The organism is Chiayiivirga flava, assembly GCF_014202825.1.
Lineage (GTDB): Bacteria > Pseudomonadota > Gammaproteobacteria > Xanthomonadales > Xanthomonadaceae > Chiayiivirga > Chiayiivirga flava.
This window is the reverse complement of sequence record NZ_JACHHP010000006.1, coordinates 114,210-171,880: the sequence shown is the minus strand read 5'-3', so window position 1 is coordinate 171,880 and position 57,671 is coordinate 114,210. Positions and strand designations below refer to the sequence as shown.

Sequence of the window (57,671 nt, the reverse complement as noted above, 5' to 3'; positions counted from 1 at the left end):
GTGCGACAGGGCGGTGGCGCGTCTCGGCCCGCAGCGTCGCGCCGGCGCGTGCCGATCAGACGTTCGCCGGGTGCAGCGAGGCACCGTCCGCGTCGCCCAGCAAGCGCAGGCAGACGCGATTGCGGCCCTCGTCCTTGGCCGAATAGAGCGCCTGGTCGGCCACGGACACGGCCGTCGCCGGATCGATCCGCTGCAGCGCGGATGCCGGCACCACCGCCGCGCCGACGCTCGCGGTGATGTCGGTCAAGGCGCCGCCGGACGTCCCGAGCGCGGCGATCGCGGCGCGGACGCGTTCGGCGATCCGACCCGCGGCGGATCCATCCGCCCCCGGCAGCAGCAGCGCGAATTCTTCTCCCCCGAAGCGGGCGGCGACATCGCCGGGGCGCCGCAACGCCGTCGCGATGGCCTGCGCGACGAGGCGCAGCGCATCGTCGCCGGCCTGATGGCCGTGCGTGTCGTTGAGGCGCTTGAAGTGGTCGATGTCGACGAGCAGCACCGCGATGCCCTCGCCGGCCCGCCGCGCGCGTGCCCACTCGCGCGCGACGCTGTCGTCGAAGCTGCGTCGATTGGGGATGCCGGTGAGGCTATCGACGCGCGACAGCGCGTCGAGGCGGTCGCGTTCGCCGGAAAGCTGCAGTTGCGCCAGCACGCTGCGCGCACCGTAACCGAGCAGCGCCACCACCAGGCCGGCGAACGCGAGTCGGGTGTGCGTCTGCGCGATGAAGGCCGAGACGATCAGCAGGCTCACCGGCAGCATCAGCGGACTGCCGGCATGCACCAGGGTCTGCCAGCCGCGCGAGGTCGCGGCGCCGGTGGTCGCAACGCCGCGCAGTGCCAGCGCGGCGCACAGCAGGAAGGGCACGTCGATGAGCAGGTCGGTGACGCTGCCGTACGGCAGGTCGTGCTCGATGTGGTTCACATATGCCGCCACCGGCAGGTAGACGGCGGCGAACGCGAGCAGCGTGCCGAAGAAGGCGCGCTCGCCGGGACGCACGGCAGCGGAAAAACGCAGCGCCGCGAAGGCCGCGATGTACACGTTCTCGACGTCGAACATCCAGCGCAGGTGCGAGAAGGCGCGCGCGTCCTCGCCTTCGCCGAAGGTGTTGGTGTGCGCGTAGAACAGCACGCCGAGCGTGGCCGCCAGCGCGGCGTCGACCAGACGCAGCCGGATGCGGTCGCCTTCCGGGCTCGCAAGCGCGAACGTGAGCGGCACGCCGTACAGCACGAACAGCAGCATCGGCAGCTCCGCGACCCCGTCGTCCGCGCTGCGAAGCACGCCGAAGGCGGTCGCCGCCATGCCGGCGGACCACAGCATGAACCCGGCCGCCGTCGCCCACCACAGCGTGCGCGGCCCGCCGCGCGTACCGCGCACCGCGCATGCGATGGCGGCGAACGCGGGAGCGAGCACGAGAAACCCCAGCGACGCCGCATCGGCACGCGCGGGCCACGCGGCGAGCGCGAGGCCGTGCAGCAGCAGGAACACGAAGGGAAGGACCGCCGGCATCGCCACCTCGACCAGGGTCGTCCGACCATAGGCAAAACCCGTGACGGCCTCAAGTGAAGCCAGCGCGCAATCGACGGGATGGTGGGCCGTGAAGGATTCGAACCTTCGACCAAAAGATTAAAAGTCTTCTGCTCTACCGACTGAGCTAACGGCCCGGGATCGATTCGCGGTGGCGGCGGCACACGCGAAGCCGCGCAGTCTAGTGTCGGCAGGCGGTCAGTACAAGCCGCGCCGGCGCGCGGCGTCAGGGCACGTAGCGTGTCGGATCGGCCGTGCCTGCGGCGGCGAAGCCCTCGGCGCGCAGGCGGCAGGCGTCGCAGCGGCGACACGCAGCGCCCGTGGCGTCGGCGCGGTAGCAGGAGACCGTGTGCGAAAAGTCCACGCCCAGACGCATGCCTTCGCGCACGATGTCGGCCTTGCTCATCGCCATCAGCGGTGCGTTCACGCGCAGGCCCGCGCCTTCGACACCGGCGCGCGTGGCGAGATTGCCCAGGCGCTCGAACGCGGCGATGAATTCGGGCCGGCAGTCCGGGTAACCCGAGTAGTCGACCGCGTTGACGCCGCAGAACAGATCGCTGGCGCCGAGCACCTCGGCCCAGCCGAGCGCGATCGACAGCATGATCGTATTGCGCGCCGGCACGTAGGTGACCGGAATGCCCGCGGCGCCCACGGTGCTGTCCGGCACCTCGATGTCGGCGGTCAGTGCGGAGCCGCCGATGCTGCGCAGGTCGACCGTGACGGTCTTGTGCTCCACCGCGCCGAGTGCGCGCGCCACGTGCGCGGCGGCGTCGAGTTCGGACGTGTGGCGCTGGCCGTAGCGCACGCTCAATGCGTGGCAGGCGAAGCCCTGCTCGCGCGCGATCGCGAGCACGACGGCGGAGTCCATGCCTCCGGAAACCAGGACGACGGCGTTTTTCATGCGTGGGCGCAGTGTGCGGGACGGTGTGGAGGGTAGCGGGTTTTCGGCGGCGCGGTCGGCGGGTCGCGCCACGCCACGGCCCGTCCCTCAGTGTCCCGGCGCATCGTTCCACAGCAGCTTGTGCAGCTGCATCTGGAAACGCACGGGCAGGCGGTCGGCGACGATCCAGTCGGCCAGCTGGCGCGGGGTGATGTCCTTGTGGCTGGGCGAGAACAGCACTTCGCAGCGTGCATCGAGCGCGTGTTCGCGCAGCACGCCGACCGACCAGTCGTAGTCCTCGCGGCTGCAGATCACGAACTTGATCTGGTCGTGCGGCGTCAGGTGCGCGAGGTTGTCCCAACGGTTGCGGGACACTTCGTTCGAGCCCGGTGTCTTGATGTCGACCACGCGGCTGACGCGGGTGTCGACGTGGGCGATGTCGATCGCGCCGGAGGTTTCCAGCGAGACCGCGTAGCCCGCGTCGCACAGGCGCTGCAGCAGGCCGATGCAGCGCTTCTGCGCGAGCGGTTCGCCGCCGGTCACGCAGACGTGGCGCACGCCGTGCGCCGCGACCTCGGCGAGGATGGCGTCGATGTCGCGCCAGTCGCCGCCGTGGAAGGCGTAGGCGGTGTCGCAGTAGCCGCAGCGCAACGGGCAGCCGGTGAGGCGGACGAAGACGGTGGGCCAGCCGGCGTGGCGGGCTTCGCCCTGGAGCGAGAGGAAGATTTCGGTGATGCGCAGGCGGTCGTGAGCGGCGGGCGCGGGCGGCAGGATCGCTATATCACTGGCTGGGGCAGAGGCCGTCGGCATGGGTTGGGCTGCTGTGTCTGGGGCGCGTGGAGGTGGCGCCCTCATCCGCCTGCGTTCGGCCGGTGGTAACCGGCCTCACCCTTCTCCCGCAGGGAGAAGGATTCTGTATCGGGGACTGCGGCACATTCCGGAAGGATGTGCATGCGCGATCGCGTTACTGGCGGTTTTCCAGACGCAGCGCGCGCAGGCGGCCTTGCGCGAGGCGGGCGACGGTGGTGTCGGGATACTGCTGGACGACCTGGTTCAACGTCGCCTCGGCCTGCGTCCACTGCTTGAGTTCGTAGTGGCAGTAGCCGACCTTGAGCAGCGCGTCCGGGGCCTTATTGCTGCTCGGGAACTGGCTGAGCAGGCGCTGGAAGGCGTCGAGGGCGATCTGGTAGTTCTGCGTCACGTAGTACGACTCGCCGAGCCAGTACTGCGCGTTCGGCGAGTAGTCGCCGCTCGGGTACTGCTGCAGGAAGCCCTGGAAGCGGCGTGCGGCTTCCGCGTACTGGCCGTTCTTGAGCGAGTCGAACGCCGATTCGTACGCGGCGCGTTCGGCGGCCGGGTCGACGATGGTTTCGGTGGGGGCAAATTCGGTGGAGCCATCGGCCGGAACCGACTCCAGCCCGGCGTCGACCGGCGGGCGCACGTCCGGCGCTTCCATCACGATCTGGTTCGGCGCCGCCGGCGACCCGTCCGCGCCGGGCGCAGGGGGCACGGCGGCCGGGTCCAGCAGTGGCTGGCCGGTGCCGGCCTGCCCGCTTTCGATCCGCGCGATGCGCGAATCCAAATCCACGTACTGGTCGCGGTTGCGCTTTTCCAGCTCCTGGATCTTGAAAGATTGTTCTTCGATCTGGCCGCGCAGCGACTGCACTTCGGCCTGCAATTCGGTGATGCGGTTGAGCAGCTCGACGGTCTGCTGCCCGCTGTTGGCCTGCTGTTCGAGCCGCGCCATGCGCTCGGACAGGCTCAGACGGCCTTCCTGGGCCTGCGCCATCGACGAAGCGGCGGCCAGCACGGCCGCCGCTCCGAGGACTCGCAACGTGTTGCGAGAAACGTGCATCGTCCGGTCCGGCCTTACTTGGCGGTGTAGACGATTTCGACGCGGCGGTTCTGCGCCCAGGCCGCTTCGTTCGACTCGGTGTTCACCGGACGCTCTTCGCCGTACGAGACGACGGTGAGCTGGCTGGCCGAACCACCGTTGGCCTGCAGCGCCGAGGAGACCGCGTTGCCGCGACGCTCGCCCAGGCCAAGGTTGTATTCGCGCGAACCGCGCTCGTCGGCGTTGCCTTCCAGCGTGATGCGCGAGGACGGCTGGTCCTGCAGGTACTTGGCGTGGCAGGCGACGATGGCGCTGAATTCCGGCTTCAGGCTGTCCTGGTCCAGATCGAAGTACACCACGCGCTGGCGCAGGCAGGAGTCGGTGTCGAGATCGGCGGCGGTGTAACGGCCGTCGTCGGCGACCGGGGCGGTTTCGGTGACGGGCGGCGTGGTGTCGCGCACCGGCGCTTCTTCCTTCACCTTCTTGGCGCACGCGCCGAGCGACGCGGCGATGGCTACAGCGAGCAGAATGCGGGTAGTCGTGTTCATTGGAGCGGAATCCTTCGGAGGAGTGATCGGATGCAGTCGTACTGTTTTTGTGTGAAACGCGGTAGGTGAAGCCTGAAGCCCGTCACTGAGTTGCCTGTCGCGGTCTGAATGGCGACCAGGCGGGCTCCCGGACATCGCCATCAGCAAGAACAAGACGCTGCCGCACCCGCGCATCGGCGGATACCGCATACAACACGCCACGCCGGCCCTCGCGGGAGGCGTACAGAACCATGCTTCCATTCGGGGCGAAACTCGGCGACTCGTCCAGATTGCCGGGAGAGAGGGTTTTCATCTCTCCGCCGCCGCCGAAGCTGCGGTCCAGAACCGCAATACGATAAACGTTTCCGTCGCCCTGCGCCACTGCGATCTTCATGCCATCGCCCACGATCGAGGCGCGGGCGTTGTACTGGCCGGAGTACGTGACGCGCTGCGCTTCGCCGCCGCTGGCCGGCACTTCGTAGATCTGCGGCTTGCCGCCGCGATCGGAGGTAAAGAGGATCGTGGTGCCCTTCGGATGCCAGGTGGGCTCGGTATCGATGCCCCAGTGGCGCGTGACCTGGGTGAGGTTCTTGCTGGCAAGATCCATCACGTAGATTTCGGGATTGCCGGTGCGCGACAGCGTCAGCGCGAGCTTCGTGCCGTCGGGCGAGAACGCCGGCGCGCCGTTGATGCCGCGGAAGCTCGCCACGAGCTCGCGCGCGCCGGTGGCGATTTCCTGGATGTAGATCGACGAGTTGCCGCGTTCGAAGCTCACGTAGGCGAGCTTGAGCCCGTCCGGGCTCCAGGAGGGCGACAGCAGCGGCTCACGCGAGCGCACCACGGTCTGCGGGTTGTAGCCGTCGGCGTCGGCCACCATCAGCGCGTAGGCGATGTTGCGGCCCGAGCCATTCGCCGTCACGTACGCGATGCGCGTCCAGAACGCGCCGCGCACGCCGAGGATCTTTTCGTAGACCTGATCGGCCACCTGGTGCGCGATGTCGCGCATGTTGCCCGAGCGGCCGCTCAGCGCCAGCGTCAGCAGCGGCTGCTGCTTGGCGACGTCGAACAGCTCGAATTCGGTGCGGTACCCGCCGGCCGGGTTGTCGATGATGCGCCCGACCAGCAGGAACTCCTGCTTGAGCAGGCGCCACGTGCCGAAGTTGACGTCCGATTGGCGCAGCGGGCGCTCGACGATGTCGCGCTCGGCCAGGGTGCGGAACGCGCCGGAACGGTCGAGGTCGGCGCGGATCACCGCGGCCACGTCGGTGTCGGGGGCGGCCTGCGCGCCGAGATACTCGAACGGGACCACGGCGATCGGCAGCGCCGCGGCATTGCCTTCGGAGATCGAAATCTCGAGCGCTCCCTGCGCGCGCGCGCCGGTGGATCCGAGCGCGAGGAGCAGCAACGGCAGCAGCAAGGCGAAGACGTTCTTCATCGGGATCATCCGTTGTAGGTGAAAGTGAAATTGACCGACCGCTTGAACACGGACTCGTAGCCGCGGTACGGCAGCGGCTGGGCCTTGAGCACGGCCGCCTCGATCGAACGGCGGGTGAGATCGTCAGCATTGCAGGGCGATGTGACGCTGGCCTGAATCACTTCGCCGCCGGGGATCTGCACGATGCGCAGGGTGCACACGATGCCCGGCCGTGCCGAGTCGGGGCGCAGCCAGTTCGAGGTGACCGCCTGCTGGATCGCGAGCGCGTAACGCCCCGCGAGCCCGTCGTCGGTGCCGCCGTTGCCCAGACGGTCGGACGGCGGCTGGGTGGACGCGGCCGGTTGCGCCGGCGCCGGACGCGGCGTGCCGGCGTTGCGCGCGTCGGCGAGCTGCTGCAGCTTCTGTTCTTCGAGCTTGCGCTGCTTCTCGGCCGCCTCGCGTCGGCGGCGGATATCGTCGAGCTGGGCCTGGCGCTCCTCTTCCATCTTCGTCAGCCGCAGTTTGCGTTCGGCCTCTTCCTGCTTCTGCTGGTCGAGCAGTACCTGCTCCTGGCGGCGACGTTCCTCCTGCTCGCGCTGGACCTTGGCGGCCTCGCGCTGTGCGGACAACACGGCCGCGGCCTCCTGGTCGACGGTGTCGGGTTTGGGAATCGGCGCCTGCGGCGTCGGCTGCGCCTCCTGCGGCGTTTCCTGCGGCGCCGGCGTCGGTTTGGGTTGCGGCGCGGGCGCGGTGTCGCGCGGCTCGGGCCTGGGCGTGGGGCGCGGCGGCGCGGGCCGGGCCGACGCAGCGGCGCTCGCGGCGGATGACGGCGCGACGAGCGTGGCCTCGATCGCCCCGCCCGCCACCGAGATCGATTCGTTCGCCGGACTCCACAGCAGCCCGACGAACATCAACCCCAGGCACACGAGGTGCACGAGGATGGCGTAGACCAACGCGCGCAGTTTTTGAGCGGTGGTTTCCATCGATCCGGGGTCAGTTCTCGCCCGGCGAAAGCGGCTCGCCCATGAAGCTGATGCGCTTGACGCCGGCCGACTGCAGCAGGGCCATGCCACGGTAGATCAGGCCGTATTCGGCGCGTTTGTCGCCGGCGATGAAGATCGGCGTGTCCGGGTTCTGGCGCACGAACGCGGCGATCTTCGCCTGCAGCGCCTGCTCGTCGATCTCCTCCGGCGGCTCGTCCTGCAGCTTGAGCATGTACTGCCCCTGCGCGCGCACCTCGACGATGACCGGATCCTTCTGTTGCGTCACCGGTGCGGCGTTGGCCTGCGGCAGTTCGATGTCCACGCCCAGGTTCAGCAGCGGCGCGGTCACCATGAAGATGATCAGCAGCACGAGCATCACGTCGATGTACGGCACGACGTTGATCTCGGCCTTGAGCTTGCGCTTGCGGCGGCGGCTGGTGGCCATGCGGCTCCTCGAAGGGTTCAGCGACTGCCGCGATGCAACGCGGCGGCGGGGCGGATCGGGTTGACGGCGGGCGCGGACGGGCGCGCGGTCACTGCTCGTCCAGGTGCGACTGGCGCTGCAGGATCGAGCTGAATTCCTCGGCGAAGGCCTCGTAGCGCACGTTGAGCCGCTCGACCCGCGTCTGGTAGCGGTTGTAGGCCCAGACCGCGGGAATCGCGGCGAACAGGCCCATCGCGGTGGCGACCAGCGCCTCGGAGATGCCCGGCGCCACGGTGGCGATCGTGGCCTCCTTCATCGTGGCCAGGCCCTGGAACGAGATCATGATCCCCCACACCGTGCCGAACAGGCCCACGTACGGCGCGATGGAGCCGACGTTGGCAAGGAACTCCAGGTTGTGCTCGAGCTGGTCCACCTCGCGCGCCAGGCTCGCGCGCATCGCGCGCTGGGCGCCTTCGAGCTGGGTGCGGGCGTCGACGTGGCGCTTCTGCCGCAGGCGGGCGAATTCGCGGAAGCCGCCTTCGAAGATCGCCTCGATGCCCTGCAGGCGGCGGTCGCGGCCGCTCACCTCGCGGAACAGGCCGGCAAGATCGGCGCCGGACCAGAAGCGCTCCTCGAAGTCGTCGGCGGAACGGCGCGCGCTGTCGAGCACGGCCTTCTTGCGGAAGATGATGACCCACGAGGCAAGGGAGAACAGCAGCAGGATCACCATCACCAGCTGCACCGGCAGGCTCGCGTGGAGCACCAGCTGGAGGATGTTGAGGCCGTTGTCTGCGGGCAATGCGGGGATGTCGGCGGCCGTCGGGAGCTGCGTGGCGGCATCGACCGCGGCGGCCTGCATCAGCGCAAGTTGGATCATGGAGTGGACCTCGTTGGAAAAGTGCGACCGGAGCCGGCGTCGGAGCAGGCATCGAACAACCCGGGCGGGATCGGCCGCGGGCGAAACGTGGAAGCGGCAAGACACGCCGCGCGAACCTCGGCCTGCACCAGCACCTGCCCGGCGCGGACGAGCGATTGCCCGAACGTCATGCTGGCGCGACCAAACGACACGCTGTCGACGCTGGCCGCCAGATCGTCGTCGAGCCGCGCCGGTTTGTGGAAGTCGAGCTGCATGGCGCGGATGGCGAAGATGACGTCGGCGCTCTCGCGCAGATGCTGCTGTCCGATGCCGAGCGACCGCAACCACTCTGTCCGCGCGCGTTCGAGGAACCGCACGTAGCTGGCGTGGTAGACGACTCCACCGGCGTCGGTATCTTCCCAGTACACACGTATCGGGAAGCTGAATATTTTGTTAGCGATCGTCATTGGCGGGTGAGTTGTGGGCGCCAGGTGCACGTATGTGCGGAAGTTTCGGGCGGGTGAGCGAGGGCGGAACAGTCTCCGCCGGGGTCACTGCGGACTCGCCGGGATGGAGCTTCGGTTCAGACGGGCGTCTCGCGCCGGGCCGGGCGCCACATCAACCCTCATCGAACAGCCCGGGCGCCGGCTCCACCCGCGGCTTGAGCCCCATGTGCAGGTAGGCCTTGCGGCTGGCCATGCGGCCGCGCGCGGTGCGGATCAGATAGCCCTGCTGGATCAGGTAGGGCTCGATCACGTCCTCCAGCGTGCCGCGTTCCTCGCTCAGCGCGGCAGCGAGCGATTCCACCCCCACCGGACCGCCGTCGAAGCTTTCGATGATGGTCAGCAGCATGCGACGGTCGAGCTGGTCGAAACCTTCGGGATCGACTTTCAGCATCTGCATCGCGAGATCGGCCGCGGACCGCGTGATCACGCCGTCGGCCACCACCTGCGCATAGTCGCGCGCACGCCGCAGCAGGCGGTTGGCGATGCGCGGCGTCCCGCGCGAGCGGCGTGCGATCTCGGCCGCGCCGTCGGATTCGCAGGCGATGCCGAGGATGCTGGCCGAGCGCCGCACGATGCGGGTGAGCTCGTCGGGCGTGTAGAACTCCAGCCGCTGCACGATGCCGAAGCGGTCGCGCAGCGGCGCGGTGAGCAGGCCGGCGCGCGTGGTGGCGCCGATCAGGGTGAACGGCGGCAGGTCGAGCTTGATCGAGCGCGCGGCCGGGCCCTCGCCGATCATGATGTCGATCTGGTAGTCCTCCATCGCCGGGTACAGCACTTCCTCGATGGCCGGCTGCAGACGGTGGATTTCGTCGATGAACAGCACATCGTGCGGCTGCAGGTTGGTCAGCAGCGCGGCCAGGTCGCCGGCGCGTTCGATCACCGGGCCGGAGGTCTGGCGCAGGTTCACGCCGAGCTCGTTGGCGATGACGTGGCTGAGCGTGGTCTTGCCGAGGCCGGGCGGGCCGAAGATCAGCACGTGGTCGAGCGCCTCGGAACGCCGCTTTGCCGCCTCGATGTAGATCTTCATCTGCGCGCGCACGGTTTCCTGGCCGAGGTAGTCGTCCAGGCGGCGCGGGCGGATGTGGGTTTCGGCGACATCGTCCTCGCGCGTGGCAGCGGGGGCGATGATGCGGTCGTCAGTCATTCGGGCATTGTCCGCGATTCGGCCCGGACAGGACAGCACGGCACGCGCGGGACCGCCGCGCCGGCGGGGAATCCCGCTAAAATGCCGCGATGCGTCTCCTCATGCAGCAACAACCCCTCGCCGGCGAAGTGCCGCGCTTTTTCCAGCTCATCCTGCAGCAGGATCTGCTCGGCGGCTGGACGCTGACGCGCGAATCGGGCCTGATCGGCGGCAAGACGCAGTGGAAGCGCGAGGTCTACCTCGAACGCGACCAGGCCCAGGCCGCGTTCGAAAAGGCGCGCGACCAGCAGCTCAAGCGCGGGTTCCTGGTGATGTTCGCGCAGGGCGCGGAGGCGCCGCGCTGAATCCCTGCCACATGCGAAACGGCCGCACGCGCCCTGCCCCCAACGCGCCGAACGCAGACATCCGAGCAACGCGCGACGCCCAGCTCCGCTTTCCCGAATCACGACTCACGAAACCCGGAACCCGATGACCCTCCGAAACGACCGCTTCCTGCGCGCCCTGCGACGCGAACCCGTGGACTGCACGCCGGTCTGGATCATGCGTCAGGCCGGACGCTACCTGCCCGAGTACCGCGCCACCCGCGCGCGCGCCGGCAGCTTCCTCGGCCTTGCGAAGAATCCCGAGCTCGCGTGCGAGGTGACGCTGCAGCCGCTGGCGCGCTTCGACCTGGACGCGGCCATCCTGTTTTCCGACATCCTCACCGTGCCCGATGCGATGGGCCTGGGGCTGTACTTCGTCGAGGGCGAAGGTCCGAAGTTCGAACGCCCGATCCGCACCGCCGCGCAGGTGGGCCAGCTCGCCGTGCCCGACATCGAGGACGACCTGCGCTACGTCACCGACGCCGTGCGCCTGATCCGGCGCGAACTCGACGGCCGCGTGCCGCTGATCGGTTTTTCCGGCAGCCCGTGGACGCTGGCGTGCTACATGGTGGAAGGCGGCGGCAGCGACACGTTCTCGACCGTCAAGGCGATGGCGTACAACACGCCGGCGCTGCTGCACCGGCTGCTCGACGTGGTGACGTCGTCGGTGATCGCCTACCTCGACGCCCAGCGCTGCGCCGGCGCGCAGGTGATGCAGGTGTTCGATACCTGGGGCGGCGTGCTGAGCCCGGCGCTGTACCGGGAGTTCTCGCTGCCGTACCTGCAGCGCATCGCGCGCGAACTGCCGCGCGGCGACCGCGACGATCACGCCCCGCTGATCCTGTTCGGCAAGGGCAACGCACCGTACCTCGAAGAGCTGGCGCAGAGCGGCACCGACGCCGTGGGCGTGGACTGGACGGTGTCGCTGGCCGATGCGCGCCGCCGTACCGGCGGGCGCGTGGCGCTGCAGGGGAATCTCGATCCGGCCGTGCTGCACGGCACGCCGGACACGATCCGGCGCGAGGTGTCGAACGTGCTGGAGAGTTACGGCACCGGACCCGGCCACGTCTTCAACCTCGGGCACGGCATCACGCCGGACGTGAATCCCGAGCACCTGAAGGTGCTGGTGGATGCGGTGCATGCGTTGAGCTGGCCGTTCCACGAAAGCTGAGGCGGCCCGCTCCCGCTTCGAAGGAGCGGTATCGATAGCGCGCAGGTCGCTCCCTCATCCGCCCTGCCGGGCACCTTCTCCCGATGGGAGAAGGAAACGAGGCTGGTAACGCGCTTAGAAATCGGGACGCCAAACGAAGCACTCCTTCTCCCGCCGGGAGAAGGAAACGAGTCCGGCAACGCGCCTAGAAATAGGGGGGCGCCAAACGAAGCACTCCTTCTCCGGCAGGGAGAAGGAAACTAGGCTGGCATCGCGCCTAGAAATCGGGGCGCCAAACGAAGCACTCCTTCTCCCGCCGAGAGAAGGTGCCCGGCAGGGCGGATGAGGGCGCCACCTTCACCCACGCGAGGCGTCTGTCACGCGCGCAATCCCGCAGCCCTCACCGCAACGCGTCGTACTTCTCCAGACGCTCGCTCTCCGCCTGCGCCGCCGCATCCCACTCGCGCATCGACGGCAACGCCAGCAAGGCATCCGCGTACGCCTGGCTCTCCGGCGCCATCGGCACGCCGTACCCGCGGAATCGCACCGCCACGGGCGCAAACATCGCATCCACGATGCCGAACGCGCCGCACAGGAACTCGCCGCCCCGGCCGCCGTCACGGCGCAGTTCGCGCCACAGCGCCTGCACGCGATCGATGTCGGCCTGCGCTTCGGCATTCCATTTGTACGCGTCCGGTCGGCGCCTGCAGTTCATCGGCAGCTGGGCACGCAGTGCGGCGAATCCCGAGTGCATTTCCGCCGCAGCCGAACGCGCACGCGCGCGCTGGCGGCGATCGGCGGGCCAGCCGCGGCCGTCGAGAAAGCGTTCGTTGACGTAATCGCAGATCGCCAGCGAATCCCACACCACCAGATCGCCGTCGTGCAGCACCGGCACGCGGCCGCTGGGCGAGTAGCGGAACACATCGTCGCGGAACGCGGGCGTATCGAGCGGCAGGCGCACTTCGTCGAACGGCACGTCGAAATGGCGCAGCAGCAGCCACGGCCGCAGCGACCACGACGAATAGTTCTTGTTGCCGATGACCAGCGTGAGTGTGGATGCCATGGGCGATCTCCGCGACGGGTGCGAAATGGTCGCGGAAGCGCGTGCGGCACTCAAGCGTGTCGCGTCAGAGCGTCACCGTATCTTCACGATCCGGCGCGCCGGGCCCGCTGCCGTACGGCAGCGAGGAGGCCACATGCACCTGGTTGCGGCCGTTGCGCTTGGCGGCGTACAGCGCGCGGTCGGCGCGCTCGACCACCGGCTGCGGCGTGTCCTCGCCGGCCTGCCGCGCCGCCACGCCGATGCTGACCGAGAACCGCACCGGCCCGCCCTCGCCCTCCACGCGCAGCTGCGCGATCGCCTGGCGGATGCGTTCGCCGACCTGGCGCGCCTGCTCCGGCTGGTGCCCGGGCAGCACCACGAGGAATTCCTCGCCGCCGTAGCGCGCCGCGGTGTCGCGCTCGCCGAGCTGGCGGCGGATCGCCTCGGCCGTGGCACGCAGGCAGTCGTCGCCCACCGGATGCCCGTGGCGATCGTTGATCTGCTTGAAGTGATCGATGTCGACGAACAGTAGCGACAGCGGCCGGCGGTCGGCGATCGCGCGCAGCATCGCCTCGTTCAGCACCGCGTCGCCGGCACGACGGTTGTACAGCCCCGTGAGCTGGTCGATCTCGGCCTTGCGCTTGAGTTCGGCCTGGTGCAGCGCCTCGTCCGTGGTGGTGACCGCGAGATGCAGGAATTCCGCGGCACGCTTGAGTTCCTCGGGTTCGAACGGCTCGTTCGGACCGCGCTCGATCAGCAGCGCGCCCCAGCCCGGGCGCGGCATCGCCATCGGCACCACGGCGAACAGGCTGCCGCCGGCGGCGCCGGTGGCTTCCTTGCCGATTTCGTCGAGCGTCACCTGCATCGGGCTGCGCGAACGGCACAACCCCTTGAGCGTGCCGCCGCGCTCGATGAGCAGGCGGCCGTAGCGGTCCTTGGCATCGAGCGGCTCGGTCAGCAGCAGATCGATACCGTGATAGCCGGTGGCGATGACCGCGGCGCTGCGTTGCGGCAACACCGCCTTGAGGCTGGCCAGCACGCGCCGGAACGCGACCCACTCCATCTCGCCGCCCGGCGGCGCCATGCGCAGCCGTTCGCGCAGATCCTCGGCGAATTCGCGCCGCACGTGCTCGATCTGCAGGTCCGCATCGGTCTGTTCCTTGAGCTCTCGGGTGAGGTCGCGCTGCTTGCGGAACTCCATCACGCGGTCGGCCAGTCCCACCGACATCAGCAGCAGGCAGAACGCCACCGCCACCTGGAATCCGTTCAGCAGGCCCGGGTGCGGCGGCAGCCAGCCGAACGCGAGCGCGATCCGGACCGCGATCAACACCGTCAGCACGCTCCAGATCAGCCAGAACGGTCGCGCCAGCGCATTGCCGCCGCGCCAGGCGCGCCAGGCCAGCCAGGCGATCTGCAGCGCGGTGAGCACGCCGGCCAGGGCGGCGATGCGTTGCATCGTCGGGCCGAGCGAGGCGATGTTGCACAAGCTCAGCGCCGCGAACGCGAGCCAGGCGATGCGGGCGCGGTCGATCCACCGGTGCATGCGCGCGGACACGGCCTCGGAGGTCAGGAAATGGCGCGCGAAGCCCAGCGCCAGCGCGCAGCAGGCCAGCGCCAGCGCATAGATCCCGTGGTCGCGCCACCAGCCGAACGCGCGCACGCCCGGCACCGTGTACAGCGCGCCGTTGAGCGCGAGCAGCAGCAGCAGCAGGAACACGCCGGTCATGCCGACGAACTGCAGGTAGGCGCGTTCGCGCAGCGCGACGAACAAGGCCAGACTCGACAGCATGAGCACGACGATGGCGGCGTAGGTGGCCGCCGCGATGCCGCTGACGGCGCGGTCGGCGAGGTGGAACGCATGCTCGTCCAGCAGTTGCGGACGCAGCGTCACCGGATGGCGTTCCTGCACGTTGACGTAGAGCGTGCGCGGCCCCGGCGGCGCGGGCGGCAGACGGAAGGCATAGCTGCCGGGCAGCACGCCGATGCCCGGATCGGTTGCGTAGAACCCGTCCACCTGCATGCGCCACGTGCCGTCGCCGCGCGGCAGGTAGGCGGTGATGCGTTCGAGCGGCACGCGTTCGAAACGCAGCACCGCGCCGTGCAACGCGTCGCGGTCCGGCGCAGGCGGCGTGACCTCCAGACGCAGCCACTGGCTGCGGTCGAACCCGCCGGGCAGTCGGGCGTCGATGCCGTCGAGCGGCACGAACAGCGCGTCGAACTCGCCGGCCAGCACGCGCTCGGCGTCGACGTCGTCGCCGGGCACCAGCAGTGTCGCGATCCGGATCGGTGCGGAAGTACCCGGCGCATCGTGCGCGACAACGGGCGTGGGTGCGCACAGTGCGCACCACAACGCCAGCATCCATCGCCACCACCGGTTCGTCTGCCCCTTGCCCAAGACCTGGTCATCCTTCGCATCGATGGTGCGCGTGCGGGTCTGGCGCGGAGCGTCGACAGCCTCCGGCGCGTGCACGCGGACGGTGCGCCACTGCCCCGCGCCGATCCGCGCCGCCCCCACACCGGTCACAGTCTGACCGCTCCCGACCGCCGGAAAACGACGCACGGCGGCAAATTGTCGCCGCTCGGCGGACAGGGGCGACCCCTTGTCCGGGGATCGCTCAGGTGGCCGGGTGGGGCAACAGGTCCGCAGCGACGGCGTCGGACGCCGCCGGTGCGGCGTCGCGCCAGTCCTGCAGCGCGGCGGCGGCGCCCTCCGCGTCGCTGTCGGCAACGCCCACGCTCACCATGCCCATCGTCGGCAACTCGCCGATCCCGCCGCTCAGGTGCTCGCCGAGGACGAAGGCAACGATGCCGGCCTGCTCGAGCAGGCCCTTCACCAGATGGGCATCGATGATGTTTTCGGCCTCGTAGACCACGCGCATGAACCTTCTCCGGAAGCGACGCAGGGTGCCAGCATACGCAAACGACGCGGGACGGACGCGTGCGCCGACGCACCGCATGCCTGCGCAGCGGCAACGGAACGGGCTAGACTGGCCGTTTTCCGCATCCCGCCTTCCATGTCCGCACTCCCCGCCGCCGCCACGCCCACCGATCCCGCCGCCGAGCGCAACGATTTCATCCGGCAGATCGTGCGCGACGATCTTGCCAGCGGCAAGCACGCGGCCATCCGCACGCGCTTTCCGCCCGAGCCCAACGGCTACCTGCACATCGGCCATGCCAAGGCGATCTGCCTGGATTTCGGCGTCGCGCGCGAATTCGGCGGCGTCTGCAACCTGCGTTTCGACGACACGAATCCGGCCAAGGAAGACCCCGAGTACGTCGCCGCGATCCAGGACGACGTGCGCTGGCTCGGTTTCGACTGGGCCGAGCTGCGCCACGCCTCCGACTACTTCGGCGTGTTCTACCTCGCCGCGGAAAAACTCGTGCGCGACGGTCACGCCTTCGTCTGCGATCTCTCGGCCGAACAGGTGCGCGAATACCGCGGCACGCTGACCGAACCGGGCCGCAACTCGCCGTTCCGCGGGCGCAGCGTGGAGGAGAACCTCGACTTGCTGCGCCGCATGCGCGCCGGCGAATTCGCCGACGGCGCACGCACGCTGCGCGCGAAGATCGACATGGCCAGCGGCAACATCAACCTGCGCGATCCGGCGCTGTACCGCATCAAGAAAGTGGCGCACCAGAACACCGGCGACGCCTGGCCGATCTACCCGATGTACGACTTCGCGCATTCGCTCAGCGATGCGATCGAAGGCATCACGCACTCGCTGTGCACGCTGGAATTCGAAGACCACCGTCCGCTGTACGACTGGTGCGTGGACAAGGTCGACCTCGCCGGCAATCCCGACCTGCTCGGGCCGCTGGCGCAGGCCGGCCTGCCGAACATGGCCGCCAAGCCGCGCCAGATCGAGTTCTCGCGCCTGTTCCTCAACTACAACATCACCAGCAAGCGCAAGCTCATCGCGCTGGTGAGCGAAGGCCTCGTCGACGGTTGGGACGACCCGCGCATGAACACGCTGCAGGGGCTGCGCCGGCGCGGCTTCACGCCGGCGTCGCTGCGCCTGTTCGTCGAGCGGCTTGGCATCAGCAAGCAGAACTCGGTCACCGACTACGGCCAGCTCGAAGCGGCCGTGCGCGACGATCTCGATGCGAAGGCACCGCGCCGCCTCGCCGTGGTCGATCCGATCAAATTGACGATCACCAACCTCGACGACGCGTACCACGAAACGCTGCGCTTCTCGAACCATCCGAAGAACCCGGAGATGGGCGAACGCGACGTGCCGTTCTCCAACACGCTGTGGATCGACCGCGACGATTTCTTCGAGGTGCCGCCGAAAGGTTTCCACCGCCTCTCGCCCGGCGCGGAAGTGCGACTGCGCGGCGTCGGCATCGTGCGTTGCGACGAGATCGTCAAGAACGGCGAGCGCGTGGTCGAACTTCGCTGCACGTTGGACGCCAGCACGCGCCCGGGCGGCACCGGCGCGGATCGCAAGGTGAAGGGCACCATCCACTGGGTCTGCGCGAAACACGCCGTCGAAGCCGAAATCCGTCTCTACGACCGCCTGTTCGCCGTCGCGGATCCGGACGACGACAGCGACGGCAAGACCTACAAGGACCACATCAATCCGGACTCGCGCCGCATCGTCACCGGCTACGTCGAACCCGCCGCCGCGCAGGCGCAACCGGAGGACCGCATGCAGTTCGAACGCACCGGCTACTTCGTCGCGGACAGACGCGATCACACCGGCGCGCGCCCGGTGTTCAACCGCATCGTGAGCCTGCGCGACACGTGGGCGTCGAAGGTGGGCGGCTGATGTCCGCGCTGGCGCACCGTCTCGTTCTGGCCTTCGCCGCCCTGCTGCTCGCGGCCTGCGCGGGCGCGCGCGATGACGCCGCACCGGCACCCGAAACGCCGGCGCCGGCCGCGCCGATCGCGAAGGCCGCGCCGGCGCGCGACGCCGCCGTCGGCAGTGTCGACTTCAGCTGCACCGCCGATGCCGACTGCACCATCAAGGACGTCGGCAACTGCTGCGGCGCCTACCCCGCCTGCGTCAACGTCGAGAGCCCGACCTTCCCCGACCAGGTGAAGGCACAGTGCGAAGCCGAGGGCCTGTCGAGCGTGTGCGGGTACCCGTCGATCAACCGCTGCCAGTGCATCGAAGGCCGCTGCGAAGGCGTCAGCGGCGTGTCCGTGGCGCCGGCCGCGCGCACGGATTGATTCGCCTCACCCGCCTCGCCGAGCGATGACCGCATGCTGTATGCCCAGATCCATCTGACCCTGCCGCCGTGGATCCACGATGCCGTGGACGGCGAACGCCTCTACGTCGACGACATCGCCAAGGTGGAGCTCGCCATCGCCCTGTCCGCGCGCAACGTCGACGCGGGCAGCGGCGGACCGTTCGGCGCCGCGGTGTTCGACGGCCACGGGCGGCTGCTCGGCGTGGGCGTCAACCGGGTGGTGCCGCAGACCTGTTCGGTGGCGCACGCGGAAATGATGGCGTACATGACCGCGCAGGCGCGCACCCAGCGCGCCCGGCTCAACGAATCGGGCGATCGCATCGTCTTTGCCACATCCGCGCAGCCGTGCTGCATGTGTTACGGCGCCACGTTCTGGGCCGGCATCGACGAACTGCTGATCGGCGCCCGCGCCGAAGACGTGATGGCGCTGACCGAATTCGACGAAGGTCCGCTGCCGGCCGACTGGCGCGGCGAGCTGGAACGACGCGGCATCGCCGTGCGCCAGGACATCCTGCGCGACGCGGCCTGCGATGTGCTGCGCCGTTACGCCAGCGGTGGCGGCGCGAACTACTGAGACGCCCACCGCCCCTTCCTCCGTCGTCGCGGCGAACGCCGGGACCCAGTGACGTTTCTCTTTCGCCGCAGCCTGCGCCAATAGCCGACACCAGGCAACGCCGCTGGGTCCCGGCGTTCGCCGGGACGACGGGGTGGGGAAGACAACAAGCGGGCCGAGCGGCATCGTGAATCGGATGGGTTGGGTGGCCGGCCCGCGATCCACCACACTGCGCCGACAGAGCCCACACCGAGGAAACACCGTGCTGCTGTATTGCCGCCCCGGATTCGAACCCGAAGCCGCCGCCGAAGTGGCGGACCACGCGGCGCGCGCCGGCCTCGTCGGCTACCCGCAGACCGAGCGCAACAGCGGCTACGTGCGTTTCCACCTCGCGCGGCCGGCCGACGATGCGCTGCGGCCCACCTGGCAGGAGCTGATCTTCGCGCGCCAGATCCTGCAGGTCATCGCCGACATCGACCTGCCCGATCCGACCGACCGCATCACGCCGATGCTCGAAGCGCTCGCCGGCACCGGCCTGCGCTTCGGCGACCTGATCGTCGAACACCCCGATTCGGACGCAGGCAGGCCGCTCGCCGGCCTCGCCCGCAGTTTCGGCAACGCGCTGCGTCCGGCGCTGCGCAAGGTCGGCCTGCTCGGCAGCACCGTCATCCTCGGACGCCCGACGCTGCATGTGTGCTTCGTCAGCGGCGCCAGCGCGGTGCTCGCGCTCTCGCACCCCGAGCGCAGCGCGCCGTGGCCGCAAGGCATCCCGCGCCTGCGCCTGCATCGCGACGCACCGAGCCGCAGCGCGCTGAAACTGGAGGAAGCGTTGCTGGTGCTGCTGACCGCCGACGAACGCGCCACTTTCCTCAAGCCCGGCATGAAGGCCGCTGATCTCGGCGCGGCTCCGGGCGGCTGGAGCTGGGTGCTCGCACGCGAAGGCGTGCACGTGACCGCCATCGACAACGGTCCGCTCGGCGAAACCGCGCGCGCCCAGACCCTGATCCGCCACCAGCGCGCCGACGGCTTCAGCTGGCAGCCGCCGCATCCGATGGACTGGCTGGTCTGCGACATGGTCGAGCAGCCCAGCCGCGTCGCCGCACGCATGGCGGACTGGTTCGCGCAGCGCTGGTGCCGGCGTGCGATCTTCAACCTCAAGCTGCCGATGAAGAAGCGCTACGCCGAGGTGCAGGCCAACCTCTCCGACTTCGTCGCACTGTGCGCGGCGGACGGCGTGCACGTGGAATGGCGCGCCAAGCAGCTGTACCACGACCGCGAAGAGATCACGGTCTTTGCGCACCGGCCCTGAGGCGGCACCGGCAAACGACCGCCCACAAAAAAGCCCCGGTGCGTCGCACCGGGGCTTTTTCCTGACTTGAATCTACCGCATCGCCGAGGCCGGTTGCCGGCCCCGGCGGGTCACGCCGTCAGTGCTTGCCCGGACGCGACACGTCCTTCAGCAACTTGGCGCCGACGTTGACGCGCACCTGGAACGGGTCGCTGTCCACCAGCCACCACGTGCCCTGGTTCCACGTCGCATCGGCCTTGCGGTTGGCGACGCGCACTTCGCACGCCTTCGCATCGCAACGCATCTGCACCACGCCCACGCGCTTGCCGTGCACCGTGAGCGCAACCACGTTGCGGGTCCGGCCGTCGGCCTGGTCGGCGAACGCGTTGACCATCGGCAGTTCGATGATCTTCGCGCCGGCGCCGCCGATTTCGAGCTTCGTCAGGGCTTCGTCCTCGAACCCGTCGGCGAAGATGAACTCGTCGCGCACCACGATCGTGTAGTCCTGCGAGCCGGTGAACGGTCCGCCGCTGCCGGCCGGCGTGCTGTCGGTGGCCGTGATCGTGAAGTCGAACGTGCCCAGTGCGGTCGGCGTGCCGGACAGCTCACCGGTGGCGCCGTCGAGCGTCAGGCCCGGCGGCAGCGTCCCGGCGCTGACCGTGTACGTGAACGGCGTGGTGGAGCCGGCGCCGCTCGCGGTGAACGTCACGCTGTACGGCGTGTCGATCTGCGCGTTCGGCACGGTGGCCGGCGTGATCACCACGTCGACATCCGCAAACACCTCGAAGCTCTGCACCACGTCCGGAGCCGGCGCAAACGTGCCGTTGCCGGCCTGGCTGGCGCGGATCGAGCAGGTCCCGACGGTCACCAGCGTCACGGTGTTCCCGGCGACGGTGCAGACCGCGGGCGTGTCGCTGCTGAAGCTCACCGGCAGGCCGGAGCTCGCCGTGGCCGAGACGGTGACCGTACCGGCCGTGATCGCCACGTCGGGCAGCGGATCGAACGTGATGGTCTGATCGGTGAGGTCGGCCACCGTCATTTCGACCGGCACTTCGACCAGCGGATTGACCGCATCGTTGCTCGCCACGCACAGCGTGCCTTCGTACGTGCCGGCGGCAAGGCCGGTGGCGTCGTAGGTCACGGTGACATCGTCGCTGCTCTCGCCCGCGGTGGTGCCGGACGCCGGCGCCACGCTCAGCCACGGCAGGTCGGCCGGGGCGTCGCAGCTGGCCGGCGGCGGACCGCCTGCGGCGATGCTGAGCGTGTCGATGCCGATGAAGTCGCTGTTCGTACCGGTCGGACCGGCCTGCGTGACGAAGTAGCGGAAGCCGAAGCGACCGGTGGTCGCCGCCGGCAGCCCGCTCACCTCGACCACGAATTCGGTCCACTCCGCCGGGTAGCCGGTGAACGGCGTCAGCGATTCGTTGATCGTCAGCAACACCGTGCCGAAGTCGCCGACGCTCGTCGCGGTCGTGCCGACATCGGTGCTCGCACCGGCCGTGCTCAGGCGCACTTCCAGTCGATCGGCCCACTGGCCGCCCGTGCTGCGGGTCCAGAAGCGCAGTTCGGTGCCGTTGGTCAGCGTCAGCTCCGGCGTCAGCAGCCAGTTGCTGATGGTGCCGGTGCCGCCGGCGGTGTTGTTGAAGTTGGCCGCGATGTACGACGTCTGACCGCCCTGGTGGCCCGGGAACGTGGTGCCCTGGCCGCCCTGGAACCAGTCGATGGTACCGATCGGCGAGCTGTTGTTGATCTGGCCCCAACCGGCGCCCGCCAGCAACGTCACGTCATCGAAGCCTTCGCTCAGTTCGGCGATCGGGCCGCCCTGCGGTGCCGGATGCACCACGCGCTGACCCGGACCGGTCGGAGCAAGGCCCGAAGCCCGGTCGTAAGCGACGGACCCAGGATGCGTGCCGCCGCCGGACAGGCCGTAGCGGTACTCGACCGAGGCCGGACCGGTGTCGGTGTCGACGATGGACCAGGTGAGGTCTTCGGTACCCGAGTTGCTGATGGTCAGCGTCTGGTCGAGCGTAGCGTCGACATCGACCGTGGCGCTCAGCGAGGCCGGGGTCACGTCGATGGTGGCAGGCACCGGCACGTCGCCGACGATCATGTTCACCGGCACACCGATCAGCGGCGTTCCGGCGTCATTGCTGCTGACGCACACCTGCGCGTCGTAGCTGCCTTCGGCAAGACCCGTGCTGTCGAAGTTCAGCGTCACCGTGTCGGTTTCGTCGGCCTCGAGCGAACCGCTGGTCGGCGGGGCGATCGTCAGCCACGGAATCGCGGTGGGCGTGGTGCACTGCGTAGCCACCGAGCCGCTGAGCTGGAACGGCGCGCCCTGCGGCGTCAGCGTGCCCGACGGCACGGACGGATCGCCGTCGATGAAGGCCTGCCACGCGGTGCCGGTGAACTGCTGCGCATTGCCGGTGGTGGTTTCGCCGAGGATGGTGATCGGCGGCTGCCACGGGCCGGAGCCGAGCGTGCCGCCGAGCTGCCAGTCGAGCCAGTAGGTGCCCGCATCGAGTTCGACGTCGACCGCCGCATCCACGTACATCACCGGACGCTGGTTGTTGGTCAGTCCGGTGTCGAGCACGCGGTACGTACCGGAGAAGCCGGTGCCCGAGAACAGGTTGGTCGTCGTGTCGCCGTAGACGATGTTGCTGCCCGGCGCACCCGGCACGCCGTCCCAGATGCGGACGTTGACCGCATTGAACGTCGAGGTCGTGGTGGAGCCGGTCTGGTAGCCGTAGAAGCGCAGCGAGGTCAGCGCCCAGCCACCCGCGTCGGTCACGGTGAAGTCGTCCGCCATGCGGAAACCCGCCGCGACCGAGATGTTGCCACCGTAGCTGTCCATGCCGAGCCCGGTCTGCAACGCGCTGGCGTCGGCACCGCCGGCCCCCGCGCCCGGATGCGTGACGATGGATCCATTGTCGAACAGCACGGACGGTGCGCCGAACGGAGTCGGACCCGATTCCGGCGCGGCGGTGTCGACGCTCCAGTCCAGGGTCGCGTCACCGACGTTGCTGATGTCCAGGTCGTACGTGGTGGTGCCTTCCGGATCGACCACGACCGCGATCGACGCATCGCTCAGTTCGATCACCGGCGCGGCGGTCACGTCGACCGAGACCGGCACCACGACGACGCTTTCGCTCGGGTCGTTGCTCGCGATGCACAGGTTGGTCGAATGGCTGCCCGGGGCCAGGTCGCTGGCGTCAACCGCCAGCGTGGTGCCGCCGGTCTGGCCTTCGTCGACCGTGCCGCTGGTGGGCGAAGCCGTGGCCCAGGTCGCATCGCCGTTCACGCCGCAGTCGAGGTCTTCGTTCGACGTGACGCTCATCGTGAGGTGCACCTGCGGGAAGCCGATCGACGCGTACGTCGCCGGATCCGCAAGGCCGCAACCCGCGCTCGCCAGGTACGACGGCGCCGTCTGGCCCGCGCTGTTGGCGCCCGGGAAGAACGCACCGACGCCCGAAAGGTCCGGCGGCACGATTTCGACCACGAGGGTGCCGTTCGCCGGCACCGTGCCGGTAACCGGAATCGTGACGTTGGTCAGATCCTGCGGCTGCAGGGTCTGCGTCGTGGTGCCGATCGGGGTCAGGTTGGCGTAGGTGAACGCACCGGTGAGGGTGTAGAGATTGATCGTGACGTCGGCTTCGACATCGAGCTGCTCGACACCGATGGTGACTTCGCTCACGTCGAACGCGTCGGTGATGCCGAAGTCGTTGAGCGCGAAGGTGCGGAGGAACTGGTTGTCGGACGTGGTCACGCCGCTGTCGGGGCTGCACGCCACGGCCGTCAGTGCCGCCGGCGTCATCGAGGTGGAGTGCGAGATCGTGATGCCCGCCGTGCCGGACGGTACCGGCGCGGGGCTCGCGATGCCGTTGCCGGCGTAGCCCTTGTTGAACGACAGACGTGCTTCACGCCAGGCGTCGCCGAGCGGCGCGGTCTGCACCGGCGTGCTGCGGCTGCCGGTCGAGAGCAGCACGTTGCCGCGGGCCGCGTTGGACTGGATGTTCCATTCCAGCGGCGCGCCGCCGACGTTGGCGATCGAGATCGGCTGCGTCACGGTTTCGCCCTGGTCGGCCGCCAGATCCACCGTGGTCGGCGTCACCGAGATGGCCGGATCGCCGAGCTGCGGAGTGATGGCCACCGGCATGCGCAGCGTCGAGTAGTCGCTCGTGCCGCCCACCTGCGCCGTGATCGCGATGTCGTCGACGAACCAGGTGCTGGCGAAGTCGCCTTCGTACTTGAAGGCCACGCAGACGGTCTGGTTGTCGTAGGCACCCATCGGGAACGACACCTGGCGCCACAGATTGTTGCTCGCGTTGCCCACTTCGGCCAGTTCGACGAAATCGCCGTCGGCCGGCACGCAGCTGTCGGTGCTGACGAGGATGCTGTGCTTGCCGTAGTCCTCCGGCCACTGCACGCGTTCGAAGAAGCTGATCGCGCTGCCGTCGCCCAGATTGATCGGCGGCGAGACCAGCCAGTCGATCTGGTTGCCTTCGGTGCTGCTGCCGAAGATGCGCTGCGCGCCGCCGGGGGCCGAGTTGATGCTGGCCGCCGTGGTGACGCGGATCCACGCCGTGGTGCCGGTGCCGACTTCCTCGAACCGGCTCCAGCCCACAGGCGGGAACGTGGCGTCGGTGAAGCTTTCCTCGACCAGCGGCAGGGGCGTGCCACCGGCCTCGGGCACAAGCGCGATGGAACCGAAAGTCCACGCGCCGGGTGCCGCCACTTCGGTGTCGACGGTGACTTCGATCGTCAGTTCCTGGTCCGCACCGGCGGCGAGGCTGAAGCTGGCGGGCGTCACGTCGATGGTCACGCCGGGCGGCTCGACCGCCGACACGGTGTAGTTGACCGAGTCGGGCGCGACGCTGGTGAGCGTACGCGTGAAGGTGCAGGTCTCGGCGCAGTCGCTGTCCACCAGGCTCGGCAGGTTCAGCGTGCGCGGATCGCCGCCGGCACCCGGATTGGCCGCTTCGAAGTTGTCGGCGGTTTCATCGAGCACGGCGCCGACGCGCGCGGCCTGCGTGATGTCGACACGACCCGAGCCGCGGTCGAACGGATCGGCCGGCGTGTTGCCGTCTTCCTTGAGCATGTCCGGATCGGCGGTCAGCGCGATGGCCGACTTGATCTGCGCCGGGGTCCAGGTCGGATGCTCGGCCTTGAGCAGCGCGGCCGCGCCGGTGGCGTGCGGCGAGGCCATCGAGGTGCCGCTGATGATCTCGAACTCGACGCCGTTGCTGAACGCGGCCAGGATGTTGGTGCCGGGCGCGGCGTAGTCGGGCTTGAGCACGTCGAACTGGCTCGGGCCACGCGAACTGCCCGTCGCCATCACGTCGCCCCAGCTGTCGCGCAGGCCACGGATCTGTACGGCGGAGATCGTCGCGGACGAGCCGCCGGGCGGCAGCGCGGCACGCACGGCGAGGCCGTCGACCCGGTCGATCATGACCGCCGGAATCGTGCTGGCCTCGAGTCCGCCCATCACGATGGGCGGACCGCCGGCGTTGTTGAAGGTCAGCACGCCGACCGCGCCTGCGGCGGTTGCGTTGGCGACCTTCTCGGCAAAGGCGCAATCACCACGCTGGATGAACGCGATCGCCCCGGTGAAGGCACCCGCCGGGAAACCGCCGCCGGCATTGCAGCCCAGCGGGTTGGCCGGAGCCACCACGAGGGCGTCGAGCAGGTTGGCGGTCAGGTCGGCATTGAGCGCCGGGCCGGTGCCGGCGGCCGACACCATGTCGGTGAAGCCGGCGGCGTCGACGCCCGGGCCGATCACGCGGTTGTGCGAGCTGTTGCCCACGGCCGCGTTCCACGGACCCGAATGCGCGCTCGTCGACGCGCCCGGGCCGTCGTTGCCGGCCGCGGTCGTGACGAAGATGCCCGCTTCGGTGGCATCGAGGAAGGCGAGGTCCACGAAGTCGTTCCACGGGCTGTCCGAGCCCGAGATCGAGAAGTTCAGGACGTTCGCGCCGTCGGTGATGGCCTGGTCGACGGCCGCCGCGCTGGAGCTCTGCGGGCAGGTCGGCGAACAGACCTTGTAGTTGATGATGTTGGCGCGCGGCGCGACGCCGGTGATGTTCACCGACAGGCCGTTGTACGTGGTCGCGACCGGGTTGCCGGCGGCGGTGGACGCCACGTGGCTGCCGTGGCCGTCGGTGTCCTCGGCCGACGCGGACGTCGGGTGGAAGTCGTAGGAGCCGAACAGCTTGTTGTTGCAGGTCAGCGACACGTCGGTGAGGCAGTCGCCGAGGAACACGCCGTCGCCGTTCGGGTTGATGTGCACGTAGCCGTCGGACGCGACCTGGGCGAACGACGGGTGATCGTGGTTCACGCCCGAGTCGATGATGCCGACGATGACGCCTTCGCCGCGGTTCTGGTCACCGCTGGTCGAATCGCCGTTCCAGAACGACGGCGCGCCGATCCACGCCGGACCTGCGTCCGTGGCGGGTTCGCGCTCTTCGTCGAGGAACACGGCGCGCACTTCGGGCAGCGACGCGAGCTTGTTCGCTTCTTCGAGCGTCAGGCGCACCGCAGCGGCGTTGAGCACGTTGAGATACTGGAACGTCGGCGTGAGGTTGCGTCCGACCGAAGCGCCGAGCGCGGCGAGATGGTCGGCCTGGCGCGAGCGCAGGTAGTCGAGGTAGGCGACCGACGCCGGCGTACGCACGTCGAGCTGGCTCGCGCCGGTGGCGCGGGCGCTCGTGGCCGCCAGGCCCGGGACGCCGCCGTCGTAGGCCGCCAGCGAATCCTCGCGGAACCGGACGACAACGAGATAGCGGCCCTGGGCATCCGGCGCGCTGGTGCGCGGGCCGACCTGCAGCCCCGGCGACACCCGCTCCGATGCCTCGGAGGAACCGATCGCCTTGACCGGTGCCGCCGCGAGGGCGATGGACGGGGCGGCGAGCGATGCCGCGCCTCCACCGAAGCTGAGCGCCGCGGCGAGCGCGCTCATCTGCAATTGACTTAACAAGCCTTTTACTTTCATCGCAAGTATCCCCAGCCGTCCGTTCGGGAAAGATTCAGGAGAATCGCGCAGGCCAAACCGAAATTGCAAGACCTGCGGTGACTCATTTCGCCGTATGTGTGTCAACCCCCTGTCGTTGGGGAACTTTTATTGCGGATTCATGTGGCGACCGTGTCGAACATTGACCCTGTGCGGGGGGCAATTGCGACAAACCGACGAAATCGGGCGCCAGTGGTCGCGCTGCGTCACCCCGACCCGGGCGCTTCGGTCTGCATTTCGCACGAACGCGGGGCCATTGGATGACCCTCGATGCGCCGTCCCGCCCCGCAGCTCGGCGCGCGACGACATCTCCTCGCAAGAATCTGGTGCTACCCTCGCGATGGCTGTCTCGTCATGTCTCCACCGGGGGTTTCACCTATGTTCCGCCGCTTTCCGGCACGGCTCGCCGTGCTCGCTCTGGTCGCGCTGTGCGCGGCCTTCGCCCAGCCTGCCTTCGCGCAGAAGATCTTCATCAACGAGTTCTACCGCGCAGGCAATCTCAACAACACCGACGAATGGATCGAGGTCGTCCTGACCGAGTCCATGACCGCGGCGCAGCTCGAAGGCTTCTACGTCGGCGACTCCACCGGCACGCGTGCCGCCAAGTTTTCCGGCTACCGCTTCACGAACATGGGCGCGATCGCCGCGAACTTCCCGGCGGGCACGGTCATCGTCGTCACCGGCAGCGGCGGACCGGCCCAGGATCTGAGCTACGACCCGGGTGCGGGCGACTGGAACCTCGTGCTGCCCACGCCCGGCTCGAACATCACCGGCAACGGCAGCGCCGGAGACCTCGCCGGCACCGACGTCGCCTATGTCGACACCAACGGCACCAACGGCGACGTGTCGATGTCGGCCGACGGCTTCGCCGTCACCTGGACCAGCCCCGCCTCGGGCGCCTTCGCGCTGCTGGCCGACGTCGCGATCGGCGCGCCGGGCAACAACACCGGCGCCGTGCTGGCAAGCGATCTTGCCGGCGCCACCACCGCCGCCAACTGGACGCTGAGCGTGGCACTGGCGTCGATGACGCCCGGCCAGCCCAACGGCGGCGCCAATACCACCTACATCGACAGCCTGCGTGGCCCGGCGCCCGCCGCGCCGATCGTCAGCCTCGCGGCCGGTCCGTCCGTGGCCGAGGGCAATCCCCCGACGGCCAATACGCTGACTTTCGAAGTCAACGTGTCGCCCGCGCCCACGGCCGGCAACCCGGTCGAATTCGATGTCTCCGTCAGCGGCGACAACACCCGTTTCAGCTATGCGGGACCGGCGTCGATCGTGGTCACGGATGCGACGCCGCTGCCGGTCGAGATCGAGGTGTCGACCGTGCCGAACCTGGCGGCCGACGGCGACAGCGTCGTCACGCTGACGCTCGCGAACTTCACCGGCACCGACGCCGCGCAGGACGATCCGATCGACACCGACGGCACCATCACCGACGACGATCTGGCCTTCGACGCCATCCACACCATCCAGGGCAGTGGCCAGCTCTCGCCGCGCGACGGCGATGTGGTGACCACGCGCGGCGTCGTCACCGGCGTGCGCAGCAACGCGTTCTACATCCAGACGCCCGACGCCGACATCGATGCCGATCCGGCGACGTCCGAAGGCCTGTACGTCTACGTCGGCGTGCCGGCCAACATGCCGCCCGGCCTGGCCGTGGGCGACCTGGTGTTCGTGCAGGGCACCGTCGACGAATTCGTTCCGCCGGCCGATCCCAACCAGCTGCCGGTCACCGAACTGGTCGCACCGATCACGGTGACGCCGATCGACACCGCGCAGCCGCTGCCGACGCCGATCGCGATCGTGCCGGATCCGGCCGGCGCGCTCGACCAGCTCGAACGCTTCGAATTCATGCGCGTGAGCGTGCCCGACTACACCGTCACCGCGCCCACGTCCGCGTCGGCCGACGAATCCTTCGGCGTGGTCACCGGCACCGAGCGGCCGTTCCGCGAGCCGGGCGTCGACGCGCACGACTGCGGCGCCAACCTGCCGCCCGAAGCCCCGGCCAACGTGCCGTGCTGGGACACCAATCCCGAGCTGCTGCGCCTGAAGACCAACCTGCTGACCGGCGGCGCGGCGATCCCGCTGCGCTCGGGCACCCAGCTGCTGAACGTGGTCGGCGTGCTCGACTACGCGTTCCGCCGCTACACGATCCTCACGCGCAACGCCGAGCCGTTCACCGTGGTGCCCGGCACCGGCGCCTCCGGCACGCCCGCCGCGATGCCGACCGCCACCGAGCTCACCATCGGCGGCTTCAACGTCGAGAACCTCGCCGGTCCGTCCGGCACCACGTACGAGCGCAAGGCCAACAAGATCGCCACCACCGTGGTCGACTACATGCACCTGCCCGACATCCTGGGCTTCATCGAGGTGGCCGACCTTGCCACGCTCGAAGACGTGGCCGACCGCATCGGTGCCCTCGCCGCCGCCAACGATCCGGACTACAGCGCGCAGCTGCTGGCAACGTCGGGTTCCCAGCGTCTGGGCTTCCTGATCAAGAACCGCGAAGTCGCGCCGGGCGTGCCGCGCGTGGAAGTGCTCGACATCGACGAATACGGCGCCGACCTGCACGTGATCTGCCCGGACGGCGTGAGCGAGACGATCGGTCTGCTCAACGACCGCGCACCGCTGGTCATGGACGTTGTCGTCAACGCACCGAACGGCGCGTCGTACCCGATGTTCGTGATCAACAACCACCTCAAGTCGCTGATCGGCACCGATTCCACCGACGATGCCGGCGCCGAATACGCCTGCTTCAACGATCCGGACAATCCGGGCGGCGGCGAAGGCCGGCGCAACCGCGCCAAGCGCCAGCAGAACGCCGAGTACCTCACCCTGCTCGTCGACAATTTGCAGACCGCGAACCCGGGCAAGCCGATCGTGCTGGTGGGCGACTTCAACGCGTTCCAGTTCAACGACGGCTACGCCGACCTGATGAACACGATCAACGGCACGCCGACGCCGGACGACGAAACCGTGGTGCCCGACGACGGCCTGGACCTGGTCGATCCTGACCTGGTCAATCTGACCGAGCTGGTCGACGACGAGGAACGTTACAGCTACGTCTTCGAAGGCAACGCACAGGTGCTCGACCACATCCTCGCCAACCAGGCCGTGATCGACACCACGCTCGATTTCCGCCGCGAAACCCCGCGCGTGAATTCGGACTTCACCACCGTGGACGCGACCGACACCGGCGTGCCGTTCGCCAACTCCGACCACGATCCGGCGCTGGGCTTCTTCGACGTGGTGGTGTTCCACACCGCCGACCTCGTGGTGAGCCTGGATGCCGACCTTGCCGATGCAAGCGTGGGCGACGTGGTGACCTACGAGTACGCCGTGCAGAACAACGGCGGCGACGCGGCGATCGCGCCGGTGGTGACGCTGTCGCTGCCTGCGGGCACCGGTTTCGTGTCGCTTGTCAACGGCCCTGCATGGTCGTGCGTCACGCCCGCCGTCGGTACCAGCGGCGATGTCACCTGCCAGACGCCGTCGCTCGCGAACGGGGCCGACGCCGAATTCACCGTGGCCGCGGAACTGCTGCCGGCTGCGGCCGGCACCACCGTCACGGCCACGGCCACGGCCACGGCCGACAGCACCGACCCCGTCGCGCCGAACACGGCGAGCTTCGACACGATCGTCGAAGCGATCAACGTTCCGCCGGCGTTCGATCCGGACGTGTACGCGTTTACGGTGGACGCGGGCGCGACACCCGGAACCGAGATCGGCGGCGTCTCCGCCACCGATGCGGACGGCGACACGCTCGCCTACGCGATCACGGCCGGCAACACGGGCAACTCCTTCGCCATCGACGCGACCGGCACCATCACGGTCGCGGATTCCGCGCTGCTGACCGAAGGCGCGAGCTTCACGCTGACGGTGACCGCCACCGATCCGGACGGCGCCTTCGACGAAGCCACCGTCGACATCGACGTGCCCGCTGCGCCGGCCGAACCGATCTTCGATCCGGACAGCTACAGCTTCGAGATCGACGAGGACGCGACCAACGGCACGGTGGTCGGCCAGGTGTCGGCCACGCATGCGGACGGCGACACGCTGGACTACGCGATCGACGCCGGCAACACCGGCAACGTGTTCGCGATCGATCCTGCCACCGGCGTCATCACGGTCGCGGACGCGTCGCAGCTCGTTGCAGGCAGCTACAGTCTGGAGGTCAGCGCCACCGACGACAGCGGCGACACCGCGACCGCGCCGGTCGAGGTGATCGTCAACGACGTGCCGCCGGCAGGCACGGCCATCTTCGCGGACGGCTTCGAGGACTGAGTCCGATCGCCCGCGTAACCCGCGTCACGGAAGACCCCGCTTCGGCGGGGTCTTTCGTTTCTGCGGGAGGGCGATGCTTGCGGCCGGCGCGGCGTTCGCGTCAGCCGGCGCGTCCGCTCGCGTGACGCAGGAAAAAGCGCCGCAACGGCGCCACCCGGTCGACCAGGGCGAGCGAGGGTCCGCGCAGCAGCGTCGGCACCACGGCGTCGCTGCCGAACAGGCGTTCCAGCGCATCGAAGGTGTACGCGGCGAGCGTGTTCGCGCTGCGGCGCGAACGCTCGTAGCGGCGCAGCAGCGTCGGCGCGCCGAGCGGCCTGCCTGCGTCCCGTGCGCCGCGCAGCAGGGCGACGAGTTCCGCCGCATCGGCGAGGCCGAGGTTGACGCCCTGCCCGGCGAGCGGATGCACCACGTGCGCGGCATCGCCGACCAGCACCACGCGCCCCTGCACGTAGCGTTCCGCCAGCCGCAGGCGCAGCGGGAAGGCCGCGCGCGGCGAGGCCGTGCGCAGGGCGCCGAGGCGCCCGTCGAAGGCGCGCGTGACGGCGTCGCCGAACGCGGCGTCGTCGAGGGCCAGCACGCGTTCGGCCTCCGCCGTGGGCAAGGTCCAGACGATGGACGCGAGTCCGTCGGCGAACGGCAGCAGCGCGAGCGGACCGCCGGGCTGGAACCGTTGCCAGGCGGTGTCCGCATGCGGCCGCTCGCTCCGTACGAAACCCACCACGCCGCGCTGCGCGTAGTCGCGCTCCGCGACCTCGATGCCGCTCGCCGCGCGCACCGGAGAGTCGGCGCCGTCCGCCGCCACCAGCAGCTGCGCGCGCAGGCGGCTGCCGTCGTCCAGTTCGACCGCGACGCCATCCTCGTCCTCGAGCACGGCCGCAACACGCGCCGGGCAGCGGAACTCAGCGTTCGGCTCGTGCTGCAGCGCCTGCCACAGCACGTGCTGCAGCAAGCCCTGTTCGACGATGTGCCCGAGCGACGTGCCGCCGGCATCGGACGCACGGAAATGCAGCTCGCCCGCGGCCCCGGCATCCCACACGCGCATCTCGCGGTAGGGCTGCGCGCGCGCCGCGACAATCCGCGGCCACAGCCCGAGCGCCGCGAACAGGTCGGCCGAGGCCGGCGCGATGGCATAGACGCGCAGGTCCGGCGGCGCGGCCGCGGTCCACGGCGCGGCCTCGCGCGCCTCGACCACGGTCACGCGCAGGCCGGCGCGCGCGAGCCCGAGCGCCGTGGCGGCGCCGACCACACCCGCGCCCGCCACCACGATGTCCGGCCCGCGGCGCGTCACGGCGACACCGCCAGCGCCGGCACGTCGCCGCGGAACCCCATCGCACCGGCGACGAAGCCGGCATCGAGGCCGGGCACGCGATCGAGCGCGAGCAGGCCGAGCGAGCGCAGCGCCCGCAGCGGCGTGAAACTGTTCGAGAACACGCGCGCGAGCCCGTCGCTGAATGCGGCGGTGGCCTCGCGATCGACGCTGCGCCGCACGGCGTGGCGTTGCAATGCCTCGGGCGCGCCCGGATCACCGCCCGTCGCCACGATCTCCGCCAGCGTCAGCGCATCGCGCAGGCCCAGGTTGAAGCCTTGCGCGCCGATCGGATGCAGCGTCTGCGCCGCGTTGCCGACCAGCACCGCACGCGGCGCGATCAGGCGCTGCGCCTGCACCCGCCGCAGCGGATAGGCGCTGCGCCGACCCACGCGCAACAGGCGGCCGAGGCGCCAGCCGAAGCGCTGCTGCACCAGATCGAGATAGGCCGCATCGTCGAGCGCGGCGACGGCGTCGGCCTTCGCGCGCGCCACCGTGCAGACGCTGCCCAGGCGCGTGCCGCCGAGCGGCAGCATGGCCACCGGGCCGTCGGGCGTGAAGCGTTCGTAGGCGGTGCGCGCGGCATCGCGTTCGGCCTGCATCACGCTGACGAACAGGGTCTGCGCGTAATCGTGGATGTCCGCCTCGATGCCGAGCGCGCCGCGCAGCGTCGATGCGGTGCCGTCGGCCGCCACCAGCAGGCGGGCACGCAGCGTGCGCGTGCCGCCGTCGGGCCCGGCGAGCCGCGCATGCACGGCCTCGGGCTGTGTGTCGATACCGTCGACCCGCGCCGGCCGCAGCCGGGTCAGGTGCCGCAGTTCGCCCAGCCGCGCCTCCAGCGCCACGCCCAGCTCGCGCGCGATCACCACCTGGCCGAACGCGGCCAGTCCGCGTTCGCGCGCATCGAGCCGCAGCGCGCCGAAATCGCCCCGGCTGCTGACGTGGATGCGCTCGATCGGGGCCGGCGCCGACGGCAGGTGGCGCAGCACGCCGAGCGCGGTCAGCGCGTTGACGCTGGCTGCGGCGAGCGCGAGGTTGCGTTCGTCGAAACTCGGGGGTTGCGGCGCGGCGGCGGGCGCGGCTTCGACCAGCGTCGTCGCCAGGCCGCTCGCGTCGAGCGCACACGCAAGGCTGGCGCCGACCAGGCCGCCGCCGACGATCAGGACATCGCAGGAGTTATTCATCGCCACGCATGATACCTGCACCCGGCACGCCGCCTCGCACCCCGCCACGGCTGCGATTACACTACGCGGCGCACCGCCTTCCGGAGTCACCCCATGTCGTTTTCCGCCGGCCAGCGTTTCGCGATCTTCGGCGCCGTCGCGCTGGTGCTCGCCGTCACGCGCCTCAACGTCATCGAAACCACGTTCCATTTCTCGTCGATCCCGGACGCGTCGTGGGCGATGTTCTTCGTCGGCGGGTTCTATCTGCGTGGCGCCTCGCGCTGGGCCTTTCCGCTGCTGATGGCGCTGGCGGTGATCGTGGACTACATCGTGATCAGCAACGCCGGACTGGATTTCTGGACGCACTACTGCGTGACGCCGGCGTACTGGTTCCTCGCGCCGTCGTACTTCGCGCTGTGGTACGGCGGCATGCTGCTGCGCCGCCACCAGAACGGCCTGACGCTGCGCACGCTCGGCCTGCTCGCGGCGACGCTGCTGGTCGCCTTCAGTGTCTGCTTCGTCGTGTCCAACGGCAGCTTCTACTGGCTCAGCGACGTGGTGTCGACGGCGACGTTCGCCGGCTGGATGAAGAACCTCGGCGACTGGTACCTGCCGTTCCTGCGCGTGACCGTGGCCTATGTCGCCATCGTCGCGGTGCTGCATGCGGTGGGCGTGGGAGTCACGCGCGCGCTCGGTGCGCCGGCGCGCGACACGCGCGCCTGACGGCAACACGGCGCACTGCGTGGGCAATCGCCTGTCGAAGATCTACACCCGCACCGGCGACGACGGCAGCACCGGGCTGGGCGACGGCGCACGCGTGGGCAAGGATTCGCTGCGCGTCACCGCCTACGGCACCGTGGACGAGGCCAACTCGTGCATCGGCGTGGTGCTGGCGCAGGCGCTGCCGGACGACATCCGCGCGGATCTGGTCTCGATCCAGCACCAGCTGTTCGACCTCGGCGGCGAACTCTGCATTCCGGGCCACGCCGCCATCGCGCAGGCCGACATCGAACGCCTCGAAGCCACGCTCGACCGCTACAACGATCCGCTCCCGCCGCTGAAGGATTTCATTTTGCCCGGAGGCGGCGCGGCGGCGGCGCATTGCCACGTGGCGCGCACCGTCTGCCGCCGCGCCGAACGCGACACCGTCTCCCTGTCGCGCGAGGAAACCGTGCGGCCGGAAGCGATCCGCTACCTCAACCGCCTGTCCGATCTGCTGTTCGTGCTGGCGCGCGTGCTCGCACGCGCATCCGGGCAAGGCGAAGTGCTCTGGAAACACGCACGGCGCTGAGCCGCGGCGTCGCATCGCACACCGGAGCCGCCGCCATCCACCAGCCGCTCGAGACTCTGCGCATCTACACCCACGCGGCCTGCCTGAAGCACAGCGGCGGCATCGGCCATCCGGAATCGCCGGCACGCCTGGCGGCGGTGCTCGACGGCCTGCGCGGCGCCGGCCTGCGCGGTGTCGAATGGTGCGAGGCGCCCCCGGCCACGCGCGCCCAGTTGCGTCTGGCGCACGCCGAATCCCTGCTCGAACGGGTGCTCGACACGCCGATCCACGGCAGCCTGCAGATCGACGCCGACACCGCGATGAACGAAGACTCGCCGGAAGCCGCGCAACGCGCAGCCGGTGGCGTGTGCGCGGCCATCGACGCGGTGCTGCACGGCGACTGCACCCGCGCGTTCTGCGCCGTGCGCCCGCCCGGCCACCACGCCACCGCCGACACCGCGATGGGCTTCTGCCTGTTCAATTCGATCGCCGTCGGCGCGGCGCATGCGATCGCCAGGCACGGCCTGCAGCGTGTGGCCATCGTCGATTTCGACGTGCACCACGGCAACGGCACGCAGGACATCTTCGAACACGACGGCCGCGTGCTGTACCTCTCCACGCACCAGCGCAACATCTATCCCGGCACCGGGCTGCCGTGGGAACGGGGCGTGGGCAACGTGCTGAACGTGGCGCTGCCCGAAGGCAGCGGCGGCGATGCGTTCCGCGCCGCCTACACCCACACCCTGCTGCCGGAACTCGATGCCTTCCGCCCGCAGCTGCTGCTGATCTCGGCCGGGTTCGACGCGCACCGCCTCGATCCGCTCGCCGGGCTCAACCTCGACGCCGACGACTACGCCTGGGTCACGCGCGAACTGGTCGCGCTGGCGCAGCGCCACGCACGCGGGCGCGTGGTGTCCGCGCTCGAAGGCGGCTACAGCCTGACCGCGCTGCGCGACTGCTCGCTCGCGCACGTGCGCGCCCTGCTTGACTGACGCCACCGCAAACGATGCCGAACGCGCGGGCGCACGCCTGGCGTGGGCGCGCGCGGCCACCGGCGACGCGCGCCTGCGGCTCGACCGCGCCTCGTCCGATGCCGGCTTCCGCAGCTACTGGCGCGGCTGTCGCGGCGGCGATGCGGACGACACGGTCATCGTCATGGATTCGCCGCCGGCGCTGGAAGACGTGCGCCCGTGGCTCGAAAAACACGCGCTGCTCGCAGGCGGCGGGGTGCGCGTGCCGCGCGTGGGCGCCCACGATGCCGACGCCGGGTTCGTCCTGCTCGAAGACCTCGGCCGTTCGACCTACTTCGACCATCTCGAGCCGCAGAACGCCGAGGAGCTGTTCGGACGCTGCATCGATCAGCTCGTGCGGCTGCAGCGCATCGACTCGCTCGCCGGCGTGCGCCGCTACGACGCTGCGCTCTACGACCGCGACCGCCGCCTGTTCGACGACTGGTTCCTCGGCCGCCATCTCGGCCTCGCGGCCGACTGCGGCGTGCTCGAGCGCATGGAGCTCGTGCAGCGTCGGCTGATCGAGTCGGCAACGGCGCAGGCGCACGTGCTGGTGCATCGCGACTACATCCCGCGCAATCTGATGCCGGCCGACGACGGCCCGGCGGTGCTCGATTTCCAGGACGCGGTGGTCGGTCCGATCGCCTACGATCCGGTCAGCCTGCTGCGCGACGCGTTCATGAGCTGGCCCGAGGACGGGGTGCGCGTCACGCTGCTGCGCTACCGGGACGCCGCGCGCGCCGCCGGTCTGCCGGTCCCGGACGAGCGCCGGTTCCTGCGCGACTGCGACTGGATCGGCGTGCAGCGGCATCTCAAGATCCTCGGCATCTTCGCGCGCCTGCACTACCGCGACGGAAAATCGAAATACCTGGCCGATGCGCCGCGCTTCGTGCGCTACGTTCTCGACGTGGCGTCGCGCTACCGCGAACTGGCGCCGCTGCGCGAGGTGTTCGAAACGTACGTCACGCCACGCGTGCCGCCGCTGTGAAGGCGCTGGTGCTGGCCGCCGGCAAGGGCGAACGCCTGCGTCCGCTGACCCTGCACACGCCCAAGCCGCTGCTGGAAGTGCGCGGCCGGCGGCTGATCGAACACCATCTGGAAAAACTCGCCGCCTGCGGCGTGCGCGACGTGGTCGTCAACACCAGCTGGCTTGCCGAACAGTTCGCGCCGACGCTCGGCGACGGTTCGCGCTGGAACCTGCGCATCGTGTATTCGTTCGAAGGCGCGGAGCCGCTGGAGACCGGCGGCGGCATCCTCAACGCGCTGCCGCTGCTCGGCGATGCGCCGTTCCTGCTGGTCAACGGCGACGTCTACACCGACATCGACTTCGCCACGCTGCCGCCCGCACCCGAGGGCGTCGCGCATCTGGTGATGATCGACAATCCCGCGCACAACCCGGCCGGGGATTTCGTGCTGCGCGACGACGGCCTGCTCGACGGCGATGCGACGCACCCGCGCCTCACGTACTCGGGCGTCGGCGTGTTCGATCCTGCCCTGTTCGCGCGCTGGCGCGATACCCTCGGCCCGATGCCGCATCCGGGCTGCGTGCCGCGCTTCCGCCTCGCACCGCTGCTGCGCGCGGCGATGCGCAGCGGCCGGGTGCGCGGCGAACAGTTCCGTGGTGCGTGGACCGATGTCGGCACGCCCGAACGCCTCGAGGCACTGCGCCGCTCGCTCTGAACGCCGCGGCGGGCGTGCATTTCGCCACGCCGTCCGTCGCCGTCCCGCGCACGCCTGCGACCTGCACGGGACAAATGCCGTCGCCCGCCTACAATCGGTGCGACCGCCGTGGGCCGACCTGCGTCGTGTCCACCATTCCGAGGGATGTCGACCCATGCCATCGAAGTTGTTTCTCCTGCTGTGCCTGGCGCTCGCGAGCCTGCCCGCACGTGCGCTGCCCGAGTGGACGCCGGCGCCGGGAACGCCGCAGAAATCGACCCTGCCGGCGCATCTCCAGGCCCTGGCCGAGCTGCCGCCCGGCAGCGTGCTGACCCTGCAGCGCGGCGCCGACAAACACGCCGGGCAATGGCGCATCGCGCTGCCCGACGGGCGCATGCACGCCGTCGTCGATGCGCGCGAAACCCTCCACCCCGACGGCGACATCACGGTCAGCGGCACGCTGGCCGGCGCCGGGGCGCTGGCGCCGGTGGTGTTCACGTTCGGAGCGCAGGCGGGCTTCGGCCTCGTGCGGGCACCGCAGGGCGAATTCCGCTTCGAGCGCTGGGGCGATCGTGCCTGGCTGATCGATACCGACGCCGCCGGACTCGAACATGCCGACAACGACGACGACGCGGTCGCGTTGTCGCAGGCCGCATCGCGCGCGCGCGTCGCAACCGCCGACGCGGCCAAGGCCGCCGCGACCTCGCTCGACGTGCTGTTCGTCTACACCGAAGGCTTTGCCGCACGCTATCCCGGCAGCGCGGCCGCGACGCGCCTCAACCATCTGGTGGCGATCGCCAACCAGGTCTTCGCCAACAGCCACGCCGATCTCGCGCTGCGCGCGGTGGGCATGGACCGGATCGGGTACACCGATCGCAACGACAACGGTCTTGCGCTCGAACACCTGCGCGATGCCGGTGCAGGCCTCGGCGTGGTCGGCATGGAAACGGTCGCGGCGCGGCGCGCGGCCACCGGCGCGGACCTGGTCACCCTGATCCGTCCGCACGATGTCGAAATCCGCGGCAGCTGCGGCATCGCGTTCCTGTTCACCGGCCAAGCCAGCGAAGGCTTCAACGTGCTCAGCGACGGATTCGATTCGTGGTCGCTGTGCGACGACCAGGTGTTCGCGCACGAGGTCGGGCACAACCTCGGCGCCGAACACCAGAACGGCGCCAATTCGCCCAACGCCGGATTCGGCACCGCCTTCATCGTGCCCGGGCGGTTCAATACGGTGATGAGTTCGTTCGGCTCCGGCACGCCGGACCGGCGCCTGGGGCTGCTGCAGTTTTCCAATCCGGATCTGCGGTGCGGCGGTCTCGCCTGCGGCGTGCCGAACGTGTCGGACAACGCACGCCGACTGCGCGACACCAAGGCGGCCGCCGCCGCATTCGGCGCCGCAACGGTGGCGGGCGAGGCGATCGCCCCCGCGCCGCTGGATCCGGACAGCGACGGCGACGGCGCGCGCGACAGCGAGGACGCGTTTCCGTTCGATGCCGGCGCGCAGCGCGACGGCGACGGCGACGGTGTGGCCGACAACCGCGATGCCTTCCCCACCAACGCCGCCGAATCGTCCGACCTCGACGGCGACGGCATCGGCGACAACGCCGATCCGGACCGCGACGGCGATGGCGTGGCCAATGCCCAGGACGCACTGCCCGACGACGCCACCGGCAGCACCGATGCCGACGGCGACCGCGTTGCCGACGCGGTCGATGCGTTCCCGGCAAACCGCGGCGAAGCGCGCGACACGGACGCCGATGGCGTGGGCGACAATGCCGATCCGGACAGCGACGGCGACGGCATCGCCGATGTCGCGGACGCGCAGTCCCTGGCCGACGTCGACCTGCTCGTCGCGAGCGGCGACCGCGTCCTGCGCCTGGACGGCGGCAGCGGGCTGTACGGCGGCGTCGAGATCGTCGAGACACACGTGCCGCAGGCGTTGGGGCCACGCGCCGGACTTGCCTGGGACGCCTCGCGCAAGCGCATCGATGCGCTCGTCGCGGGCGACGTGCGACGCTACGAGCGCGCAGGCCGCACGCGCGAAGCGATCCTGGTGGAGTCGTACCGTGGCGGTCCGCTGCCCGGTCTGCCGTCGGGTCTTGCCTCGGGCTTCGCGGTCGGCGACGACGGCATGGTCTATGTCGGCGATTCGTCGATCCTGACCCTGCACCGCTTCGATGCGGTGACCGGCGTCGAACGTCCCGGCGGCGTGTTCGGCGACACGCCGCTGTTCGACGACGTGCCGCGCGCGCTCGCCGTCGCGCCCGATGGACACCTGTGGGCGCTGTCGCGCGACGGACGCCTGCGCGAGATCGATGCCGCCACCGGCGCGCTGCTCGCCACGGTGCAGCCACGCCAGGCGGGCGGACTCATCACGAATCCGTCGGCGATGGTGGTGGCGCCGGACGGCGCGCTGCTCATCGCCGAACAGGCGCGCGATCGCATCGTGCGCTACGTGCCGGGGCAGCTCGCGGTTGCGAGCGTGTTCGTCGCCGCGGGCAGCGGCGGACTCCACGGCCCGGCGGGCCTCGCGTTCGGTCCGGACGGCCACCTGTACGTGTCGAGCACCGGCAGCGACGCGATCCTGCGCTACGACGGTGTCACCGGCGCCTTCATCGATGTCTTCAGCCGCACGCCGCCCGGCGCGATGCCGGCACCGCAGGCCATCGCGTTTGCGCCGAAGGTGCTGGACCGTTTTCCGCTCGATGCGACGCGGCGCTACCGCCCGATTGCGGGCGGCTGGAGCAACGTCGAGCGCGCCGGCCACGGCATCGACCTTCAGACCATCGGCAGCGATCTGGCGATGACCTGGTACACGTACACGACAAACGGCACGCCGATCTGGTATCTCGCCGTGGGCCCGTTGCGCAACGGCGTGTTCGATGCGCCGCTGCTGCAGACCGCTTGGGACGGCACCGCGGCAACGGCGACACCGGTCGGCCGTGCACGCCTGGTCTTTGCCGCGGAGAACCGTGCGACGTTCGACTACACCGTCGGCGCGGTCAGCGGCAGCGAACCGATGCAGCCAGTGGCCGCAGGGACCAGCAGCGAAACGCAGTTCCCGACGGCTGCGTGGTTCGCGCCGGGCCAGTCCGGCTGGGGCCTGACGGTCGCGCGCCAGGGCGAGATCGCTTACGCCGTCGCATTCGTCTACGACCTCGACGGCGTGCCCACCTGGGCCATCGGCGGCGGCGCGGGCGATGCCGATCCACTGCAGTTCTCGATGACGCTTCCGAGCGGGCCGTGCCCCGGCTGCGATGTGGTGGACGTACCGCCGCCACCAAGCCTTCCCGCGCCGATCACGCTGGGCGCGCTGGCGTTCGACGTCGACGGCACGGGCGAGGCGACGATCGACCTGGCGCTGTTGCACGACACACTGGACTGGCATGCCGACGCGCTGCCGATGGTCCGCGCCACGGACAGCCCGACCGCACCGGACGGCACGCCCGCGGGCCGCTGAGTCGCGCCGGGGCGCGCTTGGCAGCCTGCAGTCCGACTGCGGCGGGTCTCAGAGCGCCAGCACCTCGCGCAGGAACGGCACCGTGATGCGCCGCTGCGCGGCGAGGCTGGCGCGGTCCAGGCGCTCCAGCATGTCGATCAGCGAAACGAGGTCGCGGTCGACGCGGCGCAGCAGGAAATCGAACGCGGCGTCGTCGAACGCAAGGCCGCGCCATGCCGCGCGTGCACGCAGCACGTCGCGGCGCAGTGCGTCGTCCGGCACCTCGAGCGGTAGTTGCGTGCACTGCGCCAGCCGCGACCGCAGGTCCGGCAGCACCAGCGCCAGCTGCGCGGGTGCGGCGCGCGCGGCGTAGACCAGGGCGCAACCGGACGCACGGGCGCGATTGTGGAAATCGAACAGCGCGACCTCGTCGTCGCGCTCGCCCGCCACCGCATCGACGCCGTCGAGCGCGACCAGATCGCCGCCTTCCTGCGCCGCCAGCAGGTCGCGCAGCCTGCCGCGCGCAGCCGCGAGGGCCACGTACGCGGCGCGCCGTCCCGCGCGCGCGGCGTCGTCGACGCAGGCCAGCAGCAGATGCGACTTGCCGCTCGCCTGCGGGCCGCACACGAAGGCGCCGTCGTGCGATGTGCCGCGCGCCAGCGCACGCAGCAGGCCTACGGGCACCGGGTGGCCGACGAAGGTGTCGAAAATGCGGTCGGCCGGCGCCCGCAGCGCCAGCGGCAGTTGCGGCGTGCTCACTTGCCGGCGGTGCGTCCGTGCGGATCGGGCAACGGCGAAATCGGCGCGTGCGGACGCTCGTCGGACGCGCCGTGTGCCGGCGCGGGCGCGACCGGCGGCGCCTCGCCCGTGGCCGCCGCGGTGGACAGCGCGGCGTCGGACGCATCGTCCGGCACCGCGGCCACCGCGCCGACCGCGGCGCCGTACAGCCGGCTCGTGGTGTAGCGTTCGTAGGCGTAGCGCAACACCACCATCGTCACCGCCGCCACCGGCAGCGCCAGCAGCACGCCGAAGAAGCCGAACAGCTGACCACCGGCCATGATCGCGAAGATCACCGCCACCGGATGCATGCCGATCCGGTCGCCGACCAGCAACGGCGTCAGCAGGAAGCTCTCGATGGTCTGACCGACACCGAACACCGCCAGCACCAGCACCACGTGCAGCCAGTCGCCGTGCTGCACCAGCGCCGCGATCAGCGCCGCGCCGACGCCGACGATGGCGCCAAGGTACGGAATGAAGCTCACCAGGCCCGCGATGAGGCCGATCAGCAGCGCAAGATCGATGCCCACCATCCACAGGCCCAGCGCGTAGATCGTGCCCAGCGCCAGCATCACGCTGAGCTGGCCGCGCAGGAAGCCGCCCAGCACATGGTCCGATTCGCGCGCAAGACGCGACACGGTCGGCTCGATCGGCCGCGGCAACAGCATGCGCACGCGTTCGACCAGCACGTCCCAGTCGCGCAGCAGGTAGAACGTCACCACCGGGATCAGCGCCACGTTCGCCACCCAGCCCAGCACCGCGAGACCGGACTTCGACAGGCCGCCGAGCACGGTCGCGGCGACACCGCCGGCCTGCGTCCATGAGTCCTTCAGCATGTCGAACAGCGAAGCCGGGTCCAGGTCGACGATGTCGATGCCGGTGCGCGACTCGATCCACGGCAACGCGGTGTTCTGGAACCAGTCGCGATAGCGCGGAAACTGCTCGACGAGGTAGCTGATCTGCCGCTCCAGCATCGGCACCAGCAGCAGCGCAACCCCCACCAGCGCCAGCGACATCAGCACGAAGACCACGGCCACCGCGAGGCTGCGCGACAGCTTCCAGTTCTCCAGCCGGTCCACCATCGGATCACCGAGGTAGGCCAGCAGCGCGGAAATCGCGAACGGCGTGAGCACCGGCGCCAGCAGCCACAGCAGGAAACCCAGCACCACGGTCAGCGCGAGCAGCTGCCATTTTTGGGTGTCGCTCATCGGGCACTCCGGCGGAACGCGAATCGGGTGGCGCCAGTGTAGTGCGGGCGTCGCGGATTCGGTGTGGTGGACGCATGGACAGGCCGATGCCGGCCGCGACCGCACCCCCTCCCACACCCTCCCCCGCTGCGCGGGAGAGGGAGCGATGGTGTCGCAAGACTGGAGTGCGGAGAGAGCAGTGGCACCGTAAGACTGGAGTGCGGAGAGGCAGCGGTGACACCACAAGATTGCAGTGGCGGAAAGACTGGAGTGGCGGAGAGGGAGCGATGGCACCGCAAGACTGCAGTGCGAAGACCGCAGTGCGAGGAGGGAGCGATGGCGCCGAGGTGCAGATGGATTACCGAGCGCCCGCTCTTTCCTTCTCCCGCGCAGCGGGGGAAGGTGCCCGAAGGGCGGAAGGGGGAAAACGGAGCCCGCCGCTGTCGGCCGACCGCACCATCGCCGGCCCAAGATTCACCCGCCGCTCCGGCAGACACCCGGCCCGGCACCTGCGCCGCGCAGCTACCCCGCCGACCGCCCGTCACGCAGCGCACGCATCCCCCAGCGCACGACGTAGTCGATCCCGCTCGCAAGCGTCGCCAGCGCCACCATCACCAAGCCCGCGTCGAGCACCGCGACCGGCACGCCCAGGCCCGCGCGATCGAGCAACTGCAGCAGCACGAACCCGAGCTGCAGCGCCGTGGTGACCTTGCCGAGCCAGGTCGGATCGCCGCTCACCGGCGCAACGAAGCGGTGATACGCCAGCGCGCCCGCCACGATCACGGCGTCGCGGCCCAGCACCAGCGCCAGCAGCCAGCCCGGCACCGCGCCCGCGGACCACAACGCGACGAAGCAGCCGGTCAGCAGCACCTTGTCGGCGATCGGATCGAGCAGGCTGCCGAGCGCGGTCTGCCAGCCGAAGCGCCGCGCGAGGAATCCGTCGAGCGCATCGGAGAGCGCAGCGGCCGAAGCCACGGCCAGCGCCAGCACGTGCGCGCCGCGATCGATCGCGAAAGTCAGCGGCAACACCGACGCCACCCGCAGCAAGGTGATCGCATTCGGCAGTTGCCGCAGGTTCATGGCTCCAGCTGGAACACCGCAGGCGTACCGGCGTCGCCGGGCGACAACGCACGCAGCACGCGGCCGCGTTCGAGCAGCCGGGCCAGGCCATCGACATCGGTGCCCAGATCCACCTCCAGCTCCAGCCGGTCGCCCGACACCGCCCCCGGCACCACCGCGCGCACCACCGGCAGCGCGCGCAGCGTCTGCAGCACGCGGCCGTAGTCCTCGGCGCGCTGCAGCCCCTGCACGGCAATGGCGTAGCGCCCGGCATCGCCGCCGAGGATGTCGGTGGAGTAGGTGCGCGCGAGCGCGTCCGCCGCACCGTCGCCGCCCCCGGCGAGCGCGGTCATCGCATTGGCGTCGTCGCTGCTCCAGCGCGCCAGCTCGCGGCTGCCGTCGTGCAGCAGCCAGCTCGCGCTCCAGCCGGCACCGCTGCGCTGCAGCCGGCCGATCAGCAACGGCGCGCCGCCGTAGCGCGCGGAGGCCGCGAGCAGCGTTTCGGCGTCGCCGCGTTGCACCGCCTCGGGCGTGGCCGCCAGCTGGTCCTGCTCGTCGTTCTTCGGCAGGCGCAGCGCCAGGCCGCGCTGGCCGGCACGGGCGCGCAGCGCCGCCACCGCGCTGGCCTGGGCCTCGCCCACGATGCGGGCGCCGCTGCCGTCGTCGATCGCAAGCCACAGCAGCGGCTTTTGCCGCGGCTGCGGCCACACCGTCCTGCCGGCCTGTGCCAGCAGACGCTCGACCGCGGCCGGGTCGAAACTCGCGATCAGGAACAGCTTGATCTGCGGCACGCCGGCAACGTTCACCACGTCCTGCCGGTAGCGGTAGCGCTGCATCAGCGCGGTGCCCTGCCCGCCCGCGATGCCGGCCGCACCGCGGTCGCCGCTGACCTTCACCAGCACCTGCGCGAGCGCCGCCGGCAACGCCGCGTTGCGCTGCTCGGCACTCTGGCTGTCGACCGGCACCTCGCCCTCGTACAGATTGACCTCCTGCGCCACGGCAGGCGCGGCAACGAGGCAGGCGAGCACGATCCAGCAAACGAACAACGGCAGGCGAAAACGCGGCATGGGCGGCCAATCCGGGGCGGCAATCGGCGCCCATGGTGCCGCATGCGTCGCCGACGCGTCCATGCGGCGGACCCCCGGGCCGCGCCTGCACGCTACAATTCGCCCCCCGCAGCCGAACCGGGCAGCTTCGTGACCGCCTCCACCCCTCCCCTGACCTACCGCGATGCCGGGGTCGACATCGACGCGGGCAACGCCGTGGTCGAGCGCATCAAGCCGCTGGTGCAGCGCAGTTTCCGCCCCGAGGTGATGGGTGGCCTCGGCGGCTTCGGCGCGCTGTTCGACCTGTCGAACAAATACCGCGAGCCGGTTCTGGTGTCCGGCACCGACGGCGTCGGCACCAAGCTCAAGCTCGCGCAGCAGCTCAATCGCCACGACACCATCGGCATCGACCTCGTCGGCATGTGCGTCAACGACGTGCTCGTGCAGGGCGCCGAACCGCTGTTTTTCCTCGACTACTTCGCCACCGGCAAGCTCGATGTGGAAACGACCGTGGCGGTGGTGGGTGGCATCGCGCGCGGCTGCGAACTGGCAGGCTGCGCACTCATCGGCGGCGAAACGGCCGAGATGCCGGACATGTACCCGCCCGGCGAATACGACCTCGCCGGCTTCACCGTCGGTGCGGTGGAAAAATCGAAGATCATCGACGGCAGCCGCGTGCGTGCCGGCGACGTGCTGCTCGGCATCGCGTCCAGCGGTCCGCATTCGAACGGCTATTCGCTGATCCGCCGCATCTTCGACCGCGCCGGACGCCCGGGCGATGTCGATCTCGGCGACACCACGCTGATCGACGCGCTGATGGAGCCGACGCGCCTGTACGTGAAGCCGATCCTGGCGCTGCTGGCCGCGCACGACATCCACGCGATGGCGCACATCACCGGCGGCGGTCTCACCGAAAACATCATCCGCGTCGTGCCCGCAGGCCTGGGGCTGGACATCGACACCTCGGCATGGACGCTGCCGCCGGTGTTCGACTGGCTGCAGCGCGAAGGCGCGGTGGCGCCGCACGAGATGTGGCGCACCTTCAACTGCGGCATCGGCTTCGTGCTGGTGGTGTCGCCGGAGGATGCGCCGACCGTCGGCGCGGCGTTGCTCGCGCACGGCCTGCCGCACTGGAGCATCGGCCGGGTGGTCGCGCACGCCGGCGGCGAGCGCGTGCGCATCGGTTGATGCACGCGCGCGGTCCGCATCCGCGTGCGGCGTCCGCGCTGCGCGTGGCGGTGCTCGCGTCCGGCCGCGGCAGCAACCTGCAGGCGCTCGTCGATGCGCGCGACGCCGGCGATCTGGCGATCGACATCGTCGGCGTGTTCTCCGACCGGGCCGAGGCACCCGTGCTCGAACGTGCGCGCCGCGCGGGCATTCGCGCAACGTCGCTCGCGCCGGCCGGCTTCGCCCGGCGCGCCGCCTTCGACGCCGCACTGTTCGCCGCCGTCGACCACGTTCAGCCGCATCTCATCGTCTGTGCGGGATACATGCGTCTGATTTCCTCCGCGGCCGTGCGCCGCCATCTCGGACGCATGATCAACATCCATCCTTCGCTGCTGCCGCAGTATCCCGGCCTCGACACCCACGCCCGCGCGCTCGCCGACGGCGCCACCGAACACGGTGCGAGCGTGCATTTCGTCATTCCCGCGCTCGACGCCGGCCCAGTCATCGCGCAGGCGCGCGTGCCGGTGCTGCCGGACGACGACGCCGCGGCGCTCTCGCAGCGCGTGCTGGCGCGCGAGCACGCGCTGCTGGTGCGCAGCGTGGCGCTGATCGCCGACGGACGCATCGACTGCGACGGCGGGCACGTGCGCCTGGATCGCTCGCCGCTGTCCGCCCCGCTGCAACTGGGCGCGGACGATCGCCTGCACGCGGCGCCGGCGGCATGATCGCGCGCTGCCTGCTGGCCCTCGCGGCGGCGACGGCGGGTGCGGCCGCGCACGCCGCGACGCTCACGCCCTACGTCGCGCACTACGAAGTGATGCGCAACGGAAAACCGCTCGGCACCGGCACCGTCACGCTCGAACCCGACGGCCGCGGCCACTGGCAGCTGACCAGCGTCACCGAAGGCACGCGCGGCCTCGCAAGCCTTGCCGGCGTCGAAATCCGCGAGCGGTCGGTTGTCGACGTGCGCGACGATGCCATCGAAACGCTCGACTACACCTACACCCAGTCCGCGGGGTGGAAAACGCGCAAGCGCAGCGTGCGTTTCGACCACGCGAACAAACGCATCGTCAGCCGCGACCGCGATCGCGAATTCGGCTTCGACCTGCAGGCCGGCGTGCTCGACCGCCAGGCGGTGAGCCTGGCATTGAGCCGCGACGTGGCGCGCGGCAAAACCGGCAGGCTTTCGTACACCGTGGTCGATCGCGACGAACTGGGTCCGCAGGACTTCGTCGTCGGCCCGCGCGAATCCGTCCCGACGCCGGGTGGCAACCTGGCCGCGGTGCGCGTCGACCGCGAACGCAAGGACGGCCGTGGCCGCACGACGACGAGCTGGCTCGGGATCGAGCAGGGCTTCGTGCCGGTGCGCGTGCTGCAGACCGAAGCCGACGGCGACAGTTTCGACATGCGCCTGGTGTCGATCGAGCGCTGATACGCAGCGCGCCGCTGCACCGGCGCGCGCTGCCAGGACTCAGGAATCGGCGTTGAGGGCCGCGCCGAATCCGGCCGCGCGGTGGTGCGCCAGCCGCGCCGCGCACAGGCGGATGCCCTCGACTGCCTGCGCCAACGCCAAGGCTCCGCCTTCGACGTCCTTCATGCGCGTCGCGTACTGCGCGTGCAATGCGTCCGCGTCGCCGGCGCTGCACAGGCCACTGGCCTCGAAGCCGGGCAGATGCGGCGCCCACACCGCCGGCATCTTCGCGAACAGCGTCTCGAAATTCGTCCGCATCCACGTGCGCGTGCCGTCGCGCAGATCCGGCATCTCCATCTGGGTGAGCGGAATCGACGCCGTTTCGCCGGCGCGCAGGCCGTCGCCGAGCGCAATCGCACGCGCACGCTCCACCAGCGCCGGCATACGCGCACTGCCGAGCGCATACAGCAGCTCGCGCCGCAGTCGCGCATCCTCGGTCGCCGCCAGGTGCCGCTCGATCGCATCGAACTCGCGCACGCCGCCGAGTTCGGCCGCGAGTTGCAGCGCCATGCCACGCTGGTCGGCGGGCGCGGCGTCCGGGCGCAGGGCACCGTCGCCATCGACGCCGAGCACTGCACGCCCGCGCCGGGCGAGCGCGTCGCGCAGTTCCCGCGCCGGCGGCAGCGGCGCCAGCAGGTTGATCAGATCCTGTCGCAGCAGGCTGCGTTCGTCGTCTTCGCCCGGCGCGGGGTCGAGCCCGAGCGCGTCCAGGCGCGGCCGGTAGATCGCGACCACCCATCGATCGAACGCGTCGCGCTGCGCGTCGTCCACCGGCAGATGGTCGCGCATCCACGTCAGCGTGCCCTGGCGCGGCACCGAGACCAGGCGATCCTGCGCCTTCGAAAGCATCGGCAGCGCCGCGAGGAAGCCGTCGGTAGACAACAGGCCGCTGCCCCAGGCCGCAGCGAGCGAGTCGGCAAACACGCGCTGTTCGCCGGCATCGAGCGACGCAAACGCCGCCGCGAGCGCCTTCTGGTCTTGGGCCGCCAGCGCGAAACGGTAATAGCCCGCACCCTCCGCATTCGGATGCACCCAGGCCGGACAGGCGTCTGCCTCGAGCACCATGTCGCCGCTTGCCTCGGTCAGCAAGGTGCACTGGCGACGCGTCCCGCTGCCGGCCGCGTAGCGCACGCACACCGGGAGACCCCAGCGCACGTCGGCGCTGGCGGTGGACCCGAGCGGCAGATACCGCGTCTGCGTGAGCGCCAGCGTGGCGCGATCCGCCTTGCAATGCAGCTGCGCGCGCAGCATCGGCACGCCTGGCTGGTCGGTGAAACTGGCGAAGGCCTGCTGCACGCGCGAGGCATCGTCGCTGTGCGCGGCGATCGTGCGCATCAGGTCGCCGCTCGTCGCGCTGCCGCGCGCGAACTTGCGCATGTGCAGCCGGATCGCATCGCGGAAACGCTGCGGCCCCAGATAGTTCTCGAACATCGAAAGCACCGCCGCGCCCTTGGCGTAGGTGATGCCGTCGAACGCCGATTGCACCGTGGTGTAGTCGTGCACCGGCTCGTGGATGCGGCGCGCGGTGGCGAGGCTGTCCTCGGTCATCGCGTGCAGTCCGCCTTCGAGCAGCTCGCGCTCGACGTGGAACTCCGGCTTGAGCTCGCGCAGGATGCGCGCCTCCATCCACGACGCGAACGACTCGTTGAGCCACAGGTCGTCCCACCACGGCATCGTGACCAGATTGCCGAACCACTGGTGCGAAAGTTCGTGCGTGTGCGTGGCCCAGTACGCCTGGCGAAGCGCCGTGGGTGCGGTGTCGACACCGAGCAGCAGGCTCTCGCGGTAGACGATGAGCCCGGCGTTCTCCATCGCGCCGAAGCTGAAATCGGGTGCGGCGAGGATGTCGAGCTTGTCGAACGGATACGGCAGCGCGAAGAAGTCTTCCAGCGCCGCGACCTGGGCGGCGGTGTGTTCGAGCGCGTAGCGCAGTTCCGCGCCGCGGCCTTTGGGCGCGATGCCGCGCAGCGTCAGCGGCTCGGCGCGCACGGCATTGGGCGGGATGTCCTGCCATTCGACGATGTCCCACGGCCCGACGGCGAATGCGATCAGGTAGGTCGGCAAGCGTTCGGTTGTGGCAAAGCGCAGTTTCTTCCAGCCGTCCTGCACCTTGTCGATGCCGATCTGCGCGGTGTTCGCGACCGCGGTCTGGCCGTCGGGCACGACCAGGCTCACGTCCCACGGTGTCTTGAACGCCGGCTCGTCGAACGCGGGAAAGGCATTGCGTGCGCCGAGCGGCTCCATCTGGGTGACCACGTACGCGTCGTCGCCGACCTTGACCCGGTACGCGCCCTGCAGTTGCAGGTCGTACTTCGCACGGTACGTCAGCGTGATGCGGGCCTTGCCGGGTGCGAGTGTGGTGGGCGCGACGAGTTTCAGCACCCCGGCCTCGGCGTGCGCCACGCTGGCCTTGAGCGGCAGCGTCTCGCCGTCGGCGGTGGTCAGCGTGGCGCTGTCGATCTCGAGGTTGCGGCCGTGCAGCCAGAGCGTATCGACCGCGTCGTTCACCGCCACGTCGATCGCGACCTTGCCGGAAAAATCCTCGGCGTCTGCATCCAGGCGCAGTTCCAGCGCATACCGTTCCGGCACCACGCTGCGCGGCAGCGGACCGAGCGGCACCTCGGACACGGCGTCCGAAGCGTGCACCGCTATGGCAAGACACAACGACAGCAACACTGCAGCGGCACGGCGCATGACGATCTCCCGGTTTCGACGCAACAGCATAGCCGTCGCGCCGCGACCCGAAGCACGCTTCGACGCGATGCCCAGGCCGATTTCGCGGCTCAGAGCATGAAACCCAGATCGCTGCTGTCGTACTCGCCCAGGGCCGGGAACAAGTCGGCCAGTTCGCTCGCGCCGACGCCGAACCACGTCGCCAGCGTGGCGGCATACTGGTCGACGCCGAGCGTCGGGATGATCTGCCCGTAGCCGGCATCGTCCGGATTTCCGGACTGCGCAAGCGACGGCAGCGTGCCGTAGAAACGTCCGCCGCGCACCGCGCCGCCGACGACGAAATGGTGCCCGCCCCAGCCATGATCGGTGCCGTCGCCGTTGGTCGACACGGTGCGGCCGAAATCCGACGCGGTGAACGCGGTCACCTGCTGCGCCACGCCGAGCGTGACGGTCGCCGCGTGGAAGGCGGCGAGCGATTGCGAGAGATCGGCGAGCAGGCCCGGATGCACCTCGATCTGGCTGTCGTGCGTATCGAAGCCGCCGAGGCTCACGTAGAACACCTGGCGACGCATGCCGAGCGCATCGCGCACGCCGATCAGGCGCGCCACCTGGCGCAGCTGCGCACCCAGGTACGTGTCGGGAAACCCCGCCGGCACCGGCGCTCCGGCGAGCGCGGCGTTGACCGTCCGGTAGGTGTCGATCGCGCGCCGCGTCGCGCCGGCGTAGGCGCGCTCGAACATGTGCGCCTGCGTGCCGTCCGCGTGCAGCGCATGGAACGTCTGCACGCCCAGTTCGTTCTGGTAGTCGCCGAGATAGTCGATCGGCGGCACGCCGTACGCACCCATCACGTACTGGTCGACACTCGCACCGCGCTGGAACAGCGCCTGCCCCGAGAGCGAGATCGTCATCGGCAGCTGCGTGCCGGGATTGCCGGTGTGGAGCAGATCGGCGATGCGTCCGCCCCAGCCATCGGCATTGGCGTCGTCCGGACGCGAGGTCTGCCAGAAATTGGTCTGGTCCTCGTGCGAGAACAGTTGCGGCGGGCGCGGCGCATTGCCCTGGTAGCCGGCCTGCGTGATCGGCCCGAGCAGCGTGCCGACATTGGCGACGATGGCCGCATGCCGGTTGTCGAACAGTGCACGCAGCCCGTCCATGCCCGGATGCAGACTGCAGCCGACGATGGCGCCGTCGCGATCGCGCGCCGGCCCGCCCGGCAAGCCACCCTGCGCAGGCTGCGGCGTCAGCGGCAGCATCGCCGCCTGGGCCGACGACAGCGCCAGCGCCGGACGCGATACCGCATACTGCGCGTAGTGCGGTGCGCTGTGCGGCACCACGGTATTGAAGCTGTCGTTGCCGCCGAACAGGTAGACGCAGACCAGCGCCTTGTAGTCCGGAAAGACACCGCCCCGTACGCGCGTGGCGGCGGCGACGAGCTGCAGGTTGCCGAGCGCGCCATACAACCCGGCACCGCCGAGCGCGGAGTGGATGGCGCGGCGCAGGAAGGTGCGACGGTTCACGTGTCGGAGCATGGCGGCGATGTCCGTGCGCTATTTCTGGATGGCGAATTCGGGCGACGTCAGGATCAGGTACAGCGCCTGCTGCACCCGCCACAACAATACGTCGGGCGCACCGCCGTCCTGCCCGGGAATGCTGTCGGGCGGCGTGCCGTCGAGTCGCGCGATCAGCAGGTCGCGCATGTAGTCCGACATGCCGCCCGACAGCAGCAGCAGATCGAGCCGGTCGACGAGCGCCGCCGGATCGGACGCCAGCGATTTCAGCGCGGCGTAGTCCGACAGCATCTCGCTCGGCACCGGCGCACCGTTCTCCCACGCATAGCTGTAGCGGCTGCCGACGTAGAACAGGAACAGGCGAAACCCCAACGCATTCGGCGCCGACACCAGCTGCGTGTCGGTGGCGATCTGGAACTCCGGCGACACCAATCCCGCATCGCGGATCTCGCCCGGCTGCGCGAACGTCGGCTTGAAGAAATTGAACACCGACGGCGCGCTCAGCGGCAGCTGGCCGTAATCGTCGGGAAAGCTGTAGCGGAACACGCGGCCGTTGACCGAGCGCGCATCGGTGGCGCGCCACAGCCGCACGATCTTCAGGATCGGCTCGCGCATCTTGCCGAAGGTATCGGGCGCGTCCAGATGGCCGGTGCGGGCTTCGTCGTCGAGCAGCAGCGCCCGCACCACGGCGCCCAGATCGCCGCGCTCGCCGCTGCCGTCGTCGTCGAATACGGCGGCGATGCGCTGCACGTAGGCCGGCGACGGGTTGCTCGTGACCAGGCGCTGGATCAGATGCTTCGCAACGAACGGACCGACGTTGGGATGGTGGAAGATGGTGTCGAGCGCGAACTCCAGTTCCTCGCGCGCGTCGCCGCCGGCGGCCAGCACGATGTGGCCGCCCGGTGTCTGCGGCGTGTAGTCGAGCAGCAACTTGTCCTCGCTCGTGTCGTGGAACGCTTCCACCGGCTGCATCGGTTGCCGCCACGGCGGTTCGTCCGGATTGCCGGGCGCGCAGTCGCCGTAGTCGGCGACGGTGCAGCCGGCGAAGTTCCAGCCGGTGAAGACGTGGGCGAAACCGCGCACGACGTTCTGGTCGTAGGTCGGCACCGGATGGCCGCCGACCAACACCGGCGTGCCGTCCGGATGCAGCAGCTGCAGGCCGATCGAGAACAGCTGCAGCACTTCGCGCGCGTAGTTCTCGTCGGGCCGGATGTTGAGCGCGGCGTCGGATTTGCGGTTGCCGAGCATGCTGAGGAAACGGCCCATCGCCGGGTGCAGGGTCACCGCTTCGAGCAGCTCGCGATAGTTGCCGAAGGCATGGGTGGCGAGCGTGTCGTTGTAGTGCGCGAGCGCCCACGGCTGGAAGGTGAGCGCGGCGTTGCGGTCGGACACCACCATCAGCTCCGACAACGCGAACGCGACGCGCTGACGCAGCTGGTCGTCGTGCGTCAGCAGCGGGTTGCTCGGATCCGGCGTCTGCGCGGCGTGGATGAGCCAGGCTTCCAGACGCTGGCCCTGGTAGACGCCGTTCTCGCCCGCGGGCAGCGTGGCGATGTAGTCGAGAAACGGCGCCTGCAGCGACATGCCGGCGGCGAACTGCGCGTCGAGCCACGCGTCGTAGCCCACCTCGCGCAGGTGCGCGATGTCGTCGAGACGGCCGCCGAATGTGGCCTGGTCGAGGAAACGCGCGGCCTCGGCATCGCTGTCGGGGCGGTCGATGCTGCGTTCGAAGCCGCTGGCGAAAATCGCCGGCAACGGGCCGGCATGGGCGACTGCGACCGCCAACGGGCACGCAGCGCACGCCACGAAGACGCGGCGCCACGCGCCCGATCGTCGAACTGTTTCGCGCATCGTCCGCTCCGTCGTTCAGGCCACTGCGCGTCCGCCACCGCTCCCCGTGCTGCGGTGGTCGGCGTCCGCGCCCCGGCGCGGTGTGGACAGTACAGCAATGTCACGCGCCGGGCTTGCCTTGGGGGAAACGCTGTCCCGCGGAGTATCGCGACATTTTTCGCCTCGCGCGCAAGTGTGCTGCGCATGAGGTAACGACGTTCGACGCAGTGGTCGCGAGGCGTGCAGGCGCCCCCCTTCCGCCTGCCGGCACCTTCCCCCGCATGCGGGAGAAGGACTGCTTCGTTGCACCCTTTCGGATGCTGTCATGTTCTCCGCATGGAGAAGGACCGCTTCGTTGAATCCTTTCGGATGCTGTCATTTTCTCCGCTTATGGAGAAGCACTGCTTCGTTGTACGCGTTCGGAGGCCGTCATTTTCCCGCATGTGGGAGACAGGGCGGCTTCGATGAACGCCTTCGGATGCCGTCACCGTGCAGGTCGCGACAGCGCAAAACGGAGAAATCCCTTCTCCCGCGAGCGGGGGAAGGTGCCGGCAGGCGGAAGGGGGCGATGTTTTCCTGAACCTCCGTAACGAACGCCCACGCACGAACCACGAACAGATGCACCCCCATCCACCTCCCCAACCCGGACGGCAGCTGCGCACCGTGATAGGATTTTTCGATCGAACTGGAGATATCGATGAATCTGCGCGATCTCCGCTACCTCGTCGCGCTGGCCGACCATCGCCACTTCGGTCGCGCGGCCGAGGCCACGTTCGTCAGCCAGCCCACGCTGTCGACCCAGATCCGCAAGCTCGAAGAAGAACTGGGCGTGACCCTGATCGAACGCGCCCCGCGCCGCGTGATGCTGACCCCTGTCGGCCGCGACGTGGCCGACCGCGCGCGGCGCATCCTTGCCGACGTCGAGCAACTGAAGGAAACCGCGCGCCGCAGCACCGACCCCGAAGCCGGCAGCGTGCGCCTGGGCATCTTTCCCACCCTCGGCCCCTACCTGCTGCCGCACGTGGTGCCACCGATCCGCGCCCGGTTTCCGCGCCTGGAACTGCTGCTGGTCGAGGAGAAAACCGAAGAGATCCTGCGCCAGCTGCGCGAAGGCCGGCTCGATGCCGGCATCCTCGCGCTGCCGCTGCACGACGACCGGTTGCACGTCGAGTTCCTGTTCGAGGAGCCGTTCCTGCTGGCCGTGCCGCGCTCGCACCCCTTCGCGAAGCGCGACGCGCTCGCCCTCGACGAACTTGCCAGCGAAAGCTTGCTGCTGCTCGAGGATGGCCACTGCCTGCGCGATCAGGCGCTCGACGTGTGCCACATGGCCGGTGCCGGCGAAAAGTCCGGCTTCCGCGCCACCAGCCTCGAAACCCTGCGCCAGATGGTGGCGTCCGGCGTCGGCATCACGCTGCTGCCGATGCTGGCGGTGCAGCCGCCGGTGCCACGCTCCACCGACATTCATCTGCTGCATTTCTCCGATTCGCAACCCAGCCGCCAGATCGCGATGGTGTGGCGCAAGAGTTCGGCGATGGGCGACTTCCTCGAAAAACTCGCACGCGTGCTGCAGACGCTGACGCCGGTGCTGCTCGCACCGGACCCGGCACCGCCGGCACGGCGGCGACGGCCGTCCGCCGGCGTGCGTGCGGACTGAGCGGGCGCCTGCCGCTCAGGTGCAGGACGCGATCGCGCGCTCGAGCTGCGCCGCGCTGACCGGCTTGCGCAGGAACGCCGTCATGCCCGCCGCGTGTGCCATCGGCTCGGCCTGCGGGTCGGCGCGCGCGGTGAGCGCGATCAGCGGAACGGTGTGGCCGCGGGCGCGGAGCAGGCGCGCGAGGTCGAGACCGTCGATGCCCGGCAGATCGAGGTCCAGGAACGCAAGATCGATCGGGTGCAGGTCGAGCTCGGTGAGCGCGGCGAGGCCGTGCGACGCGTGGATCACGGTGTGGCCGAGGGCGTCGAGCAGGCCGCGGACGACCGCGGCGACGGTGGCGTCGTCTTCCACCAGTAGGATCGTGCGGGCCGCTGCGGGCTGCGCCGGCGCGGCGGCGGGCGCACCCGCCGCGGGCGCGGGCGCCGGTGCGTCTGCCGCCGGCGCGAGCGGCAAGCGCACGCGGAAGGTGCAGCCCTCGCCCGGCGCGCTTGTGACGTCGATGCGCCCCCCCATCGCGGCGGCGAGTTCCTGGCAGATCGCAAGGCCCAGGCCGCTGCCGCCGTAGCGCTGCGCGGTGGCCGCGCCGTCGGCCTGCTCGAAGCGACGGAACAGGCGCGCGCATTGTTCGGCGTCCAGGCCCGGACCCGAGTCGCGCACCACCAGCGCCACGGTGCAGGGCGCGTCGGCGGCGCGCAGCGCGATGTCCACACCGCCGCGTTCGGTGAACTTGATCGCGTTGTTGCCCAGGTTGAGCAGGATCTGGCGCAGGCGCAGCGGATCGCCGTCGACGAAGCGCGGCGCATCCGCATCGATGTCGACGCGCAGCGCCAGCGATTTGCGCTCGGCCAGCGCGCGCAGCAGATCGGCGACATCGCGCACGAGCAGATGCAGATCGACGCGCTCGCGCGCGAGTTCGAGCTTGCCGGCCTCGATGCGCGCCAGATCCAGCGCATCGTTGACCAGGCGCAGCATCAGCTCGCCCGAGCGCTGGATCGCATCGGCGTAGTCGCGCTGGCGCGCGTCCAGCGGTGTGCGCAGCAGCAGTTCCGTCATGCCGAGCACGCCGGTCATCGGGGTGCGGATCTCGTGCCCCATCGTGGCGAGGAAGGTGGTTTTCGCGTCCGATGCCTGCAGCGCGAGGCGACGCTGCTGGTCGGCAAGCTCGGCCGCGTGGCGACGAGCGACGCGGCGACGGTAGAGCCACGCCAGTGCGAGCAGCAACAGCGCCGCCGCGGCGACGTAGCCGAACCACGCCCAGCCCGTGGCCCACCACGCCGGCAGCACGCGCACCGGCACCTGCAGCGGCGACGCCGACCACACGCCGTCCGCATTCGCACCCTCCACCTGCAGCACGTACTCGCCGGTGGGCAGCTGCGAGAACACGCGTTCGCCGCTGGCACCGACCTCGATCCAGTCGCGCTCGTAGCCGAGCAGGCGGAAGCGGTAGCGGTTGGCCTGCGGATCGACGAAGGAAAACAGCCGCGCCTGCACGTGCAGTTCGCGGTCGTCGTGGCGCAACGCGGCGGGCGCGGCGGGATCCAGCGGCAACACCGCGCCGTCGCGGCGCACGTCGATGCGCTCGATCGAAAGGCGCGGCGGGGCGGTGTCGGACTCGATGCGCCGCGGCTCGAACAGGACCACACCCTCCATCGTCGGCGCGACGATGCCGCCGTCGCGCAGCCGCAGCGGCGGGTTGCTGGAGAATTCCTGGTTGGCCAGCCCGTCGCGCACGCCGTAGCGACGCAGGGTTCCGCTGCCCGGCACGTAGTGCCAGAGGCCGCGCGCGCTCGTCATCCACAGGCTGCCGGCCGGATCGATGACCAGGCCGCCGACCTCGAGCGCGGCGAAGCCGTCCTTCGCGTCCACACGCCGCAGCAGGTGCAGGAATCCCTGCCGCAGTTCGAACTGTTCCAGCGCACCGAGGCGTTGCGTCCACACCGTGCCGTCGGGCGCGAACGCAAAGCCGAACACGCGCTGCTGGGGCGAGCCCGCGACACGCTCGAAGCGCCGTTCGCCGGCGTCGAAACGATGCAGGCCGGCCTCGCCGCTGATCCACGTCGCGCCGTCGGGGCCGAACGCGATGTCCTCGGTGTCCGGCGCAGGCACGCCCGTGTCGGGACCGGCGAGCCACGTGCCGAGCACCCGCCCGGCGCTGTCGCGCTGCTGCAGGCCGCCGCCGTTGATGGCGAGCCACAGCGTGCCGTCCGGTGCGCGCTGCATCAGGTCGATCGTGCCGCCCGGCGGCGCGTCGGCGCTGCCGTCGGCGGGCCAGTGGTGCAGCGCGCCGCTGGCGGGCTCGTACCGCGTCAGGCCGTCCTGGTAACCGATCCACACCGCATCGCCCGCGGCGAGCACAGAGCGCAGCACGGGATTGGGCAGCGCGGTCTGCGGCGTGGCCAGATGGCGTTCGACCCGGCCGGCCGTGTCCACGCGTTCGAGCAGGCCCTCGTCCGCGACAAACCACAGGCTGCCATCGTCGGCTTC

General features: G+C 70.0%; 42 protein-coding genes and 1 tRNA gene (1 of these 43 only partly in view). 17 read left to right on the top strand and 26 right to left on the bottom strand.

The window, feature by feature from the left end:
* Window positions 1-55: 55 nt before the first annotated feature.
* The 12 genes from HNQ52_RS15145 to ruvB all read right to left on the bottom strand — a co-directional run bounded on the left by HNQ52_RS15145 (window position 56) and on the right by ruvB (window position 10,090).
* The gene (locus HNQ52_RS15145) at window positions 56-1,504 is read right to left on the bottom strand and encodes a GGDEF domain-containing protein (protein ID WP_183962019.1); all 1,449 of its coding nucleotides are present in this window, start codon (window positions 1,502-1,504) and stop codon (window positions 56-58) included.
* Window positions 1,505-1,583: 79 nt separating this feature from the next.
* Window positions 1,584-1,659 (bottom strand) — tRNA-Lys (locus tag HNQ52_RS15140).
* A gap of 89 nt (window positions 1,660-1,748) precedes the next feature.
* Entirely contained in the window at window positions 1,749-2,423 is a 675-nt protein-coding gene (gene queC / locus HNQ52_RS15135) for a 7-cyano-7-deazaguanine synthase QueC (protein ID WP_183962018.1), read from the bottom strand.
* Window positions 2,424-2,510: 87 nt separating this feature from the next.
* On the bottom strand, window positions 2,511-3,212 hold the full coding sequence (gene queE, locus HNQ52_RS15130; protein ID WP_183962017.1) for a 7-carboxy-7-deazaguanine synthase QueE: 702 nt from the start codon (window positions 3,210-3,212) through the stop codon (window positions 2,511-2,513).
* A gap of 154 nt (window positions 3,213-3,366) precedes the next feature.
* Complete coding sequence (ybgF, locus tag HNQ52_RS15125) at window positions 3,367-4,212, bottom strand: tol-pal system protein YbgF (protein ID WP_343059386.1); 846 nt, start codon at window positions 4,210-4,212, stop codon at window positions 3,367-3,369.
* A gap of 59 nt (window positions 4,213-4,271) precedes the next feature.
* Window positions 4,272-4,784 carry a peptidoglycan-associated lipoprotein Pal gene (pal, locus tag HNQ52_RS15120; protein ID WP_183962015.1) on the bottom strand — a complete coding sequence of 171 codons (513 nt, stop codon included), beginning with the start codon at window positions 4,782-4,784 and terminating at the stop codon, window positions 4,272-4,274.
* An 82-nt stretch (window positions 4,785-4,866) separates the two neighbouring features.
* Window positions 4,867-6,198: a Tol-Pal system beta propeller repeat protein TolB gene (gene tolB, locus HNQ52_RS15115; RefSeq protein ID WP_183962014.1), complete on the bottom strand. Its 1,332-nt coding sequence runs from the start codon at window positions 6,196-6,198 to the stop codon at window positions 4,867-4,869.
* Between the two features lie 5 nt (window positions 6,199-6,203).
* A complete protein-coding gene (gene tolA / locus HNQ52_RS15110; protein ID WP_183962013.1) occupies window positions 6,204-7,160 on the bottom strand; it encodes a cell envelope integrity protein TolA in 957 nt (318 codons plus the stop codon).
* A gap of 10 nt (window positions 7,161-7,170) precedes the next feature.
* Complete coding sequence (gene tolR / locus HNQ52_RS15105; RefSeq protein ID WP_183962012.1) at window positions 7,171-7,605, bottom strand: protein TolR; 435 nt, start codon at window positions 7,603-7,605, stop codon at window positions 7,171-7,173.
* Between the two features lie 88 nt (window positions 7,606-7,693).
* Complete coding sequence (gene tolQ / locus HNQ52_RS15100) at window positions 7,694-8,461, bottom strand: protein TolQ (protein WP_183962011.1); 768 nt, start codon at window positions 8,459-8,461, stop codon at window positions 7,694-7,696.
* Window positions 8,458-8,907, bottom strand: coding sequence for a tol-pal system-associated acyl-CoA thioesterase (ybgC, locus tag HNQ52_RS15095; RefSeq protein ID WP_183962079.1), 450 nt, complete (start codon window positions 8,905-8,907; stop codon window positions 8,458-8,460). Before ybgC ends, tolQ begins: the two co-directional genes overlap by 4 nt.
* A 151-nt stretch (window positions 8,908-9,058) precedes the next feature.
* Complete coding sequence (gene ruvB, locus HNQ52_RS15090) at window positions 9,059-10,090, bottom strand: Holliday junction branch migration DNA helicase RuvB (RefSeq protein WP_183962010.1); 1,032 nt, start codon at window positions 10,088-10,090, stop codon at window positions 9,059-9,061.
* An 89-nt stretch (window positions 10,091-10,179) separates the two neighbouring features.
* Between ruvB and HNQ52_RS15085 the strand changes: the two genes are divergently transcribed.
* Both HNQ52_RS15085 and hemE read left to right on the top strand, forming a co-directional pair.
* A complete protein-coding gene (locus HNQ52_RS15085; protein ID WP_183962009.1) occupies window positions 10,180-10,434 on the top strand; it encodes a WGR domain-containing protein in 255 nt (84 codons plus the stop codon).
* A gap of 124 nt (window positions 10,435-10,558) precedes the next feature.
* Window positions 10,559-11,623, top strand: a complete 1,065-nt coding sequence (gene hemE / locus HNQ52_RS15080) for a uroporphyrinogen decarboxylase (RefSeq protein WP_183962008.1) — start codon at window positions 10,559-10,561, stop codon at window positions 11,621-11,623.
* A 379-nt stretch (window positions 11,624-12,002) separates the two neighbouring features.
* Here the strand turns inward: hemE and HNQ52_RS15075 are convergent, their stop codons facing one another.
* From HNQ52_RS15075 to HNQ52_RS17485, 3 genes are all read right to left on the bottom strand, one after another.
* On the bottom strand, window positions 12,003-12,665 hold the full coding sequence (locus tag HNQ52_RS15075) for a glutathione S-transferase family protein (RefSeq protein ID WP_183962007.1): 663 nt from the start codon (window positions 12,663-12,665) through the stop codon (window positions 12,003-12,005).
* 64 nt (window positions 12,666-12,729) lie between these two features.
* Window positions 12,730-15,168, bottom strand: coding sequence for a diguanylate cyclase (locus tag HNQ52_RS15070; protein WP_183962006.1), 2,439 nt, complete (start codon window positions 15,166-15,168; stop codon window positions 12,730-12,732).
* A gap of 91 nt (window positions 15,169-15,259) precedes the next feature.
* Window positions 15,260-15,523, bottom strand: a complete 264-nt coding sequence (locus HNQ52_RS17485; RefSeq protein WP_183962005.1) for a putative signal transducing protein — start codon at window positions 15,521-15,523, stop codon at window positions 15,260-15,262.
* Window positions 15,524-15,658: 135 nt separating this feature from the next.
* Between HNQ52_RS17485 and HNQ52_RS15060 the strand changes: the two genes are divergently transcribed.
* The 4 genes from HNQ52_RS15060 (at window position 15,659) to rlmM (ending at window position 19,699) form a co-directional block, all read left to right on the top strand.
* Window positions 15,659-17,413: a glutamine--tRNA ligase/YqeY domain fusion protein gene (locus HNQ52_RS15060; protein WP_183962004.1), complete on the top strand. Its 1,755-nt coding sequence runs from the start codon at window positions 15,659-15,661 to the stop codon at window positions 17,411-17,413.
* Entirely contained in the window at window positions 17,413-17,817 is a 405-nt protein-coding gene (locus tag HNQ52_RS15055; protein WP_183962003.1) for a hypothetical protein, read from the top strand. Before HNQ52_RS15060 ends, HNQ52_RS15055 begins: the two co-directional genes overlap by 1 nt.
* Before the next feature lie 33 nt (window positions 17,818-17,850).
* The gene (locus tag HNQ52_RS15050; protein ID WP_183962002.1) at window positions 17,851-18,411 is read left to right on the top strand and encodes a nucleoside deaminase; all 561 of its coding nucleotides are present in this window, start codon (window positions 17,851-17,853) and stop codon (window positions 18,409-18,411) included.
* A 241-nt stretch (window positions 18,412-18,652) separates the two neighbouring features.
* On the top strand, window positions 18,653-19,699 hold the full coding sequence (gene rlmM, locus HNQ52_RS15045; protein ID WP_425486507.1) for a 23S rRNA (cytidine(2498)-2'-O)-methyltransferase RlmM: 1,047 nt from the start codon (window positions 18,653-18,655) through the stop codon (window positions 19,697-19,699).
* 118 nt (window positions 19,700-19,817) lie between these two features.
* Here rlmM and HNQ52_RS15040 read toward each other — a convergent pair whose 3' ends face one another.
* Entirely contained in the window at window positions 19,818-26,633 is a 6,816-nt protein-coding gene (locus tag HNQ52_RS15040) for a choice-of-anchor J domain-containing protein (protein WP_183962001.1), read from the bottom strand.
* Window positions 26,634-27,062: 429 nt separating this feature from the next.
* On the opposite strand from HNQ52_RS15040, the gene HNQ52_RS15035 reads away from it, so the two are divergent.
* The gene (locus HNQ52_RS15035) at window positions 27,063-30,968 is read left to right on the top strand and encodes a cadherin domain-containing protein (RefSeq protein WP_183962000.1); all 3,906 of its coding nucleotides are present in this window, start codon (window positions 27,063-27,065) and stop codon (window positions 30,966-30,968) included.
* A gap of 100 nt (window positions 30,969-31,068) precedes the next feature.
* On the opposite strand, the gene HNQ52_RS15030 is transcribed toward HNQ52_RS15035, so the two are convergent.
* Entirely contained in the window at window positions 31,069-32,256 is a 1,188-nt protein-coding gene (locus HNQ52_RS15030; protein WP_183961999.1) for an FAD-dependent oxidoreductase, read from the bottom strand.
* Window positions 32,253-33,458, bottom strand: a complete 1,206-nt coding sequence (ubiH, locus tag HNQ52_RS15025; protein WP_183961998.1) for a 2-octaprenyl-6-methoxyphenyl hydroxylase — start codon at window positions 33,456-33,458, stop codon at window positions 32,253-32,255. The genes HNQ52_RS15030 and ubiH overlap by 4 nt, the downstream gene beginning before the upstream one ends.
* Window positions 33,459-33,551: 93 nt before the next feature.
* Here ubiH and HNQ52_RS15020 point away from each other — a divergent pair, with 93 nt between their 5' ends.
* From HNQ52_RS15020 to HNQ52_RS14995, 6 genes are all read left to right on the top strand, one after another.
* Window positions 33,552-34,160, top strand: a complete 609-nt coding sequence (locus tag HNQ52_RS15020) for a hypothetical protein (protein WP_183961997.1) — start codon at window positions 33,552-33,554, stop codon at window positions 34,158-34,160.
* Between the two features lie 19 nt (window positions 34,161-34,179).
* On the top strand, window positions 34,180-34,728 hold the full coding sequence (locus HNQ52_RS15015; protein WP_183961996.1) for a cob(I)yrinic acid a,c-diamide adenosyltransferase: 549 nt from the start codon (window positions 34,180-34,182) through the stop codon (window positions 34,726-34,728).
* Window positions 34,729-34,784: 56 nt separating this feature from the next.
* On the top strand, window positions 34,785-35,699 hold the full coding sequence (locus tag HNQ52_RS15010; protein WP_183962077.1) for a histone deacetylase family protein: 915 nt from the start codon (window positions 34,785-34,787) through the stop codon (window positions 35,697-35,699).
* On the top strand, window positions 35,692-36,705 hold the full coding sequence (locus HNQ52_RS15005) for an aminoglycoside phosphotransferase family protein (RefSeq protein WP_183961995.1): 1,014 nt from the start codon (window positions 35,692-35,694) through the stop codon (window positions 36,703-36,705). Before HNQ52_RS15010 ends, HNQ52_RS15005 begins: the two co-directional genes overlap by 8 nt.
* The gene (gene murU, locus HNQ52_RS15000; RefSeq protein ID WP_183961994.1) at window positions 36,702-37,397 is read left to right on the top strand and encodes an N-acetylmuramate alpha-1-phosphate uridylyltransferase MurU; all 696 of its coding nucleotides are present in this window, start codon (window positions 36,702-36,704) and stop codon (window positions 37,395-37,397) included. The genes HNQ52_RS15005 and murU overlap by 4 nt, the downstream gene beginning before the upstream one ends.
* A gap of 154 nt (window positions 37,398-37,551) precedes the next feature.
* Complete coding sequence (locus HNQ52_RS14995) at window positions 37,552-40,836, top strand: reprolysin-like metallopeptidase (protein ID WP_183961993.1); 3,285 nt, start codon at window positions 37,552-37,554, stop codon at window positions 40,834-40,836.
* A gap of 48 nt (window positions 40,837-40,884) precedes the next feature.
* Here the strand turns inward: HNQ52_RS14995 and hda are convergent, their stop codons facing one another.
* From hda to HNQ52_RS14975, 4 genes are all read right to left on the bottom strand, one after another.
* Window positions 40,885-41,574 (bottom strand): DnaA regulatory inactivator Hda, encoded by a 690-nt coding sequence (gene hda / locus HNQ52_RS14990; protein WP_183961992.1) that lies wholly within the window; start codon window positions 41,572-41,574, stop codon window positions 40,885-40,887.
* Entirely contained in the window at window positions 41,571-42,824 is a 1,254-nt protein-coding gene (locus HNQ52_RS14985) for an AI-2E family transporter (protein ID WP_425486509.1), read from the bottom strand. The genes hda and HNQ52_RS14985 overlap by 4 nt, the downstream gene beginning before the upstream one ends.
* Window positions 42,825-43,301: 477 nt before the next feature.
* The gene (locus tag HNQ52_RS14980) at window positions 43,302-43,859 is read right to left on the bottom strand and encodes a CDP-alcohol phosphatidyltransferase family protein (protein WP_183961990.1); all 558 of its coding nucleotides are present in this window, start codon (window positions 43,857-43,859) and stop codon (window positions 43,302-43,304) included.
* Window positions 43,856-44,905 carry a DUF2066 domain-containing protein gene (locus HNQ52_RS14975; RefSeq protein WP_183961989.1) on the bottom strand — a complete coding sequence of 350 codons (1,050 nt, stop codon included), beginning with the start codon at window positions 44,903-44,905 and terminating at the stop codon, window positions 43,856-43,858. Before HNQ52_RS14975 ends, HNQ52_RS14980 begins: the two co-directional genes overlap by 4 nt.
* Before the next feature lie 150 nt (window positions 44,906-45,055).
* On the opposite strand from HNQ52_RS14975, the gene purM reads away from it, so the two are divergent.
* The 3 genes from purM to HNQ52_RS14960 are packed head-to-tail and all read left to right on the top strand — an operon-like array spanning window position 45,056 to window position 47,483.
* Window positions 45,056-46,072, top strand: a complete 1,017-nt coding sequence (gene purM, locus HNQ52_RS14970) for a phosphoribosylformylglycinamidine cyclo-ligase (RefSeq protein ID WP_246387876.1) — start codon at window positions 45,056-45,058, stop codon at window positions 46,070-46,072.
* Complete coding sequence (purN, locus tag HNQ52_RS14965) at window positions 46,072-46,776, top strand: phosphoribosylglycinamide formyltransferase (protein ID WP_183961987.1); 705 nt, start codon at window positions 46,072-46,074, stop codon at window positions 46,774-46,776. The genes purM and purN overlap by 1 nt, the downstream gene beginning before the upstream one ends.
* Window positions 46,773-47,483: a DUF3108 domain-containing protein gene (locus tag HNQ52_RS14960; RefSeq protein ID WP_183961986.1), complete on the top strand. Its 711-nt coding sequence runs from the start codon at window positions 46,773-46,775 to the stop codon at window positions 47,481-47,483. The genes purN and HNQ52_RS14960 overlap by 4 nt, the downstream gene beginning before the upstream one ends.
* 39 nt (window positions 47,484-47,522) lie before the next feature.
* Here the strand turns inward: HNQ52_RS14960 and HNQ52_RS14955 are convergent, their stop codons facing one another.
* The 3 genes from HNQ52_RS14955 to HNQ52_RS14945 all read right to left on the bottom strand — a co-directional run bounded on the left by HNQ52_RS14955 (window position 47,523) and on the right by HNQ52_RS14945 (window position 53,458).
* Window positions 47,523-50,216, bottom strand: coding sequence for a M1 family metallopeptidase (locus HNQ52_RS14955; protein WP_183961985.1), 2,694 nt, complete (start codon window positions 50,214-50,216; stop codon window positions 47,523-47,525).
* A gap of 89 nt (window positions 50,217-50,305) precedes the next feature.
* A complete protein-coding gene (locus HNQ52_RS14950) occupies window positions 50,306-51,724 on the bottom strand; it encodes a DUF1501 domain-containing protein (RefSeq protein ID WP_183961984.1) in 1,419 nt (472 codons plus the stop codon).
* A gap of 18 nt (window positions 51,725-51,742) precedes the next feature.
* Entirely contained in the window at window positions 51,743-53,458 is a 1,716-nt protein-coding gene (locus HNQ52_RS14945) for a DUF1800 domain-containing protein (protein WP_183961983.1), read from the bottom strand.
* Window positions 53,459-54,230: 772 nt separating this feature from the next.
* On the opposite strand from HNQ52_RS14945, the gene oxyR reads away from it, so the two are divergent.
* On the top strand, window positions 54,231-55,187 hold the full coding sequence (gene oxyR, locus HNQ52_RS14940; protein ID WP_183961982.1) for a DNA-binding transcriptional regulator OxyR: 957 nt from the start codon (window positions 54,231-54,233) through the stop codon (window positions 55,185-55,187).
* Window positions 55,188-55,202: 15 nt separating this feature from the next.
* Here oxyR and HNQ52_RS14935 read toward each other — a convergent pair whose 3' ends face one another.
* On the bottom strand, window positions 55,203-57,671 hold the 3' portion of the coding sequence (locus HNQ52_RS14935; protein WP_183961981.1) for a hybrid sensor histidine kinase/response regulator. It continues 1,101 nt past the right edge of the window; 2,469 of the gene's 3,570 nt are visible here — the last part of the coding sequence; its start codon lies off the right edge, out of view — the gene reads right to left on this strand; it ends in the stop codon at window positions 55,203-55,205.

Bases quoted from the DNA above. Each gene is read 5' to 3' on its own strand.
- HNQ52_RS15145 (WP_183962019.1), bottom strand. From the start codon at position 1,504: ATGCCGGCGGTCCTTCCCTTCGTGTTCCTGCTGCTGCACGGCCTCGCG.
- queC (WP_183962018.1), bottom strand. From the start codon at position 2,423: ATGAAAAACGCCGTCGTCCTGGTTTCCGGAGGCATGGACTCCGCCGTC.
- queE (WP_183962017.1), bottom strand. From the start codon at position 3,212: ATGCCGACGGCCTCTGCCCCAGCCAGTGATATAGCGATCCTGCCGCCC.
- pal (WP_183962015.1), bottom strand. From the start codon at position 4,784: ATGAACACGACTACCCGCATTCTGCTCGCTGTAGCCATCGCCGCGTCG.
- tolB (WP_183962014.1), bottom strand. From the start codon at position 6,198: ATGAAGAACGTCTTCGCCTTGCTGCTGCCGTTGCTGCTCCTCGCGCTC.
- tolA (WP_183962013.1), bottom strand. From the start codon at position 7,160: ATGGAAACCACCGCTCAAAAACTGCGCGCGTTGGTCTACGCCATCCTC.
- tolR (WP_183962012.1), bottom strand. From the start codon at position 7,605: ATGGCCACCAGCCGCCGCCGCAAGCGCAAGCTCAAGGCCGAGATCAAC.
- tolQ (WP_183962011.1), bottom strand. From the start codon at position 8,461: ATGATCCAACTTGCGCTGATGCAGGCCGCCGCGGTCGATGCCGCCACG.
- ybgC (WP_183962079.1), bottom strand. From the start codon at position 8,907: ATGACGATCGCTAACAAAATATTCAGCTTCCCGATACGTGTGTACTGG.
- ruvB (WP_183962010.1), bottom strand. From the start codon at position 10,090: ATGACTGACGACCGCATCATCGCCCCCGCTGCCACGCGCGAGGACGAT.
- HNQ52_RS15085 (WP_183962009.1), top strand. From the start codon at position 10,180: ATGCGTCTCCTCATGCAGCAACAACCCCTCGCCGGCGAAGTGCCGCGC.
- hemE (WP_183962008.1), top strand. From the start codon at position 10,559: ATGACCCTCCGAAACGACCGCTTCCTGCGCGCCCTGCGACGCGAACCC.
- HNQ52_RS15075 (WP_183962007.1), bottom strand. From the start codon at position 12,665: ATGGCATCCACACTCACGCTGGTCATCGGCAACAAGAACTATTCGTCG.
- HNQ52_RS17485 (WP_183962005.1), bottom strand. From the start codon at position 15,523: ATGCGCGTGGTCTACGAGGCCGAAAACATCATCGATGCCCATCTGGTG.
- HNQ52_RS15060 (WP_183962004.1), top strand. From the start codon at position 15,659: ATGTCCGCACTCCCCGCCGCCGCCACGCCCACCGATCCCGCCGCCGAG.
- HNQ52_RS15055 (WP_183962003.1), top strand. From the start codon at position 17,413: ATGTCCGCGCTGGCGCACCGTCTCGTTCTGGCCTTCGCCGCCCTGCTG.
- HNQ52_RS15050 (WP_183962002.1), top strand. From the start codon at position 17,851: ATGCTGTATGCCCAGATCCATCTGACCCTGCCGCCGTGGATCCACGAT.
- HNQ52_RS15040 (WP_183962001.1), bottom strand. From the start codon at position 26,633: ATGAGCGCGCTCGCCGCGGCGCTCAGCTTCGGTGGAGGCGCGGCATCG.
- HNQ52_RS15035 (WP_183962000.1), top strand. From the start codon at position 27,063: ATGTTCCGCCGCTTTCCGGCACGGCTCGCCGTGCTCGCTCTGGTCGCG.
- ubiH (WP_183961998.1), bottom strand. From the start codon at position 33,458: ATGAATAACTCCTGCGATGTCCTGATCGTCGGCGGCGGCCTGGTCGGC.
- HNQ52_RS15020 (WP_183961997.1), top strand. From the start codon at position 33,552: ATGTCGTTTTCCGCCGGCCAGCGTTTCGCGATCTTCGGCGCCGTCGCG.
- HNQ52_RS14995 (WP_183961993.1), top strand. From the start codon at position 37,552: ATGCCATCGAAGTTGTTTCTCCTGCTGTGCCTGGCGCTCGCGAGCCTG.
- HNQ52_RS14980 (WP_183961990.1), bottom strand. From the start codon at position 43,859: ATGAACCTGCGGCAACTGCCGAATGCGATCACCTTGCTGCGGGTGGCG.
- HNQ52_RS14975 (WP_183961989.1), bottom strand. From the start codon at position 44,905: ATGCCGCGTTTTCGCCTGCCGTTGTTCGTTTGCTGGATCGTGCTCGCC.
- purN (WP_183961987.1), top strand. From the start codon at position 46,072: ATGCACGCGCGCGGTCCGCATCCGCGTGCGGCGTCCGCGCTGCGCGTG.
- HNQ52_RS14960 (WP_183961986.1), top strand. From the start codon at position 46,773: ATGATCGCGCGCTGCCTGCTGGCCCTCGCGGCGGCGACGGCGGGTGCG.
- HNQ52_RS14955 (WP_183961985.1), bottom strand. From the start codon at position 50,216: ATGCGCCGTGCCGCTGCAGTGTTGCTGTCGTTGTGTCTTGCCATAGCG.
- HNQ52_RS14950 (WP_183961984.1), bottom strand. From the start codon at position 51,724: ATGCTCCGACACGTGAACCGTCGCACCTTCCTGCGCCGCGCCATCCAC.
- oxyR (WP_183961982.1), top strand. From the start codon at position 54,231: ATGAATCTGCGCGATCTCCGCTACCTCGTCGCGCTGGCCGACCATCGC.